Below are 57,671 nucleotides of genomic sequence, written 5' to 3'. Positions count from 1 at the left end.
AGTTCAAGGACAACACCGGCACCATCACTGTTGAAATCGACGACGAAGACTTGCCACCGACGCCGTTCAACGACAAGACCAAGGTGAAGCTGACCGGTGAGGTGGAAAAGCACCTGATGAGCCGGGAAGTGGATGTGGATATTGTCGAGATCATCAACTGATCTGATGGCCCAATCGCCGGCAAGCCAGCTCCCACAAGTACTCCACAGGTCATGAGCCTTGTGGGTTCCTGTGGGAGCTGGCTTGCCGGCGATTGGGCTGCGAAGCAGCCCCATGCTCAGGCTGTCTTGGGTGGTAACTTGCTCAGGTGCAGCGCCACCAGCAACGCCACGGCTAACAAGCTGCCAATGAACAGTCCTATGCCGTTCCAGCCCCACTGGTGCCAGAACACCCCGCCCGCCGTACCCGCCACGCTGGACCCTGCGTAATAGCTGAACAGGTACAGCGACGATGCCTGCCCCTTGGCCTTCAGCGCCCGGCGGCCGATCCAGCTGCTGGCCACCGAGTGCGCGCCAAAGAAGCCGAAGGTGAACACCAGCATGCCCACGATCACCATCGCCAGCGGGCTGGCCAGGGTCATTAGCAAGCCACCCGCCATCACCACGATACTGGCCCAGAACACCTTGCGCCGGCCCAGCTTGTCCGCCAGGGCACCGACTTGTGCCGAGCTGTAGATGCCGGACAGGTAGACCACCGACAGCAAGCCCACCAGCGCCTGGTTCATATGGTAAGGCTCGGCCAGCAAGCGGTAGCCGATGTAGTTGAACAAGGTGACGAAGGCGCCCATCAGCAGGAAGGCTTCAAGGAACAGCCAAGGCAGCCCGGCATCCTTGAAGTGCATGACAAAACCGTCCAGCAGGCTGCGCGGGCTCATCATCTGCGGGCGGAAGTTGCGCGATTCGGGCAGCACCTTCCAGAAAACCAGTGCGGCGACCAAGGCCAGGCCACCGATGGTCAGCATGGCCGTGTGCCAGCTGACGAAGTCGATCAGCACGCCGGTAATCAGCCGGCCGCTCATGCCGCCAATGGCATTGCCGCCGATGTACAGGCCCATGGCCAGGCCGATGTGCTGTGGGTGGATTTCTTCGCTCAGGTAGGTCATGGCCACGGCAGCCAAGCCGCTCAGTGACAGACCAACCAAGGCGCGGGTGGCCAGTACCAGTTCCCAGCTTGGCATCACCGCGCTGGCCAAGGTGGAGAGGGCGGCGCAAACCAGGGCAAAGACCATCACCGGCTTGCGCCCGATACGGTCAGAAATGGGGCCGGTGATCAACAGGCCGAACGCCAGCATGGCGGTGGACACCGACAGTACCAGGCTGCTCTGGGCCGCGTTGATGGAAAACTCCTTCGACAGCAGCGGCATCATCGGCTGCACGCAGTACAGCAGGGCGAAGGTGGCGAAGCCGCCGCTGAACAGGGCCAGCACGGTCTTCATGAAGGCCGGGGTGCCTTTTTCAATCCACATTTCGTTCAGTAGAGCAGGCTCTGGCTCGGCGGGAAGGGGGGCTACAGCAGTTTTCACGGGCGGGTACCTCTGGCGCAATGAAAAAAGCATATAGCTGGCTAATGATTAGATCCAATATATTGTTCGACCTATTTAAGACGTTTTTCGAATCATTTGGAGCTGATCATGGAGCTGCGTCATCTGCGTTACTTCATCGCCGTGGCCGAAGAACTGCACTTTGGTCGTGCCGCCCAGCAACTGGGTATTTCCCAGCCGCCCCTGAGCCAGCAGATCCAGGCCCTGGAACAGGAACTGGGGGCCAGGCTGTTCGAGCGTACCAACCGTCGGGTGGAACTGAGCGAGGCAGGGCGGCTGTTCCTCGAAGAGGCCCGTCAGGTGCTGGCGCAGGTGGAGAAGGCCGCCGACGTGGCTCGGCGCGCGCAGTTGGGGGAGCTGGGCGAGATGAAGATCGGCTTTACCTCGTCGGCCCCGTTCACCTCGAAGATTCCCAAGGCCATTCATGCCTTCCGCCAGCGCTTCCCGGCGGTGCACCTGAACCTCAAGGAAATGAGCAGCCGCGATGTGGCCGAAGGGGTGTTCGACGAGTCCATCGAAGTGGGGCTGATGCGGCCGATGCCGTTGCCAGAAGGGTTGGTGGCCACCGAGTTGTTCCGCGAGCCGCTGGTGGCGGTCATCAACGCATCGCATCCGCTGGCTGAAAGCACTGAGCAAGGGGTGCACATGGCGGCGCTGGCCCACGAGCCGTTCGTATTCTTCCCGCGCAGTTATGGCAGCGGCCTGCATGCCCAGTTGCTCAGCCTGGCGCGGCAGGCAGGCTTCAGCCCGCACTTTGCCCAGGAGGCCGGGGAGGCGATGACCATCATCGGCCTGGTGTCGGCGGGGTTGGGGGTGTCGGTGTTACCGGCGTCGTTCCAGCGCATGCGCATCGAAGGCGTGGTGTACCGCACGCTGCTGGATGAGGGGGCGATGTCGGCGGTGTGGCTGGTGCAGCGCGAGCGCGGCAATTCGGTGATGGCCAAGGCGTTTGCCGAGCTGTTGACGGGGCAGGTGGTCGGCCAGGGGTAATGCAGGCCAAATGGCGCTGGCCATTGCCGCAGTGCCGCCACATACTCGGGCATTCGTTGAAACACGGAGGTCAATCATGCGGCGCGTGGTGTTCAATCAGAAAGGTGGCGTGGGCAAGTCGAGCATCGCCTGCAACCTGGCGGCGGTCAGTGCCAATGAAGGCTATCGGACCTTGTTGATCGACCTGGATGCCCAGGCCAACTCGACCCAGTACCTCACCGGCCTGACCGGCGAGGACATCCCCATGGGTATCGCCGACTTCTTCAAGCAAAGCCTGTCCAGCGGGCCGTTCAGCAAGAAGAACAAGGTCGACATCTACGAAACCCCGTTCGACAACCTGCACGTGGTCACGGCCACTGCCGAGTTGGCCGACCTGCAGCCCAAGCTTGAGGCCAAGCACAAGATCAACAAGCTGCGTAAGTTGCTCGACGAGCTGGACGAGGACTACGAGCGTATCTACATCGATACCCCGCCGGCGCTTAACTTCTACGCGGTTTCCGCGTTGATCGCGGCTGATCGTGTGCTCATCCCCTTTGACTGCGACAGCTTCTCGCGCCAGGCCCTGTACGGCCTGCTGGCCGAGATCGAAGACCTCAAGGAAGACCACAACGAAGACCTGATGGTCGAAGGCATCGTGGTCAACCAGTTCCAGTCGCGTGCCAGCCTGCCGCAGCAGATGCTCGACGAGCTGCTGGCCGAAGGCCTGCCGGTGCTTCCGGTGTACCTGGGCAGCTCGGTGAAGATGCGCGAATCGCACCACGCCAGCCTGCCGCTGATTCACCTGGAGCCGCGGCACAAGCTGACCCAGCAGTTTGTCGAGTTGCACGATTTGCTTGAGCGCAGCGAATAGCGCCTGCCTGACGCTTGCACTTTATCCAAGTCCCGAGCACAATCTCCCAAAACGGGAGATTTGCTTGGATGCGCGTCATTGCCAAAAGCAGCTTGGTGAAGTTCTGGGAATTGCCTGGGCATGAAGATGCCAAAGCGGCCTTGGAAAGCTGGCACGATATGGCGCTCAAAGCTATCTGGCGAACGCCACAGGATGTAAAAGATCAGATTGGCAATGCCAGCATCTGCGGCAAGAACCGCGTGGTTTTCAACATCGGGGGGAACAAGTATCGGCTTGTGGTCGAGATGCAGTATCGAGCCGGTATTGCCTGGGTGAAGTTCGTCGGTACGCACAAGCGCTACGACGAGATTGACGTGGAGACAGTCTGTGAATATTAAGCCGATCCGCAATGATGACGACCTTCGAGCCGCGTTCCAGCGGCTCGAGGCCATTTTCCAGGCAGAAGCGGGCACGCCAGAAGCTGATGAAATGGAGGTGCTTGTGACACTGATTGAAGTGTACGAAAACAAGCACTATCCCATTCATCCCGCCAATCCCATCGAGGCCATCAAATTCTGCATGGATCAGCAGGGCCTTACCCCACGTGATCTTGAGCCATATATCGGCCCAAGCGGCCGAGTATCGGAAGTATTGAATGGGAAGCGTGGGCTAAGCCTTTCGATGATCAAGCGCCTGCATGATGGCCTTCGTATTCCCTATGAGTCGCTACTGGCAAATGCCTGAGAATTAGACCCCTTGGCTACGCACCCACTCCAGCAACGACTGGAGTGGAAACGCCCCGGCCTGGCGGCTGATTTCGCGCCCGTTCTTGAACAGCAGCAAGCTGGGGATCGAGCGTATGCCCAGTTGCCCGGCGAGGTTGCGGTTGGCTTCGCTGTCGAGCTTGGCCAGACGGCAGCGGCCGGCAAGTTGGCGGGCAGCCTGTTCGAAGGTGGGGGCGAAGGATTTGCACGGGCCGCACCAGTCGGCCCAGATGTCGACCAGCAGCGGCAGGTCGCCTTTGATCTGGCTGGCGTAGCTGGCTTCGGTGAGCTCGAAGGGGGTGCTCAACATCACCTCCTGTTTGCAGCGGCCGCATTTCGGGGCATCGCCCAGGCGCTCGGCGGGGAGGCGGTTGAGGCCGTTGCAGTGGGGGCAGGGGATTACCAGTGGGTCGGACATATCAATTCCTTGTGTTGTTTGTTCGGGCCCTATCGCCGGCAAGCCAGCTCCCACAGGGGTACCGCTTGCATCAAGTCTGGCACGTTACCTGTGGGAGCTGGCTTGCCGGCGATAGGGCCGGTAGAGCAATCATCAATCAGGAAGAGCAGCTGATTTCCAGGTGCTTGCCCCATTCCGGCGGCCGCTCGGCGTAGGCCTGCATCCCGGGCTGCTCCTCGAAGGGTCTGGTCAGTACCTGGTGCAATTGCCGCACTTCACTGTAGTCCCCCGCTTCAGCCGCTTCGATGGCCTTCTGCGCCAGGTAGTTGCGCAGCACATACAGCGGGTTCACCGCATGCATCCGTTCACGGCGGCCTTCGGCATTGCCGGGTTCACGTTCACAGCGGGCCAGGTAATCTGCACCCCAGGCATCGAAGCCGGCCAGGTCGATGAAGTCGTCGCGCACCACTTTCAGCGCATCGGCCACCGGCTGCTCACCGAGTTTTCGGAAGAACAGGCTGTAGTCCACGCCGCCACGCTGCATGCACTGCAGCAGGCGCTCGACCAGCGCCATGTCGTCGTCCTCGGCAGTGGTCAGGCCCAGACGCCGGCGCATCAGGTCCAGATAATGGACCTGGTACAGCGGCAGGAACAGCCCCAACGCTTCCTTCAACGGCTCAACTTCGATCACGGTGGTCAGGGCTTGGGCCAGCGCGCTGAGGTTCCAGTGGGCGATGGGCACCTGGTTGGCGTAGCTGTAGCGGCCACGGTCGTCGGAGTGGTTGCAGATGAAGTTGGCGTCGAAGTCGTCCAGGAAGGCGTAAGGGCCGAAGTCGAAGGTGATGCCCAGGATCGACATGTTGTCGGTGTTCATCACCCCGTGGCAGAAGCCATAGGCCTGCCAGCGGGCAATCAGTTCGGCGTTGCGCTCGACGATGGTGTGGAACATGGCCAGGTACGGTTGTTCGGCGTCACGGCATTCGGGGTAGTGCTGCTCAAGGACATGGTCGATCAGCACGCGCTGCTGCTCGGGCTGCTTGGTGTAGTAGAAATACTCGAAATGGCCGAAACGCACATGGCTCTGCGCCAGGCGCGTGAGCATGGCGGCGCTTTCGCGGGTTTCACGCCACACCGCGGTGCTGGAGCCGATCACGCACAACGCCCGGCTGCTTGGGATACCCAGTGCGTGCAAGGCTTCCGAGGCAAGGAATTCGCGTATCGACGAGCGCAGCACGGCGCGGCCATCGCCCATGCGTGAGTAAGGGGTCTGGCCGGCGCCCTTGAGGTGCAGGTCCCAGTGCTCGCCTTTGTCGTTGAGTACTTCGGCCAGCAGCAGGCCGCGGCCATCGCCCAGCCGTGGGTTGTACGAGCCGAACTGGTGGCCGGAATAGACCATCGCCCGTGGGTCGGCTTCTTCCCACAGCTTGTGGCCGCTGAACAGCTCGGCGAACACCGGCAGGTCGGCCTGGGCGGGGTCGAGCTCGAGCAAGGCCATGGCCGACTCGCTGGCTACCACCAGGCGCGGGTCTGCAATGGGCTCGGGCAGCACCTGGGTGGAGAACGCATCGCCCAGGCGGGCGAAGCGGTTGTCGAAGGTGAGTTGGTCGAGGGCTTTCACGGGCTGCTCCTGAGATTCCGCACAGAATAAAGCATTCGAGCCCACTCAGGCCGGTGCAGTGCCATCCGGTTTAGGTTGCTCCAGCGGAATCAGCTGCTGCTTGCCGCCCTTCTGGTCCATCAGGAACACCTCGACCTGGCGTACCGAGATCTTGATGTTGTGAGCCTTGAACTCGCGGTTGATGTAGCGGTTGATCTCGTCGAGCGTCGGGTTGCGGTCGCCCAGGTCGCGCACGTGCATGCGCAACTCGTGGTCCAGCGAGCTTTCACCAAAGTTGAGGAAGTACACGATCGGTTCCGGGGCCTTGAGCACGCGCGGGTTTTCGTGTGCACCCTTGAGCAGCAGGTCGCGCACAAGGTCCAGGTCGGAGCCGTAGTCGATGCCCAGCTTCAGCGTTACCCGGGTGACCGTGTCGGTCAGCGACCAGTTGATCAGCTGGCCGGTGATGAAGGTCTTGTTGGGGACGATGATGTCCTTGCGGTCGAAGTCGGTGATGGTGGTGGCGCGGATGCGGATCTTGCTCACCGTGCCCGACAGGTTGCCGATGGTGATGGTGTCGCCAATGCGTACCGGGCGCTCGAACAGGATCATGATGCCGGAGATGAAGTTGGCGAAGATTTCCTGCATGCCGAAGCCCAGGCCCACCGACAACGCGGCCACCAGCCATTGCAGCTTGTCCCAGCTCACCCCCAGGGTCGACAGGGTGCTGACGATACCGATGCCGACAATGGTGTACGACAGCAGCGTGGTGGTGGCATAGGCGCTGCCCTGGGCCAGGTTCAGGCGTGACAGCACCAGCACTTCCAGCAGGCCCGGCAAGTTGCCGGCCAGGGCGAAGGTGATGCCGACGATCACCAGCGCACCCAGCAGGTCGCCAAGACTTATCGGCACCATGCTGGCGGCGGCGCCGGTGCCGCTGGTGTATTCGTACAGGACGAAGTTGTTGAGGTAAGCGAACACCGAGATCAGGTCTGCCCACACCCAGTACAGGCCGGCGATGAAGCCGCCGAGCAGGGCCAGGCGGATCAGGCGCAGCGACTGCTGGTTGACCTGCTCGATGTCCAGCGTCGGCTCTTCGGTGATGACTTCGCCATCCAGCCCTTCCTTGGCCGCTGCCCGTTTGCTGAGCGCGCGCTGGTAGGCCAGGCGCCGTGCCGCCACCGACAGGCCGCGCACGAACGCCGCCTCGATCACCAGCCAGAACAGCAGCAGGTACAGGGTGTAGATGAGTCGGTCGGTGAGCTTCAATGCGGTGTAGTAGTAGCCGAAACACACGGCGACGAACAGGGCGATGGGCAGTGCGGTGAACGCTACGCCCACTGCCCTGCGGAACAGCGAGGTGTCGCGGTGCGCGGGGCTGCTGAGTAGCAGGCGGCTGAGCAGCCAGGCCATCAGTGCGTAGCAGGTCAGCACCACGCCGATACCCAGCACATCGTCGGCCAGCGCCGAAGGCTGGTGCTCGGCCACCGCCACCACGCCCACCAGCGCCAGCACCACGGTGCCCAGGCGGCGTACCCAGCCACGCAGGAACTCGACTTGCGGCTTGTGCCAGCGGAAGTGGATTTCGGCCACGCCACCGGGGGCCAGGATGCGGTAGGCGGTGTAGAACACCAGCCAGGCCTGGGCCAGTTGCCAGAGGGCGGCACCGAGGTTGGCGTTTTGCCCGCGGGCGTCGATCTGCAGGGCGTAGCTGCACAGCGCCAGGCCAAGGCTGACCGGCATCGCCAGGAGGATGTTGATAAGGATCGCCTGGGGCGTGTGCCACTGGCTGTCACGGCGGAAGTGGCCGATGTCCTGGTGCACCTTGCCCAGCCGTTGGTACAGGTACTTGCGCCGCCACAACAGGGCGCCGATGACCAGTAACAGCGGCAGGAACAGCAGCGGGCGCTGGCTCAGGCCGTCGGCCAGCTCTTTCAGGCCCGAACCCCATGGCAGGTTGGCGACCTGGTCGGCCAGGCGCTGGGGTACATAGCTCAGCCAGTCCCAGTCCAACGGCTTGTTGCTGGGGATCCAGAACATCTGTTCGTCGAGGGTGGTGCGCAGGCTCTGCGCGGTGCCCAGCAGCTGCTTCTGGTTGAGTTGCAGGGTAATCGACTCGTTGAGCAGTGCCGACAGTTCGCGGTTCAGGCGCTCGAGCAGATCGCTGCGGGTGATCGCCACCTCCAGCAGGGCTTTGCGCAAGGCCGGGGTGACGTCTGCCTGCGGCTGGCTGGCCAGCAGTTTGTCGACGTAGGTAACCGGGCTGCTCATTTGTTCGCGTTGCTGGTTGATCTCGAACTGGTACAGGCGGATATCGGCGATCTGATCGGCCAGGTCACGGTCGAGCTTGAGGTGCGGTAGCGCCTGCTTCTGTTTGTAGAGGATCTTCGACAGCAACAGGCTGCCCTTGAGTACGCTGATCTGCTCGTCCAGCGCCTGATCGGCCTGGGTCAGGCTGTCGAGTTGCTGCTTGGTGCGCAAGTTCTGTTGGGTCAGCTCGTTGAGGCGGTCGGTGCTTTTGAGCAGGTAGTCGGAAAGTTTGAGGTTGGCCGCGCTCTCGCTGGCCAGCAGGCTGCTGCCGCCGGCTTTCTGGGCCTCGATCGATTGCTGGGTAACCGCCTCTTGCGACTGGGCCAGCCGTTTATCGTTGATCAGCGTCTGCAGGTCCTGGATTTCCTGCTCCAGGCGCGCGGCACGCTCGATCAGCAGGTCGTGGCGGGCGTTGCCCAGGTCTTGCAGCAGGCTGTTGCCAGCCAGTTCCTGGCGGCGCAGCAAGGTAAGTGCGTTGAGTGAGGCCAGCTCGGCATTGAGCTGGTTGCGCTGGTCGGCGTTGATCGATTTGCCGCCATCCTTGCCGGTTTTGAGGATGCTGTTGATCTGCTGGGTACGGGCCTGGCTGTTGCTGATTTCGGCCTGGGCGCGTTCCGGGCGGGTTTGTGAATTGATGATCAGGCTGTTGGCTTCGGACAGCGCCTTCTGCAGCTCGCCCTGCTGGGTGTTGCGTTCGCTGAGCATTTGCTCGAGCTGTGGCACGCTGAGGGCGGCGTAGCGTTGAGCGACAGGCTGCGCCTTGCTTTCCTTGAGCCTGGCCAGTTCCTTCTGGCTGTCACTGGTTTCCTTGGGGGCGCTGGTCAGCTGCTGCTTGAGCGCGGCGAGCTTCCTTTCGTTGTCTTCCTTGCTGGCAAGCAGGCTCAACGTCTGTTCGAGCACTTGCTGCAGGGCCTTCTGGTCAGCCTCGGGCAGTTTGCGCTCGGCGATCTTGTCGAGGCTGTTCTGGATGCTGGCGGTGGTCGGGGCCTCTGCTGCGGTGGCCGCAAAGGAAAGGGACAGGCACAGCCCGAGCAGGGCTGTGCGAAGGTACACGCGCAGGGACATAGGCAGACTACTTGTGGATCCGGCAGAAACGAAGTTTAGAGGAACAATCCTGGTCCGGGTCGCGTTCCTTCGGGGAATCTGACGCCTACTTTCTGGATCTTGTTCCCGTCCATGGTTGCCACGGTCCAGATCGTGCCATGCCAATCGACCTGGTCACCTACTACTGGAGCGCCTCCGACCTTCTGTCGGATGAACTGCGCCAGCGGCATTTTCGCGTCCAGGCCATCGAGTTTCAGGCCGTAAAGCGCTGCCACCGCACCCAGTTCGGCATCGCCTTCGAGCACGAAGTCGCCAAAGAACCGCAGGTCCAGGCCACGCTGTGGTGCCTGGCTGAACAGTTTGCCCAGCGCCGGCAGGTTATGCTCGTGACCGATCACGCAGAGCATGTCGCCCACTTCCAGCACGGTACTGCCGGAGGGGTGCAGCAGTTGCTCGCCACGGAACAGGGCGGCAATCCGGGTGCCCTCGGGCATTTTCAGCTCGCGCAAGGCGGCACCGATGCACCATTTTTCGGCGCCCAGGCGGTAGACGAACATTTCCCACTCGCTGGTGATGTGCACTTCCAGGGCTGAGCGGGAGATCGGCGCCGGGTCTGGCGGCACGGTCACTTTCAGCAGTTTGGCCATCCACGGCAGGCTGGTGCCTTGCACCAACAGCGACACCAGCACGATGAAGAACGCCAGGTTGAAGAACAGCTGGGCGTCTGGCAGGCCCGCCATCAGCGGGAACACTGCCAGGATGATCGGTACCGCGCCGCGCAGGCCTACCCAGGAGATAAAGCCCTTTTCGCGGCCATGGAAGGCCTTGAACGGCAGCAGTGCAGCGACCACCGACAGCGGCCGCGCCACCAGAATCATCCACAATGCCAGGCCTAACGCCGGCAAGGCGATGGGCAGCAGGTCGTGGGGCGTGACCAGCAGCCCCAGCACCAGGAACATGCCGATCTGGGCCAGCCACGCCATGCCGTCGAGCATGTGCAGGATACCGTGGCGGCTGCGGATAGGCTTGTTGCCCAGCACCAGGCCGCACAGGTACACGGCGAGGAAGCCGCTACCGTGCAGGGCGTTGGTCAGCGAAAACACCACCAGGCCGCCGGCTACCACCAGGATCGGGTACAGGCCACCGGCCAGGTTGATGCGGTTGACCAGCTGCAGCATCACCCAGCCGCCACCCAGGCCCAGGAGCCCGCCAATGCCGAACTCGCGCAACAGGTGGCCCAGCAGGCTCCAGTGCAAGCCGGTCTGGCCGCTGGCGATCATGTCGATCAGGGTGACCGTGAGGAAAACCGCCATCGGGTCATTGCTGCCCGACTCGATCTCAAGGGTGGCGGTAACCCGCTCGTTCAGGCCTTTGCCGCCCAGCAGCGAGAACACCGCAGCGGCGTCGGTTGAGCCGACGATGGCGCCGATCAGCAGGCCCTGTATCAGGCTCAGGTTGAACAGCCAGGCGGCGACCAGGCCGGTGAGGGCGGTGGTGATCATTACCCCGACCGTGGCCAGCGACAGTGCCGGCCACAGCGCCACGCGGAAGCTTGCAACGCGCGTGCGCAAGCCACCGTCGAGCAGGATCACGGCCAGTGCCAGGTTGCCCACCAGGTAGGCGGTCGGGTAGTTGTTGAAGATGATGCCGCCACCATCGACACCGGCGACCATGCCGACGGCGAGGATGATGACCAGAATGGGGATGCCCAGCCGCGACGACAGCGAGCTGACCAGAATACTTGCACCCACCAGCAATGCGCCGATCAAGAACAGGCTGTTGATGGTGCTTGCATCCAAAGGCAGGTACTCCGAGACAGCGGCGGGAAGGGACGTGGTAGCGCGTTTTTCAGCAAAAGCTAGCAGGTCGCGTGCCAATCGATTCTAACCCGAGGCCAGCGCAGGCTGTAAAGCGATACCGCATCGTTGCTGCGGCTTGCGGCTGCAATGGTGCGCCCACTATCAGGCAGCCGCGTAACATGAACGTCAAAGCACCCATTTCTCTCGCCCAGGTGGCCCAGCGCCTGCTCGGGCAATTTCCTGATTTGCACAACTTGGCGCGCCAGGCGGCGGGCCATGTGCTTCGCCGCCAGCTAGGTTACTGGCTGGATCCGGACGGGCTTTACTGGCACGAGTTCCAGTCTGCGGCCAGTGGTTCGTCGAGCTTCACTGGCTGGTGCCACAACGGGCCGCCACTGCGGTCCTTGAGCCTGACCGAGCTGGTCATCCAGCGGTTCAGCCCGCAGCAGCAGGCCAGTGCTGACGAGCTGAGTATTTACGGTGGCTTCTACCGGGTCGATGCCAGCCACAGGGTCTATGACGAGCGCAACGAGGTGCGGCTCGACCCACAGGAGGTCTTGGCGGCGTTCTGGCGATTGGATTTTGCGGGGCGCTACACCGAGGCACTGCGCCAGTTTCGCTCGCGCCATGGCGAAGACTATTGTGTCTTGGCCCGCGCCCGCTTCCTTGCCGCTGTGGGCCGATCTACGTTGAGCGACCCTGAGCGCCAGGAGCTGGTAATGGCAACGGTCGCTGTACCCGGTTTGCCGAGTACCGTGCAAGGCTTGCGACAGGACCAGCAAGCGAATGCCCAACATGGATGGAGCGCACTGGCCATCGGCGATATCAGCGCCAGGATGCTGTTCCTGCATAAGCTGAAGACTGGCAGGTTGTGCCTCTATCTTGCCGATGCACAGGATGTCGTGCAGGTATTCGACGATCGCCACGCGTTTCAGGAATGGATGGCTGACCAGGCAGCCACGGAGGTGGGGCGAGAGCGGCTGGTCAGGTTGTTCGTCGGGGACGGGGTACTGGCGCAGTCGTTGCGCCCGCGTTTACGCAATTACTTCAAGTTGTTCGCGCAGTCGCGGGGCGACACCATGATTTCCGGGCCGGCCATTGCAGGGGACCTGTTCGTACATCTGCGCGATGCGGTCATGGATGATCTGGCCAGCGATGCTCATGAGCGGCTGATCACCAACGCACAACTGCGCAAGGCCGATTGGCTGGCGGGCTTGCAAGCAGCGAGTTTTATAATCGCGCCGATGACGCCGCTTGGCTGGCCAGTGATATTGGCATCGCTCGGTCTGGGTACCGCAAGCCTGGCTCTGCACCTGGACCGGGCAATCAATGGCAAGCAGGCCTGGCGCACAGCTGCATGGTGGTCAGTACTGACGGATATTCTGTTCATTCTGCTTGATATAGCCATGATGCGTGCCAGCGAGCTGTTCACCGATGGCCACATCCCCCCGCGTGTGGCTGGCCAGGCGCAAGCCTCTGCCGCCAAGGTCGACTGGGGGCCTTACATGGCCCCGGCGGCAGACGAATTGCTGGCTACGTCGGATAAGGCGCTGGCGCGGCAGGAAGCCCTGTTGGGCGCGGTGCCGTGCGCTGATCTCGATGCCGTGGGGGCCAATGGCGAGTATCTGGATGCATTCAGTGAGCCGTACCCCGTCTATCGCGATGAGCAGGGCTTTGGTTCGCCCGCCATTGCCGAGTACACCAGCTCGCCGGAGCGCTACAACAACCTGTGGCGGGGCATGCCGCTAGAGGGCAGTCGCGCCGGGAATATCCAGCGCAGCCACGACCTTGCCCGCGCACTGGGGCAAATTGGTGTCAGTAATCAGGTGAGGCTGTACCGGGCGGCTTCCAGCCTGCGGGGCACGGGTTTTCAGGTATCTGGTGAGGGTGCCATTGAAGTGGGTGATGTACTGGTGACCACCGACTTCACGTCATTCACGGAAAACCCCTATGCCCTCTGGGAGGTTTTCAATGACCCTCAGACCCAGGTCAGTGGCCGGAGTGCTTTTGATGAAAATGCCTTGGTGTATGTATTGGAACCAGGCGAGGACATGCAGGCGACGCCGATCGGGCCCTTTTCAAGGCGACCAGATGAGGCAGAGTCTTTGATGATGCCCGGGCGCTACCTGCAAGTGGAAAAGGTAACGGCCGTTCAAGGGCACAACTATCACTTTACGGAGGTGTGCCTGAAGGCACTGGCGCAGGCGCCAAGCGGGAATACCGTGCGTGAGATGCGCACCGGAATGTTGTTCGACCGCCAGGCACTGGCTGTGCGACTGGGCAGTGAGGATGACTCGTTGATGCGCACCTTCTTTGCGGTGCCCACCTGAGCAAAAGTGAAAGGGGCCGCTGTGCGGCCCCTGATCAAGGTCTCAACCCTGCTTCACTTCACGCATCGGCTTGCCTTTCACCGGCGCATCGCCCGCCACATAGTACTTGGCAGTGCTGCGCGGCAGCGGCTTGCGGCCACGGATCTTGTCCGAGATCTTTTCGGCAATCATGATCGTGGTGGCGTTGAGGTTGCCGGTGATGATCAGCGGCATGATCGAGGCATCGACCACACGCAGGCCTTTCATGCCATGCACGCGGCCTTCGCCGTCGACCACTGCCATGTCGTCGGTGCCCATCTTGCACGAGCAAGACGGGTGGAAGGCGGTTTCGGCGTGCTCGCGGATGAACTTGTCCAGCTGCTCGTCGGTTTGCACGTCGGCGCCCGGGCTGATCTCGCGGCCACGGTACGGGTCCAGCGCCGGCTGGGCCATGATCTCGCGGGTCAGGCGGATGCCGTCGCGGAATTCCTGCCAGTCCTGCTCGGTGGACATGTAGTTGAACAGGATGCTCGGGTGCTGGCGCGGGTTTTTCGACTTGGCCTGGATGCGACCACGGGCAGGCGAACGCATGGAACCCATGTGCGCCTGGAAGCCGTGTTCCTTCACGCCATTGGAGCCGTTGTAGTTAATGGCCACCGGCAGGAAGTGGTACTGAATGTTCGGCCACTTGAATTCAGGGCGGGTACGGATGAAACCGCCAGCCTCGAACTGGTTGCTGGCGCCGATGCCGGTGCCGTTGAACAGCCACTCGGCACCGATGGCCGGCTGGTTCCACCACAGCAGCGATGGGTACAGCGATACCGGCTGGGTGCAGGCGTACTGCAGGTACAGCTCAAGGTGGTCCTGCAGGTTTTCACCAACACCCGGCAGGTCGTGTACAACCGGGATGTCGAGGCTTTCCAGCAGGTGACGCGGGCCGACGCCGGAGCGCTGCAGCAGCTGCGGCGAAGCGATGGCGCCGGAGCTGACGATCACTTCCTTGCGGGCACGGGCTTCAACACGCTCTTCGCTGTCGCCGACCAGGTAGGTCACGCCAACGGCGCGCTTGCCGTCGAACAGTACGCGGTCGCTCAGGGCGTGGGTGACGATGGTCAGGTTCGGGCGCTTCTTGGCCTGGTCAAGGTAGCCACGGGCGGTGCTGGAGCGGCGGCCGTTCTTGGTGACCGAACGGTCCATCGGGCCGAAGCCTTCCTGCTGGTAGCCGTTGAGGTCTTCGGTGCGCGGGTAACCAGCCTGCACGCCGGCCTCGACCATGGCGTGGAACAGCGGGTTGTTGCCGGCCTTTGGCGTGGCAACGCTGACCGGGCCTTCACCACCGTGGTAATCGTTCGGGCCGATGTCACGGGTTTCGGCTTTACGGAAGTACGGCAGGCAATCCAGGTAGGTCCAGTCTTCCAGGCCTGGCAGCTCTGCCCAGCCGTCGAAGTCCATGGCGTTGCCGCGGATGTAGCACATGCCGTTGATCAGCGACGAGCCACCCAGGCCCTTGCCACGGCCACATTCCATGCGGCGGCCGTCCATGTGCGGCTCCGGGTCGGTCTCGTACGCCCAGTTGTAGCGGCGGCCTTGCAGCGGGAAGGCCAGGGCGGCTGGCATCTGGGTGCGGAAGTCGAAGCGGTAGTCGGGGCCACCGGCTTCCAGCAGCAGTACGGTGACGCCGGCGTCTTCGGTCAGGCGGGTAGCCAGGGTGTTACCGGCCGAACCGGCACCGACGATGATGTAATCGAATTCTTGGGACATGAAAGTACCCTCGTGTTGGCGGTGATCAGGGAGCGGGAACGCCCGTGCACAGTGGCACGGGCGTGGCTAGACAGGGCTTAGAAAACCGAGTTGTAGCCGCCCAGCTCGACCTGGACCGACTTGATGCGAGTGTATTGAGCCAGCGAGCTGACGCCGTTCTCACGGCCGACGCCCGACTGCTTGTAGCCACCGACGGGCATTTCGGCCGGCGATTCACCCCAGGCGTTGATCCAGCAGATGCCGGCTTCCAGCTTGTGGATGATGCGGTGGGCGCGGGTGATGTCGTTGGTGCACACACCGGCGGCCAGGCCGTACTCGGTGTCGTTGGCACGACGGATCACTTCTTCTTCGGTCTCGTAGGACAGAATGCTCATGACTGGGCCGAAGATCTCTTCCTTGACGATGGTCATGTCGTCGGTGCAGTCGGTGAACACGGTCGGGGCCACGAAGGCGCCCTTGGCGAAGTCACCTTCGGTCAGACGCTCGCCGCCGCACAGTACGCGGGCACCTTCTTCTTTACCCTTGGCGATGTAGCCCAGCACGTTTTCCATGTGGGCGAAGCTGACCAGCGGGCCGAAGTTGGTGTTCTCGTCTTCCGGGTTGCCAACACGGATGCGGGCAACGCGCTCGGCGATCTTGGCTTCGAAAGCAGCTTTCATTTCAGCCGGGATGAACACGCGGGTGCCGTTGGTGCACACCTGGCCCGAGCTGTAGAAGTTGGCCATCATGGCGATGTCGGCGGCCTTGTCCAGGTCGGCGTCGGCGCAGATGATCAGTGGCGACTTGCCGCCCAGTTCCATGGTGACTTCCTTCAGCGAGGAGCTGGAGGCGCTGGCCATGACTTTCTTGCCGGTGGTGGTGCCGCCGGTGAAGGAGACTTTTTCGATGCGCGGGTGCTCGGTCAGCCAGGTGCCGACTTCGCGGCCGCTGCCGGTCAGAACGTTGAACACGCCATTTGGCAGGCCGGCTTCGGTGTAGATCTCGGCCAGTTTCAGGGTGGTCAGCGAGGTGACTTCCGACGGCTTGAAGATCATCGCGTTGCCGGCGGCCAGGGCCGGGGCGGATTTCCACAGGGCGATCTGGATCGGGTAGTTCCAGGCGCCGATACCCACGGTCACGCCCAGCGGCTCGCGGCGGGTGTAGACGAAGGACGATTCGCGCAGCGGGATCTGCTCGCCTTCGATGGCCGGCACCAGGCCTGCATAGTATTCCAGCACGTCGGCGCCGGTGACGATGTCGACGTAGCGGGTTTCGGAGTACGACTTGCCGGTATCCAGGGTTTCCAGCTGGGCCAGCTCATCGTTGCGCTCGCGCAGGATGTCGACGGCGCGGCGCAGGATGCGCGAACGCTGCATGGCGGTCATCGCAGCCCAGACTTTCTGGCCACGCTCGGCGCTTTCGACAGCTTTCTCGACGTCAGCCTCGGTGGCACGTTGCACGTGGGCGAGGACTTCGCCGGTAGCCGGGTTGATGGCTTCGAAAGTGGCATCGCTGCCAGCGTCGACGTAAGCGCCATCAATGTAGAGTTTTTGCGTTCCGAAACGGGCCATAGTGTCCTCGCAAGTGCAGTGTGTGGTTTGGCTTGCGCGTCACGCTCCTGCCGGGTTGGCAAGGGCCGTGCGTGCTTGTTCAGCGGCCTGGTCGTTTGTGCCCAGGGTGTGCTGTTTAGCCAGTTGTAGATCCATGTATTCGTAAGCAATCCGTATCGCCTGGCCGGTGTCGAATGCATCACCCGACAGGGCGCCACGCAGCCACAGGCCGTCGATCAGGGCTGCCAGGCCGCGGGCTGCCTTACGCGCATGGTAGAGCGGCAGGGCGCGGCGGAACTGGCAGCACAGGTTGGAATACAAGCGGTGGTCGTTGATCCGCTGCAACCTGTGCAAATCTGGCTGGTGCATGCTGGAAGCCCAGAAGGCCAACCAGGTTTTCATTGCCGGGCCGTTCACCTGGCTGGCATCGAAGTTGCCCTCGATGATCACTTTCAGGTGAGCGCGCGGGCTGTCGTCCGTCAGGGCCTGACGGCGTGCTCTGACGCCTTCGTTGAGCATGCTCATGATGTAACCCATCGTCGCTGCTATCAGGCCGTTCTTGTCCCGAAAGTAGTGACTGATGATGCCGTTCGACACACCGGCCAAACGGGCAATCAGCGCAATGCTGGCGTCCCCCAGACCGACCTGATCGACCGCCTGCAGCGTGGCTTCGATCAACTGCTGGCGGCGGATGGGTTGCATACCGACCTTGGGCATCTTGCTATCTCCTCAGGCCTGCGAGCAGACGACGGGCGGCTGACTCGGCGAAGGCCAGTCTATTTTGTTTTGATTGAACGTTCAATCAATAAAGAATAAGCTCTGCGACAATTTGTGCCATTGACAGTTTTTCAGGCGGTCAAGAAGGCACGGATTGACACCCCAGGAAATCGCGTAACCCCCGGAATACAAGGCGTTGACGGGCATGAGCGATGCGAAATGCAGATTCTGCCGTACGGCCACTGGCCCTGCGACAGGCCCTTGGAGCGGGCGGGGTGATCTGTGACGAATGCGCGCACCTCTGCGGATGCGTGGGCATTTTCTGCAGGCCACCTGTCTGTTTTTTTGCAACGTATCGATTCGGGATCACGGTTTCCAGGGTGCTTTTATAACACCTGACGCAGTGGGGATATTCCACCAATTGCTCGGGAAAGAATGATTAGCCTCCACAAAGCCGTACTGCCCGGAGCATTCGTGCAATGAGTTCTGCCTCACTTACCAAGCCCCCCGCCGAGAGGGTACGGGTCAACCGCGTAGTGTTCTTCACCTCCGCGCTGATGATCCTTGTTCTGACTGCCTTGCTGATCGCTGTACCCGATACTGCCGGCCAGGTGCTGGGCGTGGCCCAGAAATGGCTGACGCGTACCTTTGGCTGGTACTACATGCTGGTGATCTGTGGTTACCTGCTGTTCGTCGTCTACCTGGCCTTCTCCGATTACGGCAAGCTCAAGCTGGGTGGCAAGGACGACCAGCCTGACTTCAGCTACGGCGCCTGGGCCGGCATGCTGTTCTCTTCCGGCATCGGCATTTCGCTGCTGTACTTCGGCGCTTCCGAGCCGCTGGACCACTACTTCAACCCACCGGAAGGTACCCCGGCCAGCCTCGAAGCTGCGCGCCAGGGCCTGCAGCTGACCTTCCTGCACTGGGGCCTGCATGGCTGGGCGATCTACGCCCTGGTCGGCCTGGCCGTGGGTTACTTCGCCTACCGTCACAACCAGCCGCTGGCACTGCGCTCGGCGCTGTACCCGCTGGTGGGTGAGCGTTGGGTCAAGGGTGCTGCCGGCAACGCGGTGGACATCTTCGGCATGTTCGTGACCCTGCTGGGCCTGGTGACCAACCTGGGGATCGGCTCGATGCAGGTGTCCTCGGGCCTTGAGTACCTGTTCGGCATGGAGCACAGCCAGACCAACCTGTTGGTGGTGATCCTGGTCATGGCCGGCGTGGCCACCGTGGCAGCGGTATCGGGCGTGGAAAACGGCATTCGCCGGCTGTCCAACCTGAACATCCTGCTGTTCAGCGGCCTGCTGCTCTTCGTGCTGCTGGCGGGCAACACCCTGCACCTGTTCAACGGCTTTGTGCAGAACGTTGGCGACTACCTCAATGGCATCGTGCTGAAAACCTTCGACCTGTACGTGTACGAAGGCGAAGCCGGCAAGTCCGAGCGCTGGCTGGGCCTGTGGACCGTGTTCTACTGGGCCTGGTGGATCTCCTGGGGCCCGTTCGTCGGTATGTTCATTGCCCGTATCTCCAAGGGCCGTACCGTGCGCCAACTGGTCAGCGGTGTGCTGTTGATCCCGCTGGGGTTCACCTTGGCCTGGCTGTCGATCTTCGGCAACACCGCACTGGACCTGGTGATCAACCAGGGGGCGGTGGAGCTGGGCAAGACCGCGCTGGAACAGCCGTCAATGTCGATCTACCAGCTGCTGGAATACTTCCCGGCGGCGAAGATCGTGATTGGTGTGGCGGTATTTGTCGGCTTTGTGCTGTTCCTTACCCCGGCCGACTCCGGTGCGGTGATGATGGCCAACCTGTCGTGCAAAGGCGGCAAGGTCGACGAAGACGCCCCGCACTGGATGGTGGTGTTCTGGTCGGTGGTCATCACCCTGGTCACCATCGGCCTGCTGTTTGCCGGCAACTTCGAAGCCATGCAGACCATGGTCGTGCTGGCGGGCCTGCCGTTCTCGGTGGTGCTGGTGCTGTTCATGTTCGGCCTGTACAAGGCCATGAAGCAGGACGTTGCAGTAGAAAGCGAACGCGCCGAGCTGGCCGCCCGTGGCCGTCGCGGTTTCAGCGAGCGCCTGACCCAGCTGGAGCTGCAACCGACCCAGGCTGTGGTGCAGCGCTTCATGGACAAGCAGGTCAGCCCGGCGCTGAAAGAAGCGGCCGCGCAGTTGCAGACCCTGGGCTTCGAGGTCGAAACCCGCGTTGGCCAGTCGCGCAACATGATGGGCCTGCGGGTGATGATGGACGAGGGCAACCCGTTCGTTTACGAAGTGAGCCTGGACGGCTACATGGCCGCGCCGAGCGAGGCGCCGGTTGAAGGCGAACCGGAAGTGCGTCAGCGCTACTACCGCGCCGAGGTGTACCTGCACGACGGCAGCCAGGAGTATGACCTGATGGGCTTTGCGCCGGAGCAGATCGTGCGTGATGTGCTGGATCAGTTCGAAAGCCACCGCCAGTTGCTGGGGCGTGTGTACAGCTGATTGCTGTTGATGCAAAAGAAAACCCCGCTCACTTAGCGGGGTTTTTTTATTGGGGCCGCTTTGCGGCCCTTCGCGGGCATGCCCGCTCCCACAGGGATCGCGCAGGCTTCAGGCCCTGTGACAATCTTGTGGGAGCGGGCGTGCCCGCGAAGGGCTGCAAAGCAGCCCCAGCTTCTCAGCGATTGGTGTAGCGGCCATTCTTGCCATGCCCAGGCATCGCCTGGTTGCTGCGCACGGCGATCATCTGGCTGAGCCTGATCAGTTCGATGCCCTGGGCCTTGAGCTGTGGCAGTGCCCGTTCCAGCACTTCGAGGGTTTGTGGGTAAGGATGCCCGATCAATACTGCAGACCCTTGCTTGCGCGCCAGGGCGATGCCTTGCTGCAACTGCCCGGTGATCGCCTCGGTTGTGCGCACATCGTCGAGGAACACATCCCGCGAAACGTGGGCCAGGCCGATGCGCTGGGCCTCGGCTGCGGCCACGGTGGCGGCGCTGGTGCGGCTGTCGACGAAGAACAGGTGGCGTTGCTGCAGTTCACCCATCAACCAGGCCATCGGTTCGCGCTGTGCCGTCATGCGGCTGCCCATGTGGTTGTTGATGCCGGCGGCGTAGGGCACCTTCGCCAAGGCCGCCTCCAGGCGGCGGGCCAGTTCGTCGATGGCGATGCCCGGGTGCCAGGCATACGGCCCGGTGGCCGGGTCCATGGGCATGTGCAGGATCACCGTCTTGCCCGCCTTGTGGGCTTGGCGGGCGAAGTCGCTGGCGTGCGGGGTGTCGGGCATGATAGCCATGGTCACCGGCCCAGGCAGGGCAAGGGTTCGGCTGTCACGGTCGGGGCTCTGGCCCAGGTCGTCGATGATGATGCTCATGTAGGCCTTGCCGGCCGGCGCCGCTTGCGCGACCCCGGCCAACAGGCAGAACAGCAGACACAGCAGGTAACGCATCGTGTGGATCATTTGCCCGAGGTGATGTTCAGCCCTTTGAGCAGGCTCAGGGCCTGGCTCAGCTGGAAGTCATCATCCTGCGGGCGTTCCTTGCGCTTGCTGCTGCCGGTCGGGCGGTCGGCGCCGCCGTTGCCGTTGCCCAAGTGGCCCTGCAGGTCGGCTTCCTTGAAGTTTTCGGTGTCGACTTCGGCGGTGAGCTTGGCCGGGCGCACTTCGATGTCCGGCACGATGCCCTGGGCCTGGATCGAGCGGCCGTTGGGGGTGTAGTACAGCGCGGTGGTGAGTTTCAGGGCGCGGTCGTTGGCCAGCGGCAGCACGGTCTGCACCGAGCCTTTGCCGAAGCTGTCGGTACCCATCAGCACGGCGCGCTTCTGGTCCTGCAGGGCACCGGCGACGATCTCGGAGGCCGAGGCACTGCCGCCGTTGATCAGCACCACCAGTGGTACGCCTTCGCTGGCGTCGGCCGGGTCGGCCGAGAAGCGCAGTTCGGAGTTGGCGATGCGGCCCTTGGTGTAGACGATCAGGCCCTTGGTCAGGAAGTGGTCGGCCACTTCTACCGCCGACTGCAGCACGCCGCCCGGGTTGTTGCGCAGGTCCAGCACTACCCCGCGCAACTTCTTGCCGTTGTCCTTGCGCAGCTTGGCCAGCGCCTTGCCCACTTCGTCGCCGGTCTTGACCTGGAACTGGGTGATGCGGATGTAGCCGTAGTCGTTCTCCAGCAACTGGCTCTTCACGCTCTTGACCTGGATGACTGCGCGGGCCAGCGTCACGTCGAACGGATTGCCGCCGTCGCGCACCAGGGTCAGGGTGATCTTCTCGCCGATCTTGCCGCGCATCTTGTCGACCGCTTCGGTCATGGTCTGGCCACGGGTCGGGGCGCCGTTGATCTTGACGATCAGGTCGCCCGCCTGCACACCGGCACGCGAAGCCGGGGTGTCGTCGATGGGCGAGACCACCTTGATGAAGCCGTCTTCCTGGCCCACTTCGATGCCTAGCCCACCGAACTCGCCGCTGGTGCTTTCCTGCAGCTCCTGGAAGTCCTCGGGGCCGAGGTAGGCGGAGTGCGGGTCAAGGTTGCTGAGCATGCCCTTGATGGCGTTTTCCAGCAGGGTCTTGTCATCCACCGGTTCGACGTAGGCAGCCTTGATGCGGTCCATGACCTCGGCGAAGGTGCGCAGCTCTTCCAGCGGCAGCGGTGCCTTGGCGGTCACCTCGGTGGCTGGCACTGCGGCGGCCTTGGCCGGCTCTGCGGCGGTGGCCAGGGGCGCGCCGACCGCCAGGGCGATGGACAGGGCCAGCTGGGTGAGACGAGGCGAGTGCAGCATGTCGAACGAACTCCTGATCCTGTAAGCGCTCCGTGGGGAGCATCGGCGCAGCATTCAGGCTACGCCGTAGAAATTTGACTAGCCCCGGCACCACTGCGAAGGGTCGGTAGGCCGACCCTGCTGGCGGATGGCGAAGTACAAGCCTGCCGCGTCCTGGCCACCGCTGTCGCCAACGGTGGAAATGGCTTCACCGGCCTTGACGATATCACCGGCGCTCTTGAGCAGGCTCTGGTTGTGGCCGTACAGGCTCAGGTAACCGTTGCCATGGTCGAGAATGACCAGAAGCCCGGCGCCGCGCAACCAGTCGGCGAACACCACGCGCCCGCCGTGCACCGCACGTACCTGGGTGCCCGGGTTGGCGCTGATCATCACCCCGTCCCACTTTGCACGGGCGTCGCTGCCGCGGGCATCACCGAAGCGTGCCAGCAATCGACCGTTCACGGGCCATGGAAGTTTTCCCCGCGCCGAAGAAAATGCGCCGCCGTAGCTTGCACCGTCGGTGGAAACCATCGGGCCGAGGGTGGTACGAGCCTTTTTCGGTGGCTCCACGGGCTCCACAGGTGCCTGGGCCCGTTCGCGGGCAGCGGCAGCGGCCAGGGCCTCCTGCTGGCGGCGTTTTTCCGCTTCCTGCTGGGCCAGCAAGGCTTTCTTGCGCGCCTCTTCAGCTTCGCGGGCCTGTCGGGCCAGGGTTTCCTCGATGGTCTTGAGGACTTTGGCCAGGTCGGCCTGGTCCTGCTCGCGGGCCTGCAACTTCTGGTCGCGGTCCTTCATGTCGCCATTGAGCTTGGCCAGCACCTGCTGGCGCTTGCTTCGCTCGGCTTCCAGGGCCTGGCGGCGGCTGTCGAGGTCGGCGCGCTGGGCCAGCAACTGTTGCTGCTGGCCGGCAATGTCCTGTTCGACGTTGGCCAGCTGGCGCAAGGTCTCGTTGAAGGTGCGCAATTGCTCCAGGCGCGCCTTGCTCAGGTAATCGTAGTAGGTGAGGGTGCGCGCGAACTTCTCGGGGTTCTGCTGGTTGAGCAGCAGCTTGAGGTATTCCTCGCGGCCGTTGTTCTGGTAGGCCGACCGGGCCTGAATGGCGATCAGTCGCTGTTGTTCAACGCGGGCGCTCTGGAGTTTTTTTTTCTCGGTTTCAAGGCGCTCCAGATCGCCCTCGGTCTTTTTTAGCTCTTGCTGTAGAGCCTCCACCTGTTTTTCGAGATTGCCGATGTCGGTCTCGGTGGCTTTGAGGTCCTTTTGCACGCCGGCCTTTTCTTCCTGGAGCTTGCCCAGCGTCTTCTTGAGCTCGGCAATGTCCTGGCGGGTGGCGTCCAGTTGCTGCTGGGTCTGCGCACGCTCATCGGCGAAGGCCGGGCTGAGCAGGCAAGACAGGGCTAGGAGGATCAGGGCGCGAAGCATGGGGTTTGGCGTACCAAGGATGGAGACTGGCCTAGTATGCCCGCCCGGGCGGGCAAAAAAAACGCCTCGCTGCGGGAGCAGGGGGGCGTTGGTCTGGAATTCATGTGCAATTGGGGCCGCTTCGCGGCCCTTCGCAGGCATGCCCGCTCCCACAAAAGCAGCGAGTGCAGCCGGTTCTGTGGGAGCGGGCGTGCCCGCGAAGGGTCGCGAAGCGGCCCCGATACACCGAATCAGGCGTCGACCAGGATCGACGTACCGGTCATTTCCACCGGCTTTTCCAGCCCCAGCAGCTTCAGCATGGTCGGCGCCACGTCGGCCAGCACGCCGCCATCGCGTACCTTGACGTTGCGCTTGCCCACATAGATGAACGGTACCGGCTCGGTGGTGTGCGCGGTGTGCGCCTGGCCGGTGCATTCGTCTTCCATCTGCTCGACGTTGCCGTGATCGGCGGTGATCAGCGCTTCGCCGTCCACCTTGTCCAGCGCTTCGACAATGCGCCCTACACAGGTATCCAGCGCTTCGACCGCCTTGACCGCCGCCTCGAACACGCCTGTGTGGCCGACCATGTCGCCGTTGGCGTAGTTGACCACGATCACGTCGTACCGCTGCTGCTCGATGGCTTCGACAATGCGGTCGGTCACTTCTGGTGCGTTCATTTCCGGCTGCAGGTCGTAGGTGGCAACCTTTGGCGACGGGATCAGGATGCGTTCTTCGCCTTCGAACGGCTCTTCACGCCCGCCCGAGAAGAAGAAGGTAACGTGAGCGTACTTCTCGGTCTCGGCGATGCGCAGCTGGGTCTTGCCGTTCTTGGCCAGGTACTCGCCCAGCACATTGTTCAGGCTGGACGGTGCAAAGGCTGCGGGGGCGGGGATCTTGGCCGAGTACTGGGTCAGGCCGATGTAGGCCGCCAGTTTTGGCAGGCGGGCACGCGGGAACTCGTTGAAGTCGGCTTCGACGAACGCACGCGACAGTTCGCGGGCGCGGTCGGCGCGGAAGTTCATGAAGATCACGGCATCGCCATCTTCAACCTTGACCGCTTCACCAATGCGCGTGGCTTTGACGAACTCGTCGCTTTCGTCACGGGCGTAGGCCGCTTCCAGGCCGGCCTGGGCGGTGTCGGCGGTGTACTCGGCGGCGCTGTCGACGATCAGGTTGTAGGCGGCACTGACACGGTCCCAGCGGTTGTCGCGGTCCATGGCATAGTAGCGGCCGATCAGGGTGGCGATGCGGCCCTTGCCCAGCTTGGCGAACGTGCCGTCGAGCAGTTCGATGGACGACTGTGCGCTGCGTGGCGGGGTGTCGCGGCCGTCGAGGAAGGCGTGCAGGTAGATTTTTTCTGCACCGCGCTGCGCAGCCAGTTCGGCCATGGCCACCAGGTGGTCCTGGTGGCTGTGCACGCCACCATCGGACAGCAGGCCGAGGATGTGCACGGCCTTGCCGGCACTGGCGGCCTTGTCCACGGCAGCGGTGAGCACCGGGTTCTCGAAGAACTCGCCATCGCGGATGGCTTTGGTGACGCGGGTGAAGTCCTGGTAGACGACGCGGCCGGCCCCCAGGTTCATGTGACCGACTTCGGAGTTGCCCATCTGCCCGTCCGGCAGGCCGACATCCATGCCCGAGCCGGAAATGAGGCCATGCGGCTGGGTGGCGCGCAGGCGATCATAGACCGGCGTTTTGGCGGCAAAGATAGCGTTGTGTTCGGGGATTTCGCTGTGGCCGAAGCCATCCAGGATAATCAGGACCAGGGGTTTGGGCGTGCTCGTCATCAATCAAACTCACGGTTGTTCAAAGATGATAAAGACACGCATTTTAGGGCAAATACGCCACCTGCGGCGAATATTCGTCCTGTTCCCTGACCAGCGCGGCCCATGCGGCAACATGAAGGTACCTTTGCGGCCGGCCCGTCGGGCTTTGGTGGTACTGGGGGGCTGTGTATACTGGCCGGCATTTTCAATCGCCTGGAACACCGCTGATGGTTGCTCACCTGATTCAATTCGCGACAGATCACTACATCCTGGTTGCGATCTTCGTTGTTCTGCTGGTCCTGCTGCTGCTCAATGAAATCCGCCGCGGCGGCCAGAGCCTGAGCAATGGCCAACTGACCGCCCTGGTCAATGCCGACAAGGGCCTGGTCATCGACATCCGTACTGCCAAGGAATACGCCGCCGGCCACATCGTCGGTGCGATCAACATTCCGCAGGACAAGCTGGCCGCCCGCATGAGCGAGCTGGACAAGCACAAAGAGAAGACCCTGATCGTCGTCGACGCGATGGGCCAGCAGTCCGGCACCCACTGCCGCGAACTGCTCAAGGCTGGTTACACCGCCGCCAAACTGAGCGGTGGCGTTTCCAGCTGGAAAGCCGATAACCTGCCCCTGGTGAAGTGATATGAAGCCCGTCATCGTCTATTCCAGCGACTACTGCCCCTACTGCATGCGCGCCAAGTACCTGCTCGAGAGCAAGGGCGTGGCCTTCGAGGAAATCAAGGTCGACGGCAAGCCGCAGGTTCGTGCCGAGATGAGCCAGAAGGCTGGCCGTACGTCGGTGCCGCAGATCTGGATCGGCAGCACCCATGTCGGTGGATGCGATGACCTTTATGCCCTGGAGCGCGCCGGCAAGCTCGACGCGCTGCTGGCGGCCTGATTTGCACTGCATTCAAAAACATTAGGATAAGGACCTGCCATGACTGACCAACAGACCAACGGCGCTGCTGCAGAAGACAACAGCCCTCAGTTCTCCCTGCAGCGCATCTATGTGCGCGACCTGTCGTTCGAGGCCCCGAAAAGCCCGCAGATCTTCCGTCAGACCTGGGAGCCGAGCGTTGCGCTGGACCTGAACACCAAGCAGAAAGCCCTGGAAGGTGACTTCCACGAAGTGGTGTTGACCCTGTCGGTAACCGTCAAGAACGGTGACGAAGTGGCTTTCATTGCTGAAGTGCAGCAGGCCGGTATCTTCCTGATCGCCAACCTGGATGCGGCTTCGATGAGCCACACCCTGGGTGCGTTCTGCCCGAACATCCTGTTCCCGTACGCCCGCGAGACCCTGGACAGCCTGGTGACCCGTGGTTCGTTCCCGGCCCTGATGCTGTCGCCGGTCAACTTCGACGCCCTGTACGCGCAAGAAATGCAGCGCATGCAGGAAGCCGGCGAAGTGCCGACCGTACAGTAATCACTGCCGGTATCAAGAAAGCGCCTCTCGGGGCGCTTTTTTGTTGCCCGCTCCCCTACGGATTGGCGTACACATTTCAATGTGGGAGCGGGCGAGCCCGCGAAAGGGCCCTTGCAGGTAAGAAATCAGCTCCCGGCAAACCCGTTTTGCCGCCAGGCCTCATACACCGTCACCGCCACGGTATTGGACAGGTTCAGGCTACGGCACCCCGGCCGCATCGGCAGGCGCAGACGCTGTTCGGCCGGCAGGCTGTCCAGCACCTCGGCCGGCAAGCCGCGGCTTTCTGGCCCGAACAGAAAGGCGTCGCCCGGCTGATAGGCCACTTCATGGAACGGGTGCGAGCCCTTGGTGGTAAAGGCGAACAGCCTTGGATTACCGAGGCTTTCCAGGCATCCGGCCAGGCTCTCATGGCGCTTGAGCGTGGCATACTCATGGTAATCCAGCCCCGCGCGACGCAGGCGCTTGTCATCCAGTTCGAAGCTGATGGGTTCGATCAGGTGCAGGTCGCAGCCGCTGTTGGCGCACAGGCGAATGATGTTGCCGGTATTCGGCGGAATTTCTGGTTGAAAAAGGATGACGTGAAACATGCACGGCTCCAAGCGTGAAGATGACGGGCATTCTACTCCTGAACCGGACGTGCGTTCGAAGGCCTTCCCTCGGGTAATGCTGTCACTGGCGATTGTCGGTTTGATGGTAGGGCTGATGATTGGCCGCCTGACCGCGCCCGACGAGCGTGAGCTCCAGCAGGTGGAGGTGATGCAGGATGGCCTGACGTTGTGGTTCAACGAAGAACCCAAGCTGCATGGCGAGAATGTGGAAGGTACGGTTGCGCTGCTGTTCCAGGCCCAGGGCAAGAGCCAGCAAGGGCAATTGAGCCTGCAAGGCAAACCGGTCAGTTGGCGGGTGCAGAACAGTGACGAAGGGTTGCTGCTGACTGTGATTGCCGCGCGTCCCCTGCACGGCGAGTGGGCCGGTGCAGAGGACGATGGGCGTTGGCGGGTGCAGGTGAAACTGCACGAATAAAAGAGGGGATATCCCGGCCTGCCTGTACCAGGGTCCCCAAAAGGGGTTACTGCGTATAAAGGGGGGATGACCCGGCCTGCCTGTACCGAGGTCCCCAAAACGGGCGGTGCTGCGAATAAAAGAGGGGTTCACCCGGCCTGCCTGTACCAGGGCCCCCGAAACTGGGTATGTATTAGCTATTGCAGGGGGCGTGCCAATTTTGCAAAGCCCGTGAATGTTGGGCTTTGAGGGGGATTTGGCCGGGTTTTGAGGGGGTTTGTGCCTTCCGGAGGTGCATTGGGCACAGGATCGGTGCATCGGGGCTGAAATAGCTGGGGCCGCTTTGCGGCCCACCGCGACACAAGGCCGCTCCCACAGGACGCCGCTCAGTTCGGAGGCGGCGCCATCCCTGTGGGAGCGGCCTTGTGTCGCGATGGGCTGCGCAGCAGCCCAAAGATCGGGAGATTTACCGGCTAATCAGTGCTCGTCCCCTTCCTCGTCATCCCCACCCGCCACATTCATGCCCAGCTCCTTGATCTTGCGCGTCAAGGTATTACGCCCCCAACCCAGCAACAGCGCCGCATCCCGGCGCCGTCCTGCGGTGTGCTTGAGCGCCGTCTCGATCATGATCCGTTCAAAACTCGGCACCGCGCTGTCCAGCAGGTTCGACTGCCCGCGTGCCAGCGCCTGGTCGGCCCACTGGCGCAGGGCCTGCTCCCAGTTGGTGACCGGTGCGGCATCCTGTGGCAGGTTCAGCAGCTCGGGCGGCAGGTCGCCGATCAGCACCTCGCGGCTGGAGGCCATCACGGTGATCCAGCGGCAGGTGTTTTCCATTTGCCGCACGTTGCCTGGCCACGGCAGGTTGCGGATGAACTCTTCGGTTTCCGGCTTGAGGATCTTCGGCTCGACTGCCAGCTCTTGCGCAGCGCGCGCGAGGAAGTGGCGGGCGAGGGCAGGGATGTCCTCGCGGCGGTCGGCCAGCCGCGGAATGTGGATGCGGATCACGTTCAGCCGGTGGAACAAGTCCTCACGGAACTTGCCCGCCTGCACCAGCGACTCCAGGTTCTGGTGGGTCGCAGCGATGATGCGCACGTCGACCTTGACCGGCACATGGCCGCCAACGCGGTAGAACTCGCCATCGGCCAGCACCCGCAGCAGGCGGGTCTGGGTGTCGGCGGGCATGTCACCGATTTCATCGAGGAACAAGGTGCCGCCATCCGCCTGTTCGAAGCGGCCCCGGCGCAGGTTGGCAGCACCGGTGAAAGCACCTTTCTCATGGCCGAACAGCTCGGACTCCATCAAATCCTTCGGGATGGCCGCCATGTTCAGGGCAATGAACGGCGACGATGCACGCGGGCTGTGACGGTGCAAGGCGTGGGCGACCAGCTCTTTGCCGGTACCGGACTCGCCGTTGATCAGTACGGTGATGTTGGAATGGCTGAGGCGGCCGATGGCGCGGAACACCTCCTGCATCGCCGGGGCTTCGCCGATGATTTCCGGTGTGCGCGCCAGGTTCTGCGGCACATCCAGGCCTTGTTGCTCCTGGGCGTGCTGGTTGGCGCGCTTGACCAGCGAGACGGCTTCGTCCACATCGAACGGCTTGGGCAGGTACTCGAAAGCACCGCCCTGGTACGACGCCACGGCGCTGTCGAGGTCGGAATGGGCGGTCATGATGATGACCGGCAGGCGCGGGTGGTGCTCGCGGATCTGTGCCAGCAGGTCGAGGCCGCTGGCGCCCGGCATGCGGATATCGGAAATGATCACATCCGGCTGCTGGCGTGCCAGGCGGCCCATTACGCCATCTGCGCTGTCGAAGCTCTGGGTGGTCATGCCTTCTTGTTGCAGGGCTTTTTCCAGGACCCAGCGGATGGAGCGATCATCGTCGACGATCCATACGGTTTCACTTCGGCTCATGAGGCGGTGGCTCCTTGTTCCAGGGGCAGGTAGATCGAGAAGGCGGTGTGGCCTGCGTGGCTTTCACACTCGATCAGGCCCTGGTGCTGGCTGATGATGTTCTGGGTAATGGCCAGGCCCAACCCGGTACCGTCCGGGCGGCCGCTGACCATGGGATAGAAGAGGGTGTCTTGCAGTTCCGGCGGAATGCCCGGGCCGTTATCGATGATCTCCACCCGCGCGACCAGGCGGTGGCGTACATGGCCGATGGTGAACTGGCGCAAGGCGCGGCTGCGCAGGGTGATGCGGCCCAGGCGCAGTTCGTTCTGCGAACTGATCGCCTGCATGGCATTGCGCACGATGTTGAGTACGGCCTGGATCATCTGCTCGCGGTCGATCAGCACGTCCGGCAGGCTTGGGTCGTAATCGCGCACCAAAGTGATGCAACCCTGGCTTTCGGCATCGACCAGGCTGCAGACCCGCTCCAGCACTTCGTGGATGTTGGTCATGGCCAGCGACGGCAGCTTGTTCGAACCGAGCATGCGGTCGACCAGGTTGCGCAGGCGGTCGGCCTCTTCGATGATCACATTGGTGTAGTCGCGCAGGCCTTCCTCGGGTAGCTCGCGGGCCAGCAACTGGGCTGCGCCGCGAATGCCGCCGAGGGGGTTCTTGATTTCGTGGGCCAGGCCGCGCACCAGCATCTTGGTGGTTTCCTGCTTGCTCAGCTGGGCCTCTTCCTTGGTGATGCGCAGCAGCCGGTCGCGCGGGTGCACCTCCAGCAATAACAGGGTCTGGCCCTGGTTCAGGATGGGGGTTACCGCGTAGTCGACGGTAATGGTCTGCCCGGTCAGCGAGGTGAGCTGCGCTTCGCGCTTGGTGAACGGGTGCGCCTGCTCCACCGCCTGGCGCAACGAACTGAGCGCTTCGGTCGATTCGGTAAACAGCTCGCTGATGAACTGCCCATGGCTACGTTGACCACTGACGGCCAGTAGCATTTCCGCGGCCGGATTCATGTACTCCAGGCGCAGCTCGGCGTTGAGCAGCAACGTGGCGGTGGTCAGGTTGTCCAGAAGCAGACGGTGCTGCGCATCGCTGATGGTCATAAGGCGTCGTTGACCTCTTTTGGCGCTTGCCTGGCACTTCTTTGGCCAGGTCCGGGCTCGGGGTGCATCTGCTGATGCCAGTCTCTCCACAGAAAAATGCAAGAAACAAACCAAAGCTCCGAAAAGAAGCGGGATTTGCCGATAAAGGCCTGGATCTGCGCAAATTCGGATCAGAATGTCTTGGTGAAACGTTTAATGTGAACCAGATTGGGGAGCAATTCGGGGCACTGCACTCAATCTTGCACCAAGATAGAGCATAGCGTGAGTGGCGAGGGTTCTGCGTGGGGCGCAAACGAAAACGGCCTCCCGAAGGAGGCCGTCGTGATCATTTTACCGGCGCGAGGCGCCGATCAGATCAGCAGCTGTAGTACAGCTCGTATTCCAGCGGGTGCACGAAGGTACGGACCTTGATCTCTTCTTCCGACTTCAGCTCGATGAAGGCATCGATGAAGTCATCGGAGAACACGCCGCCCTTGGTCAGGAACGCACGGCCTTTGTCCAGCTCTTCCAGGGCTTCTTTCAGGCTGCCGCACACTTGCGGAATGTCCTTGGCCTCTTCTGGTGGCAGGTCGTACAGGTTCTTGTCGGCAGCATCGCCTGGGTGGATCTTGTTCTGGATGCCGTCCAGGCCAGCCATCAGCAGGGCCGCGAAGGCCAGGTACGGGTTGGCCGATGGGTCCGGGAAGCGTGCTTCGATACGGCGGGCTTTCGGGCTGCCGACGTAAGGAATACGGATCGAGGCGGAACGGTTGCGAGCCGAGTAGGCCAGCATTACCGGGGCTTCGAAGCCTGGGACCAGACGCTTGTAGGAGTTGGTCGACGGGTTGGTGAAGCCGTTCAGGGCCTTACCGTGCTTGATGATACCGCCGATGAAGTACAGGGCGGTGTCGGACAGGCCGGCATAGCCTTCACCCGAGAAGGTGTTCTTGCCGTCTTTCCAGATCGACATGTGCACGTGCATGCCCGAGCCGTTGTCGCCGTACAGTGGCTTCGGCATGAAGGTAGCGGTACGGCCGTAAGCGTCGGCAACGTTGTGCACGACGTATTTCAGGGCTTGTACTTCGTCAGCTTTCTTCACCAGGGTGTTGAACTTGACGCCGATTTCGTTCTGGCCGGCAGTCGCCACTTCGTGGTGGTGAACTTCAACGGTCTGGCCCATTTCTTCCAGTGCGTTGCACATGGCAGTACGGATTTCGTGGTCGTGGTCGAACGGCGGAACCGGGAAATAGCCGCCTTTCACGCCTGGACGGTGGCCTTTGTTGCCGCCTTCCACGTCAGCGCCGGTCATCCACGAGCCTTGCTCGGAGAAGATCTTGAACATCGAACCGGAGATGTCCGAGTGGAACTTCACTTCGTCGAAGATGAAGAACTCTGGCTCCGGGCCTGCGAATACGGTGTCACCGATGCCGGTGCTCTTCAGGTACTCTTCGGCGCGCTTGGCGATCGCACGTGGGTCGCGATCGTAGCCCTGCATGCTCGACGGGTCGACGATGTCGCAGGTGATGATCAGGGTAGGTTCTTCGGTGAACGGGTCCAGGACGGCAGTGTCGTCAACCGGCATCAGGATCATGTCGGAAGCTTCGATGCCTTTCCAGCCAGCAATGGAGGAACCGTCGAACATCTTGCCGACTTCGAAGAAGTCTTCGTCCAGCGCATCACGCGACGGCATGGTCACGTGGTGCTGAATGCCTTTGGTGTCCGTGAAACGCAGATCAATCCACTTGACGTCATGATCTTTGATGAGTTGAACCGACTTCGACATGTTGTCCTCCGGAGGGTCTAGAGCGCGGTGGGCCGCTGCCCTGGAAAAAGGGTGTTGCCGGGCGCGGATAGTCGGCCAAGCTTACCTGCCTCACAAGGGAGCAAATTGCATGCCAGTGCCCGAAAATGGCGAGGGTAGGATAAAAGCAGGCGTTTGCGGGCATTTGGTGGCGGGTTGGTGGGGAAAAGTGCACCCTTACGATGCGGTTTTTGGCATCAACGCACCAATAGGGTGCGTTGGTTGGGTTGGGTGCTTCCTTTAAGGGCCTCATCGCCGGCAAGCCGGCTCCCACAGAGAGGGCGCAGATCTTGAGGCCTGCCGAAGTCCTGTGGCAGCAGGCTTGCCGGCGATGAGGCCGGTACAGGCAATATAAATCCAACCTTCTGTACAAAAGTTGGTCAAATCCTGAGCAGTTTCCGCTATAATTCGCGCCCCACATTTTCGGCAGGCCCTGCGCGCGCTGTTAACCAATGAAACTTATCGTCAAAGTCTTCCCAGAAATCACCATCAAGAGCCGGCCGGTGCGCAAGCGCTTCATCCGCCAGCTCGCCAAGAACATCCGCAACGTGCTCAAGGACCTCGATCCTGAGCTCGCGGTCGATGGTGTCTGGGACAATCTCGAAGTGGTCACCCGCATCGAGGACGAAAAGGTCCAGCGCGAGATCATCGAGCGCCTCACCTGCACACCGGGTATCACCCACTTCCTGCAGGTTGAGGAATACCCGCTGGGTGACTTCGACGACATCGTTGCCAAGTGCAAGCACCACTTCGGCCACCTGCTGGCCGGCAAGCACTTCGCCGTGCGCTGCAAGCGCGGTGGCCACCATGACTTCACCTCGATGGACGTCGACCGTTACGTCGGCAGCCAGCTGCGCCAGCAGTGTGGCGCCGCCGGCATCGAGCTGAAGAAGCCTGAAGTGCTGGTGCGCATCGAAATCCGCAACCAGCGCCTGTACGTGATCCACAACCAGCACCAGGGCATCGGCGGCTACCCGCTGGGCGCCCTGGAGCAGACCCTGGTGCTGATGTCCGGTGGCTTCGACTCCACCGTGGCGGCCTACCAGATGATGCGCCGTGGCCTGATGACCCACTTCTGCTTCTTCAACCTCGGCGGCCGTGCCCACGAGCTGGGCGTGATGGAAGTGGCCCACTACCTGTGGAAGAAGTACGGCAGCAGCCAGCGCGTGCTGTTCATCAGCGTGCCGTTCGAAGAAGTGGTCGGCGAGATCCTCAACAAGGTCGACAACAGCTACATGGGCGTGACCCTCAAGCGCATGATGCTGCGCGGCGCCGCGCACATGGCTGACCGCCTGGAGATCGACGCCCTGGTAACTGGCGAGGCCATTTCCCAGGTGTCCAGCCAGACTCTGCCGAACCTGTCGATCATCGACTCGGCCACCGACAAGCTGGTGCTGCGCCCTTTGCTGGCCAGCCACAAGCAGGACATCATCGACCAGGCCAACGAGATCGGCACCGCCGACTTCGCCAAGCACATGCCAGAATACTGCGGCGTGATTTCGGTAAACCCGACCACTCACGCCAAGCGCCACCGCATGGAGCATGAAGAAAAGCAGTTCGACATGGCCGTGCTGGAGCGCGCCCTGGAGCGCGCCAAGCTGATCTCCATCGACCATGTGATCGACGAGCTGGGCAAGGATGTCGAAATCGAGGAAGTGGCCGAGGCACTGTCGGGCCAGATCGTCATCGACATTCGTCACCCCGATGCCCAGGAAGACGAACCCCTGGTGCTGGAAGGTATCGAAGTCCAGGCCATGCCGTTTTATGCCATCAACAGCAAGTTCAAGCATCTGGATCCGACGCGCCAGTACTTGCTGTATTGCGACAAGGGTGTGATGAGCCGTTTGCACGCACACCATCTGCTCAGTGAGGGACATGCCAATGTGCGTGTTTATCGTCCGACATAAGACGCCGGGGCTGTTTGGCGGCAGTATCCGCCATCGCCCTCCCGACCGCCGGGCCCGCTGAGCCTTAAACAGTACATATTGGCCGCCTACACTGGCGGCAACCGAATCCTCTGATCGAGATACACTTGTGATCGAAAATCTGCGTAACATCGCCATCATCGCCCACGTTGACCATGGTAAAACCACCCTGGTCGACAAACTCCTGCGTCAGTCCGGCACTCTGGAGCGTAACGAGCTCAACGACGAGCGCGTCATGGACTCCAACGACCAGGAAAAAGAGCGCGGTATTACCATTCTGGCGAAAAACACCGCCATCAACTGGAACGGCTACCACATCAACATCGTCGACACCCCCGGCCACGCCGACTTCGGTGGCGAGGTTGAGCGTGTAATGTCGATGGTCGACTCCGTGCTGCTGCTGGTCGACGCTCAAGACGGCCCTATGCCGCAAACCCGCTTCGTGACCAAGAAGGCCTTCGAAGCCGGCCTGAAGCCAATCGTCGTGATCAACAAGGTTGACCGTCCGGGCGCACGTCCTGACTGGGTTCTGGACCAGATCTTCGACCTGTTCGACAACCTCGGCGCTACCGACGAGCAGCTGGACTTCAAAGTGGTCTACGCCTCGGCCCTGAACGGCATTGCCGGTCTGGACCACACCGAAATGGGCGAAGACATGACTGCCCTGTACCAGGCTGTCATCGACCACGTTCCAGCGCCAGCTGTTGACCGTGACGGCCCGTTCCAGATGCAGATCTCCGCACTGGACTACAACAGCTTCCTGGGTGTTATCGGCGTTGGCCGTATTGCCCGTGGTCGCATCAAGCCGAACACCCCGGTTGTTGCCATCGACGCTGACGGCAAGAAGCGTAACGGCCGTATCCTCAAGCTGATGGGCCACCACGGCCTGCACCGCGTTGACGTTGAAGAAGCCCAGGCTGGCGACATCGTCTGCATCAGCGGTTTCGACGAGCTGTTCATCTCCGACACCCTGTGCGACCCGACTGCCGTTGAGGCGATGAAGCCGCTGACCGTTGACGAGCCAACCGTTTCGATGACCTTCCAGGTCAACGACTCGCCGTTCTGCGGCAAGGAAGGCAAGTTCGTCACCAGCCGTAACATCAAGGACCGTCTGGACAAAGAGCTGCTGTACAACGTTGCCCTGCGCGTTGAAGAAACCGATTCCCCAGACAAGTTCAAGGTCTCGGGTCGTGGCGAACTGCACCTGTCGGTACTGATCGAAACCATGCGTCGCGAAGGCTTCGAGCTGGCCCTGGGTCGCCCGGAAGTAATCATTCGTGAAGTAGACGGCGTCAAGCAAGAGCCGTTCGAGAACGTCACCATCGACATCCCTGAAGAAGCCCAGGGCAAGGTGATGGAAGAAATGGGTCTGCGTAAAGGCGACCTGACCAACATGGTTCCGGATGGCAAGGGCCGTGTACGCCTGGAATACAACATCCCGGCGCGTGGTCTGATCGGTTTCCGTAACCAGTTCCTGACCCTGACCAACGGTGCAGGCATCCTGACCTCGATCTTCGACCGCTACGACGCGGTGAAGTCCGGCCACATGTCCGGCCGTCAGAACGGCGTACTGGTTTCGGTCGAAACCGGCAAGGCGCTGACCTACTCGCTGGAAACCCTGCAGGCGCGTGGCAAGCTGTTTGTCGAGCACGGTCAGGAGATCTACAACGGTCAGATCATCGGCCAGAACAGCCGCGACAACGACCTGGGCGTCAACCCTACCAAGGGCAAGAAGCTCGACAACATGCGTGCTTCGGGTAAAGACGAAGTCATCGCTCTGGTTCCGCCAGTTCGCTTCACCCTGGAACAGGCTCTGGAATACATCCAGGAAGACGAGCTGTGCGAAGTAACGCCGAAGTCCATCCGTCTTCGCAAGAAGATCCTGGACGAAAGCGAGCGTACCCGCGCTGCCAAGAAAGCCAAAAACAGCTAAGTTAGCTTTGGCTGAATGAAAACGCCCCCGGTCGAAAGACCGGGGGCGTTTTTTTATGCTTCAGGATTTGCGTTGGCCCCTTCGCGGGCAAGCCTGCGAAGAGGCCCTTGAAGGCTGACGATCAGCGCCCGACTACCTTGGGCTTATAGGCGCAATACCCTGGCCGCGGCCCGACCTTGGGGTGGTTGCGGCAGGTATCCGGGCGCTTGTCATAAATGGTGCACAGCCGGCTCTTACGATCCAGGTACATGCAGTCATCGTTGCTCATCCGGGTCAGGGTGAAGATTCCCGACTTCTGGTTGAAGCGCTCGATGATGCCTTCTTTTTGCAGGCGCTTGGCCACGTTCTTCGGGGGTTCGTCTTTCTCGAACTCGTCTACCACGCCGATGCGGATCAGATCCTTGATCTTCACCTCCACCGGCAGGGTGCAGCAGGTCGAATGGCAGCCATGGCACATGTTGCTGGTATAGCGCTGCCAGGTCTCCAGGCGGTCGACTTCGGCCGCGGCGATCAGGGTCGTTTTCATCTTTATAGGGTGGATCACGGTCTTGGGGCGCGCGATGATACCGGAATTGTTCAATTTATGAACAACCTTTTGCCGGATTGGCAAAGTGGGCATGAAAACTGCGAACAGTAACTGTCACTCCCTGTCGAAGGGGCTAGTCTCATCAATCTCCCTCCGCTTTCGTCAACTTGCCAGAGGATGCCGCATGTCCCAGGAACCCGAAGCACGTGACGCCGAGGTGGCCGAATTTCGCGCCGCTGTACTGAACAAGCTGACCTACGCGGTCGGCAAGGACCCGGAGCATGCGTTCGACCACGACTGGTTCGAAGCCATTGCCTTGGCCGCTCGCGATCACATGGTCGACCACTGGATGGACCATACCCGTCTGGCCTACCGCCGTAGCCAGAAGCGGGTCTATTACCTTTCCCTCGAGTTCCTCATCGGGCGTTTGCTGTACGACAGCCTGAGCAACCTTGGGCTGCTGGACATCGCCCGTGATGCGCTGCAAGGGCTGGATGTGGACCTGGAGCGTATCCGCCTGCTCGAGCCCGACGCCGCGCTGGGTAATGGTGGCCTCGGACGGCTGGCGGCGTGCTTCATGGAAAGCATGTCCACCCTGGGCATCGCTGCCCATGGTTACGGCATCCGCTACGAGCATGGGTTGTTCCGGCAGGCCGTGGTCGATGGCTGGCAGCAGGAACAGACCGAGAACTGGCTGGACTTCGGTAACCCTTGGGAGTTCGAGCGTGCCGAGGTGATCTACCCGATCAGCTTCGGCGGTAGTGTCGAAACCGTGAACGACGCCAGTGGTACCCAGCGCCAGGTCTGGTCGCCTGGCGAAACGGTGCGGGCGGTGGCCTACGACACGCCCGTGGTGGGCTGGCGTGGGTCCAGCGTCAATACCTTGCGCCTGTGGCGTGCGCGGGCGCTGGAAGAGCTGCACCTGGAGCGCTTCAATGCCGGTGACCACCTGGGGGCGGTGGCCGAAGTGGCGCGGGCCGAGAGTATTTCCCGCGTGCTGTACCCGGCCGACAGCACCGAGGCCGGGCAGGAACTGCGCCTGCGCCAGGAGTACTTCTTCGTGTCGGCTTCGTTGCAGGATTTGCTGCGCCGGCACCTGAACATGCACAAGGACTTGCTCAACCTGCCCGACGCAGCCGCCATCCAGCTCAACGACACGCACCCGTCGATTGCCGTGGCAGAGCTGATGCGGCTGCTGGTGGACCAGCACGAGGTGCCGTGGGACAAGGCCTGGGAGCTGACCGTTGGCACGCTCGCCTACACCAACCACACCCTGCTGCCCGAAGCCCTGGAAACCTGGCCGGTAGCCCTGATGGAGCGCATGCTGCCGCGGCACATGCAGATCATCTACCTGATCAACGCCTACCATATCGACGCATTGCGGGCCAAAGGCATGCACGATTTCGACGTGCTGCGCGCGGTGTCGCTGATCGAGGAAGACAACGGCCGTCGGGTGCGCATGGGTAACCTGGCGTTTCTCGGCTCGCACAGCGTCAACGGCGTGTCGGCGCTGCACAGCAAGCTGATGAAGAGCACTGTGTTCTCAGAGCTGCACAAGCTCTACCCGCAACGAATCAACAACAAGACCAACGGCATTACCTTCCGCCGCTGGCTGTACCAGTCCAACCCACTGCTGACCGAGATGCTGGTCGAAGCGCTCGGGCCGGGGCTCAAGGACGACCCTGAAGGGCTTCTGGCTGGCCTTGTGCCGTTTGCTGACAAGGCGGGCTTCCGCAAGCAGTTCGCCGCTCAGCGCCTGCACAGCAAGCGCGCCCTGGCCAGCATCATCCAGGACCGCATTGGTGTCACGGTGAACCCCGAGGCGCTGTTCGATGTGCAGGTCAAGCGGATCCACGAGTACAAGCGCCAGTTGCTCAACCTGCTGCACACCGTGGCACTGTACCAGGCCATACGCAACGACCCTGGCACCAACTGGGTGCCGCGGGTGAAGATCTTCGCCGGCAAGGCTGCGGCCAGCTACCACCAGGCCAAGCTGATCATCAAGCTGGCCAACGACATCGCCCGGGTGGTGAATAACGACCCGACCGTGCGCGGCCTGCTCAAGGTGGTGTTCCTGCCCAACTACAACGTCAGCCTGGCTGAAAGCATCATCCCGGCGGCAGACCTTTCCGAGCAGATTTCCACGGCCGGTTATGAAGCCTCCGGTACCAGCAACATGAAGTTCGGCCTGAACGGTGCGCTGACCATCGGCACCCTGGACGGTGCCAACGTGGAAATGTGCGAACAGGTAGGCGCCGACAACATGTTCATCTTCGGCCTGACCGCGCAGCAGGTCGAGGCGCGCAAGCGTGCCGGTGACTTTGGTGCCAATGCCGCCATTGCCGCTTCCAACCGCTTGAGCGACGTGCTGCAGGCCATTCGCAGCGGTGTGTTCTCGCCAGACGACCCTTCACGCTACGCCGGGTTGATCGACGGGCTGGTGGCCTACGACCGCTTCCTGGTGTGTGCCGACTTCGATGCCTACTGGGATGCCCAGCGGCGGGTCGAGGAACTGTGGCACACGCCGCAGGAGTGGTGGCGCATGGCCGTGTTGAACACGGCACGGATGGGCTGGTTCTCGTCGGACCGCACCATTCGCGAATATGCCACCGAGATCTGGAAGGCGTTGGATTGAGGTGAGGCCGTTCGCGGGCACGCCCGCTCCCACAGGTGTCTCGCAAGCTTCAAGGCTTGCGCTGTACCTGTGGGAGCGGGCGTGCCCGCGAACGGGCGCATTACCGGACCACCGGCCTGGCGAAGGCTGAACTAGCGACCTATTGTGCCGTCTGAGAGCCGTGGCGAGTCTCATTGCTCGCTAGCCCGCCACTCTCCCTGTAAACTGCGGGGGTTTTTACTCCCCCAATCCTTTCGGAGCCATACATGTCCCGCGTTACCCTGAGTCGCTATCTGATTGAGCAGACCCGCAGCAACAATACCCCTGCCGATCTGCGCTTCCTGATCGAAGTGGTGGCGCGTGCGTGCAAGGAAATCAGCCATCACGTGTCCAAGGGCGCCCTCGGCGGCGTGCTGGGCAGCATGGGCACTGAAAACGTGCAGGGCGAAGTCCAGAAGAAGCTGGATGTGATTTCCAACGATATCCTGCTGGAAGCCAACGAATGGGGCGGCCACCTGGCCGGCATGGCTTCCGAAGAAATGGACAACGCCTACCAGATCCCGGGCAAGTACCCGAAAGGCGCGTACCTGCTGGTCTTCGACCCACTGGACGGTTCGTCGAACATCGACGTCAACGTCTCGGTCGGCACCATCTTCTCGGTGCTGCGTTGCCCTAACCAGTACCTGAGCCAGAACGAAAGCCTGAACGAAGAAGCTTTCCTGCAGCCAGGCACCGAGCAGGTCGCTGCCGGTTACGCCATCTACGGCCCGCAGACCATGCTGATCCTGACCCTGGGCAACGGCGTCAAGGGCTTCACCCTGGACCGCGAACTGGGCAGCTTCGTCCTGACCCACGAAAACATCCAGGTACCGGCTACCACCGCCGAGTTCGCCATCAACATGTCCAACCAGCGTCACTGGGAAGCCCCGGTACAACGCTACGTGGGCGAACTGCTGGCCGGCGAAACCGGTCCGCTGAAAAAGAACTACAACATGCGCTGGATCGCCTCGATGGTGGCCGACGTGCACCGCATCCTGACCCGTGGCGGCCTGTTCATGTACCCACGTGACGCCCGCGAGCCAAGCAAGCCAGGCAAGCTGCGCCTGATGTACGAAGCCAACCCGATGTCGTTCATCATCGAACAGGCAGGCGGCGCCTCTACCAACGGTTACGATCGCATCCTCGACATCAAGCCAGAAAGCCTGCACCAGCGCGTGTCGGTGATCCTTGGCTCGAAGGAAGAGGTAGAGCGCGTCACCGCCTACCACAAGGAGTAAGTCATGCTCGCACCTTGGCAGCCGTTGCTGGAATGGTGGTTCGGTTGGGGCACCAGTGCCCAGGCCGTGGCTGACGAGAAGAGCACGCTGTGGTTCGGCAAGCATCACGATGCCGATGCCCATGCGCTGTTTGGCGACCTGGTCGAGCACGCCCTGGCGGGTGGGCTCGAAGAGTGGCAGCAAAGCCCGCAGGGCTGGCTGGGCCTGCTGATCTTGCTGGACCAGCTGCCGCGCATGCTCTATCGCGACACGCCGCGCGCCTTTGAAGGCGACCGGCGTGCCCAGGTGGTCGCCATGCAGGGCCTGCAGAAGGGCTGGGACTACCAGCTGCTGCCGATCCAGCGTGTGTTCGTGCTGCTGGTGCTGGAGCATGCCGAGGTGCTGGACTGGCAGAACCTCTGTGTCGAGCGTTATCAGTTGTTGCTGGACGAGCAGCCCGAAGCCAGCCGGCGGCTGTTCGAAGGCTTCCTTGACTATGCCGAGCAGCACCAGCGGGTGATTGCCCGGTTTGGGCGCTTCCCGCACCGCAACCTGGTGCTGGAGCGGCCGAGCACCAGCGAAGAGATGGACTTTTTGCTGGAGCCCGGGTCCAGATTCTGAAGCCCACGGGGCCTGCTGCGCAGGCCGTCGCGACACGAGGCCGCACCTGAAAGGGTGCGGCCTTTTTATTTGCACATGATTAATGCTTTGTGATTAATCGCACAGTAATGGCCATCCGACCAATGGTGTAGGTGCAAAGGGGGTAGGGCAGGGAACCTGGGAGGGATTTTCCCGTCGAAGGTCACTGCAGGCCACTCGCCTGTTTCCCCTCTTCAGGAGTGTCCTTCATGTCGTTGCGTTCCCTCGCCCTGTTGTCGCTGTGCGTCGTCCTGACTGCCTGCAGCAAGATCAATCAGGAAAACTATTCCAAGATCAAGGCCGGTATGAACAAGGCCGAGGTCGAGCAGTTGCTCGGTACGCCGACCGAGTGCTCTGGCGCGCTGGGCATGAGCAGCTGCACCTGGGGGGACGAGAAGAGCTTCATCAGCGTGCAGTACGCGGCTGACAAGGTGCTGATGTATTCAGGGCAGGGCCTCAAATGAGGCGTCTGTACCTGCTGATGGGGGTATGCCTGGCGTTGCTGCTGGGTGGTTGCGCGGGCTCCGTACACGACCCGCTGGCGCCGAAGACCGCTGGCAACGTCGACCTCAAGCGCTACCAGGGCAAATGGTTCGAACTGGCGCGCCTGCCCATGCGCTACCAGACCGGCTGCGAGCAGTCCGAGGCGCACTACAACCTCAAGCCTGATGGCACGTTTGGTGTGCTCAACCGCTGCCGCACCATCGGTGATGAGTGGCTGCGTGCCGAGGGGCACGCAAGCATCCAGGAGCCCGGGCACACCGATAAACTGTGGGTAGAGTTTGATAACTGGTTTACCAAGCTGGTGCCTGGCGTGGCTCGGGGCGAATACTGGATTCTGTACGTGGACGATCGCTACCGCACGGCAGTGGTCGGCAGCCCGGACCGCAAGTACTTGTGGATACTGTCACGCACGCCGACGCTGCCGGCCTGGGAGCGCGAGCACCTGCTGGCCAAGGCACGCCAGCAGGGGTATGACACCAGCCGGCTGATCTGGCGGGCGTCCGATCAGCAAATCGTAAAAATGCACTGATTTTTGGGGCCGCTTTGCGGCCCTTTCGCGACACAAGGCCGCTCCTACAGGGATACGCGTTCCCCTGTAGGAGCGGCCTTGTGCCGCGAAAGGGCTGCAAAGCAGCCCCAATACGCTCAGCCCAAGAGCTGCCGCAGCACCCCGGCAAACGCCCCCGCGCTTTCCTCTTCCTGGGCATGCCGCCCCTGGCGCACCACCCATTGCCCGTTCACCATCACATCGCGCACTTGGCGATCCCCGCCAGCAAACAGCCAGCGGTTGAGAATGGCATCGCCATCCGCCAGGGCGATGTAGGGGTCCTGTCCATCCAGTACCAGCCAGTCGGCGCGCTTGCCCACGGCCAGTTCCCCGACCGCTTGCCCCAGTGCCTGTGCACCGCCCGCGAGCGCAGCGTCGTACAGCGTGCGCCCGACCATCGGCTGATCGCCGCGGTACAAGCGGTTGCGTCGCTGGTCACGCAGCCGCTGGCCATATTCCAGCCAGCGCAGCTCTTCCACCACGCTCAGCGACACATGGCTGTCCGAGCCAATACCCATACGCCCGCCCTGGGCCAGGAAGTCCACCGCCGGGAAAATCCCGTCGCCCAGGTTGGCCTCGGTGGTCAGGCACAACCCGGCCACCGCGCCACTGCGGGCCATGGTGGTGACTTCATCCGGCTCGGCATGGGTGGCGTGCACCAGGCACCAGCGACGGTCCACCTCTACATGCTCGTACAACCATTGCAGCGGGCGTAGGCCGCTCCACGCCAGGCAGTCGTCCACTTCCTTCTGCTGCTCGGCAATATGGATATGCACCGGGCATTGCTTGTCGCTGGCCGCCAGCACTTCGGCAATCTGCCCAGGCGTCACCGCACGCAGCGAGTGGAAGCACAGGCCCAGATGCTGAGCGGGTTGCGCGGCCAGTAACGGGGCCAGTTGCGTTTGCAGTTGCAGGTACTGTTCGGTGGAGTTGATGAAGCGCCGCTGCCCGTCGTTCGGAGCCTGCCCGCCAAACCCGGCGTGGCTGTACAACACCGGCAACAAGGTCAGGCCAATGCCAGTGTCGGCAGCGGCCGCGCTGATACGGCGGGACAGCTCGGCCGGGTCGGCGTAGGCCTTGCCTGCCTGGTCGTGATGCACGTAATGGAATTCGGCCACCGAGGTGTAGCCGGCCTTGAGCATCTCGATATACAACTGGCGGGCGATGACCTGCAGCTGCTCCGGGGTGATCTGCCCGACCAGGCGGTACATCAGGTCGCGCCAGGTCCAGAAGCTGTCGTTGGGGTTGCCGGCGACTTCCGCCAAACCCGCCATGGCGCGCTGGAAGGCGTGCGAGTGCAGGTTGGGCATGCCGGGCAGCAACGGGCCGGCCAGGCGCTCGGCGCCTTCGGCCGAAGCGCCCGGCTCGATGCGGGTCACATGGCCATCGCTGGCGACCTCGATACGGACATGGCTGGCCCAGCCCGTAGGCAACAGAGCGCGTTCGGCGAAGTAGGCGGACATCGGTCAAATCCTGTTATTGTTAACTTGTATATACATATACAGGCGTTTGCCTGCCGGGTAAACTGCGGCAAGCTACCGTTCATTCCCTATGCACAAGGATCCAACGCCGTGCCGACACCTCCTGTCTCCGCGCTGGTTGCCCAGATGGGCGAGGGCCCGGCGCCGCTGTATGCCCGGGTCAAACAGATGATCATCCAGCAGATCGACAACGGCAGCTGGCCGCCGCATCACCGGGTCCCCTCGGAGAGTGAACTGGTCAACGAGCTAGGCTTCAGCCGCATGACCATCAACCGTGCCCTGCGCGAACTCACGGCCGACGGCCTGCTGGTGCGCATGCAGGGGGTCGGCACGTTCGTAGCCGAGCCAAAGGGCCGTTCGGCGTTGTTCGAAGTCAACAACATTGCCGATGAAATTGCCGCGCGCGGCCATCAGCATAGCTGCCAGGTGATCACGCTCACCGAGGAAGCAGCCGGTTCCGAACGGGCCCTGGCCCTGGACATGCGTGAAGGCCAGCGGGTGTTCCACTCGCTGATCGTGCATTTCGAGAACGGCGTGCCGGTGCAGATCGAGGACCGCTACGTCAACGCCGCGATCGCACCCGACTACCTCAAGCAGGATTTCACCCGGCAGACGCCATATGCCTACCTGTCCCAGGTAGCGCCGCTGACCGAGGGTGAGCACGTGGTCGAAGCCATCCTGGCCGAGCCGGAAGAATGCCGCCTGCTGCAGATCGAGCGGGGCGAACCTTGCCTGCTGATCCGCCGTCGTACTTGGTCCGGCCGCCAGCCGGTAACCGCGGCGCGGCTGATCCACCCCGGTTCCCGTCATCGCCTGGAAGGACGTTTCAGCAAATGAGCCAGCTGCAGTTGTTGCGCGCACAGGATTACCCGCGCATGCCGTGGAAGAACGGTGGCGGTTTCACCGAAGAGATCACCCGCGACAGTGGAGAGGGCCTGGACGGCTTTGGCTGGCGCCTGTCGATTGCCGATATCGAAGAGTCTGGCGGCTTTTCCACCTTCGCCGGTTACCAGCGGATCATCACCGTGCTGCAGGGCGATGGCATGCGCCTGTTGGTCGATGGCCAGCCCAGCCGGCCGTTGCTGCCGTTCGATGCCTTTGCCTTCAGCGGCGAAAGCCAGGTCAGCTGCAAGCTGCTGGGTGGGGCGATCCGCGATTTCAACCTGATCTATGCACCGCAACGGTACCGGGCGAGGTTGCAGTGGTTTGATGGCACGAGCCGTTTGTACAGCTCGGCGTCGACAGTGCTGTTGTTTGCTGCCAGCAGTCACGTGGAAGTGTCCATGGCGGGGCGTGAGGTGCAGCGGTTGGGGTTGTATGACTGCCTGCGGCTGGAGGGCAACGATGAGTTGCTTGGGCTGGAAGTTCAGGGGCGGTTTTGCTTGATTGAGCTCATTTCTCGCTGATGGGCTTGGCGATACATTTTCATCGCCTGTGAGATCGAGCGCCGCGCGGGCGGCGCTCGATTTGCGCGCCGCCGCAAAACTCAAGCCGGACCGACGCTCGCTTCACCCCCCCAAAAAAAATCAAAGCAGGAACAACAGGTCCGAATATTTTGGTTGTCCATGCTTGTACATACAAGTAAAGGTGTGTTTGTATATTGACCACGACATACCCGCCCGCGGACGACCGCAGAGGACCTTTCCCGTGACCGACAACAACAAATACCGTGACGTTGAAATCCGTGCCCCACGTGGCAACAAGCTGACCGCCAAAAGCTGGCTGACCGAAGCGCCACTGCGCATGCTGATGAACAACCTCGACCCACAGGTTGCGGAAAACCCGAAAGAACTGGTGGTGTACGGCGGTATCGGCCGCGCCGCCCGCAACTGGGAATGCTACGATAAGATCGTCGAAACCCTGACCCGCCTGGAAGACGACGAAACCCTGCTGGTGCAGTCGGGCAAGCCGGTCGGCGTGTTCAAGACCCACAGCAATGCCCCGCGCGTGCTGATTGCCAACTCCAACCTGGTGCCGCACTGGGCCAACTGGGAACACTTCAACGAACTGGACGCCAAAGGCCTGGCCATGTACGGCCAGATGACCGCCGGCAGCTGGATCTACATCGGCAGCCAGGGCATCGTCCAGGGCACTTATGAAACCTTCGTCGAAGCCGGTCGCCAGCACTACGGCGGCAGCCTGAAAGGCAAGTGGGTACTCACCGCAGGCCTCGGCGGCATGGGCGGCGCCCAGCCACTGGCTGCTACCCTGGCTGGCGCCTGCTCGCTGAACATCGAATGCCAGCAGAGCCGCATCGACTTCCGTCTGGAAACCCGCTACGTCGACGAGCAGGCCACCGACCTCGACGACGCCCTGGTGCGCATCGCCAAATACACCGCCGAAGGCAAGGCCATCTCCATCGCCCTGCACGGCAACGCTGCCGAAATCCTGCCAGAGCTGGTCAAGCGTGGCGTGCGCCCGGACATGGTCACCGACCAGACCAGCGCCCACGACCCGCTCAACGGCTACCTGCCTGCCGGCTGGACCTGGGAGCAGTACCGCGACCGCGCGCAGACCGAACCGGCTGCAGTGGTCAAGGCCGCCAAGCAGTCGATGGCCGTGCACGTGCAGGCCATGCTGGACTTCCAGAAGCAGGGCGTCCCGACCTTCGACTATGGCAACAACATCCGCCAGATGGCCAAGGAAGAGGGCGTGGCCAATGCCTTCGACTTCCCGGGCTTCGTCCCTGCCTATATCCGTCCGCTGTTCTGCCGCGGCGTAGGCCCTTTCCGCTGGGCGGCGCTGTCTGGCGAGGCCGAGGACATCTACAAGACCGACGCCAAGGTCAAGGAACTGATCCCCGACGACGCCCACCTGCACCGCTGGCTGGACATGGCCCGCGAGCGCATCAGCTTCCAGGGCCTGCCGGCACGTATCTGCTGGGTTGGCCTGGGCCTGCGCGCCAAGCTGGGCCTGGCCTTCAACGAAATGGTCCGCAGCGGCGAGCTGTCGGCACCGGTCGTGATCGGCCGTGACCACCTGGACTCGGGTTCGGTCTCCAGCCCCAACCGCGAAACCGAAGCCATGCGTGATGGCTCGGACGCTGTGTCCGACTGGCCGCTGCTCAACGCCCTGCTGAACACCGCAGGCGGCGCTACCTGGGTGTCGCTGCACCATGGTGGTGGCGTGGGCATGGGCTTCTCTCAGCACTCGGGCATGGTCATCGTCTGCGACGGCACCGATGAAGCCGCCGAGCGCATCGCCCGTGTACTGACCAACGACCCAGGGACTGGCGTCATGCGCCACGCCGATGCCGGTTATGACATCGCCATCGACTGCGCCAAGGAGCAGGGCCTGGACCTGCCGATGATCACTGGCTGATTGCCACGCTTTGGATCGCACCCCGCCAGGGGTGATACTGAACAACAAGAAGGAGCGCGCAGGCACCCACGAACGGGCCTGCGGCTCCACGCGATTTGGAGTAGTAACGTGACCGAACTCACCCTCAAGCCCGGCACCCTGACCCTGGCCCAGCTGCGCGCGATCCATGCCGCGCCCGTGCGCCTGCAACTGGATGCCAGCGCCGCGCCGGCCATCGATGCCAGCGTCGCCTGTGTCGAGCAGATCATTGCCGAAGACCGCACTGCCTACGGCATCAACACCGGTTTCGGCCTGCTGGCCTCGACCCGCATCGCCAGCCACGACCTGGAAAACCTGCAGCGCTCGCTGGTGCTGTCCCACGCCGCTGGCATTGGCGCGCCGCTGGATGACGATCTGGTGCGGTTGATCATGGTGCTGAAAATCAACAGCCTCAGCCGTGGCTTCTCCGGCATTCGCCGCAAAGTCATCGATGCGCTGATCGCCCTGGTCAACGCCGAAGTCTACCCGCACATCCCGCTGAAAGGCTCGGTGGGTGCTTCCGGCGACCTGGCGCCGCTGGCGCACATGTCGCTGGTGCTGCTGGGCGAAGGCAAAGCCCGCTACAAGGGCCAGTGGCTGTCGGCCACCGAAGCCCTGGCGGTTGCCGGCCTCGAACCGCTGACCCTGGCTGCCAAAGAGGGCCTGGCCCTGCTCAACGGCACCCAGGCGTCCACCGCCTATGCCCTGCGTGGCCTGTTCTATGCCGAAGACTTGTACGCTGCGGCTATCGCCTGCGGCGGCCTGAGCGTCGAAGCCGTACTGGGCTCGCGTTCGCCGTTCGATGCGCGTATTCACGAAGCGCGTGGCCAGCGCGGCCAGATCGACACTGCCGCGTGCTTCCGCGACCTGCTGGGCGATTCCAGCGAAGTGTCGCTGTCGCACAAGAACTGCGACAAGGTCCAGGACCCGTACTCGCTGCGCTGCCAGCCGCAGGTCATGGGCGCGTGCCTGACCCAGCTGCGCCAGGCTGCCGAGGTGCTGGGCATCGAAGCCAACGCCGTGTCGGACAACCCGCTGGTGTTCGCTGCCGAGGGTGACGTGATTTCCGGTGGCAACTTCCACGCAGAACCGGTGGCCATGGCCGCCGACAACCTGGCCCTGGCCATCGCCGAAATCGGTTCGCTCAGCGAGCGCCGCATCTCGCTGATGATGGACAAGCACATGTCCCAGCTGCCGCCGTTCCTGGTGGAAAACGGTGGGGTCAACTCCGGCTTCATGATCGCCCAGGTCACCGCTGCCGCTCTGGCCAGCGAGAACAAGGCCCTGTCGCACCCGCACAGCGTCGACAGCCTGCCGACCTCGGCCAACCAGGAAGACCACGTATCGATGGCCCCGGCTGCCGGCAAGCGCCTGTGGGAAATGGCCGAAAACACCCGTGGCGTGCTGGCCATCGAATGGCTGGGCGCATGCCAGGGCCTGGACCTGCGCAAAGGCCTGAAGACTTCGGCCAAGCTGGAGAAAGCACGCCAGGCGCTGCGCAGCGAAGTGGCGCACTACGACCGTGACCGTTTCTTCGCGCCGGACATCGAAAAGGCTGTGGAACTGTTGGCCAAGGGTAGTTTGACCGGTTTGCTGCCGGCAGGTGTGCTGCCAAGCCTGTAATGCCCCCTGGGGCCGCTGTGCGGCCCATTCGCAGCACAAGGCTGCTCCTGCAAAAGCGACGCGCTCCCTTGTACGAGCAGCCTTGTGCTGCGAAAGGGCTGCATGCCAGCCCCCTGATCTCACGACCACAAAAACAATTTAAGGACGTGACATGCAACAAGCTCAAGGTCTCAAGCGCGGGCTAAATGCCCGCCACATCCGTTTCATGGCCCTCGGTTCTGCCATCGGAACCGGGCTGTTCTACGGCTCCGCCTCAGCCATCCAGATGGCCGGCCCGGCCGTGCTGCTGGCTTACCTGATCGGCGGTGCCGCTGTGTTCATGGTCATGCGCGCCCTCGGCGAAATGGCCGTGCACAACCCGGTGGCCGGCTCCTTCGGCCACTACGCCAGTACCTACCTCGGCCCCATGGCCGGCTTCATCCTCGGCTGGACCTACGCCTTCGAGATGGTAATTGTCGCCATCGCCGACGTCACCGCCTTCGGTATCTACATGGGCTTCTGGTTCCCGGAAGTGGCCCGCTGGATCTGGGTGCTGGGCATCGTCTTCCTGATCGGCGGCCTCAACCTGTGCAACGTCAAGGTGTTCGGCGAGATGGAATTCTGGCTGTCGCTGCTCAAGGTTGGCGCCATCGTCGCGATGATCCTGGCCGGCCTCGGCATCATGGCCTTCGGTTTCAGCCAGGTGGGTACCGGGCATGCCGTCGGTGTGAGCAACCTGTTCGACCATGGCGGCTTCATGCCCAATGGCGTGGGCGGGCTGATCGCCTCCTTTGCCGTGGTGATGTTCGCCTTCGGCGGTATCGAGATCATTGGCGTGACTGCCGGTGAAGCCAAGGACCCGCAGCGGGTCATCCCCAAGGCAATCAACGCCGTGCCCCTGCGCATTCTGCTGTTCTATGTGCTCACCCTGTTCGTGCTGATGTGCCTGTACCCGTGGCCGCAGATCGGCAGCGAAGGTAGCCCGTTCGTGCAGATTTTCAGCAACCTGGGGATTGGCTCTGCCGCCGCAGTGCTGAACGTGGTGGTAATTTCCGCTGCGATCTCGGCCATCAACAGTGACATCTTCGGTGCTGGCCGCATGATGTATGGTCTGGCCCATCAAGGCCATGCGCCACGCAGTTTCGGCAAGCTGTCGAAACACGGTGTGCCATGGATGACCGTGGTGGTGATGGGCGCCGCGCTGCTGATCGGCGTGCTGCTCAACTACCTGATCCCTGAGAACGTGTTCCTGCTGATCGCTTCGATCGCCACCTTCGCCACCGTGTGGGTGTGGTTGATGATCCTGCTCACCCAAGTGGCCATGCGCCGCAGCATGAGCCGTGAAGAAGTGGCCCAGCTCAAGTTCCCGGTACCGTTCTGGCCATACGGCCCGGCCATGGCCATTGCGTTCATGGTCTTCATCTTTGGCGTGCTCGGCTACTTCCCGGATACCCAGGCGGCATTGATCGTCGGCGTGATATGGGTGGTGTTCCTGGTGGCGTCCTACCTGCTGTGGTGCAAGCCGCGCGCAGGGCAGGGCCAGCCCGTAGCAGAGCCTGTCGAGCTGCACCGCTAGCAAAGGAGATTGTGCATGAGAACCGTCTGGCAGCATTGCCATGTGGCAACCATGGCCGAGGGCCGTTACTCGGCCATCGAAGACGCGGCCATCGTCACCAGCGCCGGGCTGATCGAATGGATCGGCCCACGCGCCGAGCTGGCGCCGGTCGACGCTGACCGCACGGTGGACCTGGGCGGCGCCTGGATCACCCCCGGGCTGATCGATTGCCACACCCACGCCGTGTTCGGTGGCAACCGCAGTGGCGAGTTCGAGCAGCGCCTGCAAGGCGTCAGCTACGCCGAAATCGCCGCACAGGGTGGCGGTATCGCCAGTACCGTGCGGGCCACCCGCGCGGCCAGCGAGGACGAGTTGTTCGCCAGTGCCCGCCAGCGGGTGCAGGCGCTGATGCGCGATGGTGTGACCACCCTCGAGATCAAGTCCGGCTATGGCCTGGACCTGGCCAACGAGCGCAAGATGCTGCGCGTGGCCCGGCGCCTTGCCGACGAGCTGCCGCTGGCGGTGCGCGCCACCTGCCTGGCCGCGCACGCCCTGCCGCCGGAGTACGCCGGCCGGGCCGACGACTACATCGCGCACATCTGTGACGAGATGCTGCCGGCCCTGGCCGCCGAAGGCCTGGTGGATGCGGTGGATGCCTTCTGCGAACACCTGGCGTTCTCCCCGGCCCAGGTGGAGCGGCTGTTCATCAAGGCGCGTGAGCTGGGCCTGCCGGTCAAGCTGCACGCCGAACAGCTGTCGTCGCTGCATGGCTCGAGCCTGGCGGCCCGCTACCAGGCGCTGTCGGCCGACCACCTGGAGTTCATGACCGAGGAAGACGCCATTGCCATGGCCGCAGCCGGCACGGTCGCCGTGCTGCTACCGGGCGCCTTCTATTTCTTGCGTGAAACCCAGCTGCCACCGATGGATGCATTGCGCCGCCACGGGGTGAAGATTGCCCTGGCCAGCGACCTCAACCCCGGCACCTCGCCAGGGCTGTCGCTGCGGCTGATGCTGAACATGGGCTGCACGTGTTTCCGCATGACGCCGGAAGAAGCCTTGGCCGGCGTCACCGTGCATGCCGCCACGGCGTTGGGCCTGGGCGACAGCCACGGCTCGCTGGAAGTGGGCAAGGTAGCCGACTTCGTCGCCTGGCAAATCGAACGCCCCGCCGACTTGGCCTACTGGCTGGGTGGCGACCTGCCCAAGCGCGTGGTGCGCAAGGGCCACGAAATATCCAACTGAGCGAGGCACGATGGACAAGGTTCTGAGTTTTCACCAAGGCCGCCTGCCGCTGCTGATCAGCATGCCCCACGCCGGCCTGCGCCTGAGCGACGCCGTGCGTGATGGCCTGGTCGAGGAGGCGCGCAGCTTGCCGGACACCGACTGGCACATCCCGCAGCTGTACGACTTTGCCCGCGACCTGGGCGCCAGCGTGGTAGCCGCAGAGTACTCGCGTTTCGTCATCGACCTGAACCGCCCGGATGACGACAAGCCGCTTTACGCCGGCGCCACCACTGGCCTGTACCCGGCCACGTTGTTCGAAGGCGAGCCGCTGTTCAAGGAGGGGTTGGCGCCGTCTGGCGAAGAACGCAAACGCTACCTGGAACAGATCTGGCGCCCGTATCACGGCACCCTTCGGCGCGAACTGGACCGGTTGCGCGAGCAGTTTGGCTATGCCCTGTTGTGGGATGCCCACTCGATCCGCTCGCACATCCCGCACCTGTTCGATGGCAAGTTGCCGGACTTCAACCTGGGTACCTTCAATGGCGCCAGCTGCGATCCGGTGCTGGCCGAGCGGTTGCAGGGCGTGTGCGCCGAAGCGACAGGTTACAGTCATGTGTTGAATGGTCGGTTCAAAGGCGGACACATCACCCGGCACTATGGTGACCCCGCGAAGCATATCCATGCGGTGCAGCTGGAGTTGGCGCAAAGCACGTACATGGAGGAAACCGAGCCGTTTACCTACCGGGAAGACCTGGCGCAACCGACGCAGGTGGTTCTGAAGCAGCTTTTGCAAGCGCTGCTGGCTTGGGGGGCAGAACGATACCAGCGTTGAGTGGAAGAGGCGGTGCTCAAAGCGCAATTCAGGTTTATGATGCCCAACGGCAGTCAATATCCTCACACGGAGTGCGCAATGCAGACCCTCTACCCGCAGATCAAACCCTACGCCCGGCACGATCTGGCCGTGGAAGCGCCGCATGTGCTGTATGTCGATGAAAGCGGCTCGCCGGAAGGTCTGCCCGTGGTATTCATCCACGGTGGCCCGGGTGCTGGCTGCGACGCCCAGAGCCGTTGCTACTTTGACCCCAACCTGTACCGCATCATCACCTTCGACCAGCGCGGCTGTGGCCGCTCCACGCCCCATGCCAGCCTGGAGAACAACACAACCTGGCACCTGGTCGAGGACCTGGAGCGCATCCGCGAGCACCTGGGCATCGACAAATGGGTGCTGTTCGGCGGCTCGTGGGGTTCGACCCTGGCCCTGGCCTACGCCCAGACCCACCCCGAGCGTGTGCATGGGCTGATCCTGCGGGGCATCTTCCTGTGCCGGCCGCAGGAGATCGAGTGGTTCTACCAGGAGGGCGCCAGCCGCCTGTTCCCCGACTACTGGCAGGACTACATCGCGCCGATTCCGCCGGAAGAACGCGGCGACCTGGTCAAGGCCTTCCACAAGCGCCTCACCGGTAACGATCAGATTGCCCAGATGCACGCCGCCAAGGCGTGGTCTACCTGGGAGGGCCGTACCGCCACCCTGCGCCCGAACCCGCTGGTGGTCGACCGCTTCTCCGAGCCGCAGCGGGCGCTGTCGATCGCCCGGATCGAGTGCCACTACTTCATGAACAACGCCTTCCTCGAACCGGACCAGTTGATCCGCGACCTGCCGAAGATCGCCCACCTGCCAGCGGTGATCGTGCACGGTCGCTATGACGTGATCTGTCCGCTGGACAACGCCTGGGCCCTGCACCAGGCCTGGCCGAACAGCGAACTGAAGGTGATCCGCGACGCCGGCCACGCCGCGTCCGAGCCGGGCATCACCGATGCCCTGGTGCGGGCAGCCGACCAGATGGCCCGGCGCCTGCTCGACCTGCCCCTGGAAGAAGCATGAGGGGTTTGCTGCAGCGCGTGCGCGGTGCGCGGGTTGAAGTGGCGGGGCAGGTGGTTGGCGCGATCGACCAGGGTTTGCTGGTGCTGGTGGCCGTCGAGCCTGAAGATTCCCGCGAGCAGGCCGATAAGCTGTTGCACAAGCTGCTGAACTACCGTGTATTCAGCGATGAGCACGGCAAGATGAACCTGTCGCTCAAGGATGTCGGGGGTGGTTTGTTGCTGGTGTCGCAGTTCACCTTGGCGGCGGACACCCGCAACGGCATGCGTCCGAGCTTCTCGACGGCAGCGCCGCCGGCCCTCGGGGCTGAATTGTTCGACTATCTTTTGCAGCAAGCGAAGCGCCAGCATGCCGACGTGGCGAGCGGGCAATTCGGGGCAGACATGCAGGTGCATCTGGTCAATGATGGCCCCGTAACATTTATGTTACAAATATGAGGTCAAAAAACCCTTTGTTTATAGGAAAACAAGGGGTTTTGTACGATAAATAGTTGTTCCAGCCTGATGCGTTGTCACGCGACCTGCTGGATAATCGCGCGCTGCATGGACCTGCGTTCGCAGGTTCGTTTCACTCTGACTCGAGCATTGTCTGGATCCGTTTGGGGAATCATTACGCCCTCACGGGGTCCGAACAGTGCTCGCCAACCCGGCATTTGTCGCTGGCCGTTGGTTTCATGATCTGTTTTCGGCGAGGGTTGCTCGTGATTGTTAGTCCCCAAAAAGCATCAAGAATCCCCGGCATCCGGCTACGCAAGGCCCTGATGGCCAGTGTGGCAGTGGTCGGCCTGATGAGCGCGGGCCAGCTGTGGGCATTCAATCTTGACGATGTTGCAGCCAAGGCAAAGGATCTGGCCGGCCAGAAGTACGATGCACCAAAAAGCAACCTGCCGGCCGTGTTCCGTGACATGAAGTTCGCGGACTACCAGAAGATCCATTTCCTGCAGGAAAAGGCCGAGTGGGCCAAGGACAAGACCCCGTTCAAGCTGTCGTTCTACCACCAGGGCATGCACTTCGACACCCCGGTGAAAATCAACGAGGTCACCGCATCCAAGGTCGAGGAAATCAAGTACGACCCGAGCCGCTTCGAGTTCGGTGACGTGCCACACGACCCGGAAACCACCAAGAACCTGGGTTATGCCGGTTTCCGCGTGCTGTACCCGATCAACAAGGCTGACAAGCAAGACGAGATCATGACCTTGCTGGGCGCCAGCTACTTCCGCGTGGTCGGCAAGGGCCATGTGTATGGCCTGTCGGCCCGTGGCCTGGCCATTGACACTGCGCTGCCGTCGGGCGAGGAATTCCCGCGCTTCACCGAGTTCTGGGTCGAGAAGCCCAAGCCGGCCGACAAGCACCTGGTGATCTACGCCCTGCTGGATTCGCCGCGCTCCACCGGCGCCTACAAGTTGACCCTGCGCCCGGGCAACGACACCGTGGTCGACGTGCAGTCCCGCGTGTTCCTGCGTGACCAGGTCAGCCGCCTGGGCATTGCCCCGCTGACCAGCATGTTCCTGTTCGGCCCCAACCAGCCGTCCAAGGTCCTCAACTACCGTCCGGCGCTGCATGACTCCGAAGGCCTGTCGATCCACGCCGGCAATGGCGAGTGGCTGTGGCGCCCGCTGAACAACCCGAAACACCTGGCCGTGAGCAACTTCAGCGTCGAGAACCCGCGTGGTTTCGGCCTGATGCAGCGCCAGCGTGCCTTCAGCGATTATGAAGACCTCGACGACAACTACCAGAAGCGCCCAAGCGCCTGGATCGAGCCGAAGGGTGACTGGGGCAAGGGCACCGTCGACCTGGTCGAAATCCCGACTGCAGACGAGACCAACGACAACATCGTGGCCTTCTGGAGCCCGGAGAAACTGCCGGAGGCAGGCAAGCCGATCGAGTACGCCTACCGCCTGCACTGGACCATCGACGAGGCGAAATTCCAGGCGCCTGAGCTGGGCTCGGTCAAGCAGACCCTGCGCTCCACCGGTGACGTCAAGCAGTCCAACCTGATCCGCCAGCCAGACGGCAGCGTGGCCTTCCTGGTCGACTTCGCCGGCCCGGCCCTGGCCGCATTGCCGGAAGACGCCGCAGTGCGCAGCCAGATCAGCGTTGACGACAACGCCGAGGTGGTCGAGAACAATCTGCGCTATAACCCTGAGACCAAGGGCTGGCGCCTGACCCTGCGCCTGAAGGTCAAGGAAGCCAACAAATCCACCGGCATGCGTGCCGCGCTGGTGCGTGATGTGCCGGTCGAGCCCGCCAAGCCTGCCCAGGACGCCAAGCAGGACAAGGCCGCAGCCAAGCATGCCAAGGCCGAGAAAGCCGCCAAGGCTGAGCAACCTGCCAAGGCCGAACAACCTGCCGCCGATGCGGCGCCCACCAACGGGACCCCGGCCACCACCGAGAAGGTGCTGACCGAGACCTGGAGCTATCAGTTGCCTGCCGATGAGTAACTCAAACGCAAGGCCAGTATCGCTTGGCGAGTACCTGGCTCACCTGCCACTGAGTGACGAGCAACGGGCGGAACTCGCCAGTTGCACGTCGTTCAGTGAGCTGCACCAACGCCTGGCGGCCGACCCGGCCGCCAGCCCCACCGACGCCGTGCAGGCCTCGGTGGGCCCGCGCCTCACCGTGGGCAGCGCTGCCGAACTGGAAGACGCCGAAATGCTCGGCGTCGACGGCAGCGGCCGCCTGTGCCTGAAGATCGCCCCACCGATCAAGCGCACCAAAGTTGTGCCTGAGCCTTGGCGCACCAACGTGCTGATCCGCATGTGGAGGCGCATGACCGGCCGCCCCAACGCGCCGCAGCCACCCAAGCGCGAGCTGCCGCCGGCACGCTGGCGCACGGTTGGCTCGATCCGCCGTTATATCCTGCTGACCCTGATGATCGGCCAGACCATCGTCGCCGGTTGGTACATGAAGGGCATCCTGCCGTACCAGGGCTGGTCGTTCGTCGACCTTGACGAAGTCCTCAGCCAGCCGCTGTGGGATACCGTGGTGCAGGTGTGGCCGTATGCCTTGCAAACCTCCATCCTGGTCCTCTTCGGCATCCTGTTCTGCTGGGTGTCGGCGGGCTTCTGGACCGCACTGATGGGCTTCCTCGAGCTGCTCACCGGTCGCGACAAATACAAGATTTCGGGCAGCAGCGCCGGCAACGAGCCAATTGCACCCGAGGCGCGTACCGCGCTGGTGATGCCGATCTGCAACGAAGACGTGCCGCGCGTGTTTGCCGGCCTGCGCGCAACGTTCGAGTCGGTGGCCGCCAGCGGCAACCTCGACCGTTTCGACTTCTTCGTGCTCAGCGACACCAACGACACCGACATCGCCGTGGCCGAACAACAAGCCTGGCTGGACGTGTGCCGTGAAACCAAAGGCTTCGGGCGCATCTTCTACCGCCGCCGTCGGCGCCGGGTGAAGCGCAAGAGCGGCAACCTCGACGATTTCTGCCGTCGCTGGGGTGGCGAGTACAAGTACATGGTCGTGCTCGACGCCGACAGCGTCATGAGCGGCGAGTGCCTGAGCAGCCTGGTGCGCCTGATGGAGGCCAACCCGGACGCCGGCATCATCCAGACCGGGCCGAAAGCTTCGGGCATGGACACCCTCTATGCACGCATGCAGCAGTTTGCCACCCGCGTGTACGGCCCACTGTTCACCGCTGGCCTGCACTTCTGGCAGCTGGGCGAGTCGCACTATTGGGGCCACAACGCGATCATCCGCATGAAGCCGTTCATCGAGCACTGCGCCCTGGCGCCGTTGCCGGGCAAGGGCGCGTTCGCCGGTGCAATCCTTTCCCACGACTTCGTCGAAGCCGCGCTGATGCGCCGTGCCGGCTGGGGCGTGTGGATCGCCTACGACTTGCCGGGCAGCTACGAAGAGCTGCCGCCCAACCTGCTCGACGAGCTCAAGCGCGACCGCCGCTGGTGCCACGGCAACCTCATGAACTTCCGCCTGTTCCTGGTCAAGGGCATGCACCCGGTACACCG

At 62.6% G+C, this 57,671-nt stretch carries 47 protein-coding genes (2 of these 47 cut by a window edge); 29 read left to right on the top strand and 18 right to left on the bottom strand.

Going from position 1 to position 57,671, the window contains the following annotated elements; all coding sequences use genetic code 11:
• Positions 1–161, top strand: the 3' end of a protein-coding gene (locus PP4_RS25895) for a YgiW/YdeI family stress tolerance OB fold protein (protein ID WP_016502036.1). 187 nt of this gene lie to the left of the window's left edge; the window shows 161 of its 348 coding nt (coding positions 188–348); the start codon falls outside the window, past its left edge; it ends in the stop codon at positions 159–161.
• Between the two features lie 116 nt (positions 162–277).
• Here PP4_RS25895 and PP4_RS25890 read toward each other — a convergent pair whose 3' ends face one another.
• Positions 278–1,555: an MFS transporter gene (locus PP4_RS25890; protein WP_217436064.1), complete on the bottom strand. Its 1,278-nt coding sequence runs from the start codon at positions 1,553–1,555 to the stop codon at positions 278–280.
• A 75-nt stretch (positions 1,556–1,630) separates the two neighbouring features.
• On the opposite strand from PP4_RS25890, the gene PP4_RS25885 reads away from it, so the two are divergent.
• From PP4_RS25885 to PP4_RS25870, 4 genes are all read left to right on the top strand, one after another.
• The gene (locus PP4_RS25885) at positions 1,631–2,530 is read left to right on the top strand and encodes a LysR family transcriptional regulator (RefSeq protein ID WP_016502034.1); all 900 of its coding nucleotides are present in this window, start codon (positions 1,631–1,633) and stop codon (positions 2,528–2,530) included.
• Between the two features lie 76 nt (positions 2,531–2,606).
• Positions 2,607–3,380, top strand: a complete 774-nt coding sequence (locus PP4_RS25880; RefSeq protein ID WP_016502033.1) for a ParA family protein — start codon at positions 2,607–2,609, stop codon at positions 3,378–3,380.
• 68 nt (positions 3,381–3,448) lie between these two features.
• Entirely contained in the window at positions 3,449–3,757 is a 309-nt protein-coding gene (locus PP4_RS25875; RefSeq protein WP_016502032.1) for a type II toxin-antitoxin system HigB family toxin, read from the top strand.
• Positions 3,747–4,103, top strand: coding sequence for a helix-turn-helix domain-containing protein (locus PP4_RS25870; RefSeq protein WP_016502031.1), 357 nt, complete (start codon positions 3,747–3,749; stop codon positions 4,101–4,103). The genes PP4_RS25875 and PP4_RS25870 overlap by 11 nt, the downstream gene beginning before the upstream one ends.
• Positions 4,104–4,106: 3 nt before the next feature.
• Here the strand turns inward: PP4_RS25870 and trxC are convergent, their stop codons facing one another.
• The 4 genes from trxC to PP4_RS25850 form a co-directional block, all read right to left on the bottom strand.
• Positions 4,107–4,541, bottom strand: coding sequence for a thioredoxin TrxC (gene trxC / locus PP4_RS25865; RefSeq protein ID WP_016502030.1), 435 nt, complete (start codon positions 4,539–4,541; stop codon positions 4,107–4,109).
• 136 nt (positions 4,542–4,677) lie between these two features.
• The gene (gene selO / locus PP4_RS25860) at positions 4,678–6,138 is read right to left on the bottom strand and encodes a protein adenylyltransferase SelO (protein WP_016502029.1); all 1,461 of its coding nucleotides are present in this window, start codon (positions 6,136–6,138) and stop codon (positions 4,678–4,680) included.
• A 45-nt stretch (positions 6,139–6,183) separates the two neighbouring features.
• On the bottom strand, positions 6,184–9,492 hold the full coding sequence (gene mscK, locus PP4_RS25855) for a mechanosensitive channel MscK (protein WP_016502028.1): 3,309 nt from the start codon (positions 9,490–9,492) through the stop codon (positions 6,184–6,186).
• Between the two features lie 35 nt (positions 9,493–9,527).
• A complete protein-coding gene (locus tag PP4_RS25850) occupies positions 9,528–11,270 on the bottom strand; it encodes a potassium/proton antiporter (protein WP_041167927.1) in 1,743 nt (580 codons plus the stop codon).
• Between the two features lie 179 nt (positions 11,271–11,449).
• Here PP4_RS25850 and PP4_RS25845 point away from each other — a divergent pair, with 179 nt between their 5' ends.
• Positions 11,450–13,600, top strand: coding sequence for a dermonecrotic toxin domain-containing protein (locus PP4_RS25845; RefSeq protein ID WP_016502026.1), 2,151 nt, complete (start codon positions 11,450–11,452; stop codon positions 13,598–13,600).
• Between the two features lie 42 nt (positions 13,601–13,642).
• On the opposite strand, the gene betA is transcribed toward PP4_RS25845, so the two are convergent.
• The 3 genes from betA to betI all read right to left on the bottom strand — a co-directional run bounded on the left by betA (position 13,643) and on the right by betI (position 17,586).
• Positions 13,643–15,340, bottom strand: coding sequence for a choline dehydrogenase (gene betA / locus PP4_RS25840; protein ID WP_016502025.1), 1,698 nt, complete (start codon positions 15,338–15,340; stop codon positions 13,643–13,645).
• A gap of 77 nt (positions 15,341–15,417) precedes the next feature.
• Positions 15,418–16,890 carry a betaine-aldehyde dehydrogenase gene (gene betB / locus PP4_RS25835; RefSeq protein WP_016502024.1) on the bottom strand — a complete coding sequence of 491 codons (1,473 nt, stop codon included), beginning with the start codon at positions 16,888–16,890 and terminating at the stop codon, positions 15,418–15,420.
• A 39-nt stretch (positions 16,891–16,929) separates the two neighbouring features.
• Positions 16,930–17,586: a transcriptional regulator BetI gene (betI, locus tag PP4_RS25830; protein WP_016502023.1), complete on the bottom strand. Its 657-nt coding sequence runs from the start codon at positions 17,584–17,586 to the stop codon at positions 16,930–16,932.
• 536 nt (positions 17,587–18,122) lie between these two features.
• Between betI and PP4_RS25825 the strand changes: the two genes are divergently transcribed.
• Positions 18,123–20,069: a BCCT family transporter gene (locus PP4_RS25825; protein ID WP_229609090.1), complete on the top strand. Its 1,947-nt coding sequence runs from the start codon at positions 18,123–18,125 to the stop codon at positions 20,067–20,069.
• Positions 20,070–20,244: 175 nt separating this feature from the next.
• On the opposite strand, the gene PP4_RS25820 is transcribed toward PP4_RS25825, so the two are convergent.
• From PP4_RS25820 to gpmI, 4 genes are all read right to left on the bottom strand, one after another.
• Complete coding sequence (locus PP4_RS25820) at positions 20,245–21,012, bottom strand: divergent polysaccharide deacetylase family protein (RefSeq protein ID WP_016502021.1); 768 nt, start codon at positions 21,010–21,012, stop codon at positions 20,245–20,247.
• Between the two features lie 8 nt (positions 21,013–21,020).
• Positions 21,021–22,337: a S41 family peptidase gene (locus tag PP4_RS25815; RefSeq protein WP_016502020.1), complete on the bottom strand. Its 1,317-nt coding sequence runs from the start codon at positions 22,335–22,337 to the stop codon at positions 21,021–21,023.
• 78 nt (positions 22,338–22,415) lie between these two features.
• Positions 22,416–23,732: a murein hydrolase activator EnvC family protein gene (locus PP4_RS25810; RefSeq protein WP_041167925.1), complete on the bottom strand. Its 1,317-nt coding sequence runs from the start codon at positions 23,730–23,732 to the stop codon at positions 22,416–22,418.
• 230 nt (positions 23,733–23,962) lie between these two features.
• Positions 23,963–25,498: a 2,3-bisphosphoglycerate-independent phosphoglycerate mutase gene (gene gpmI / locus PP4_RS25805; RefSeq protein ID WP_016502018.1), complete on the bottom strand. Its 1,536-nt coding sequence runs from the start codon at positions 25,496–25,498 to the stop codon at positions 23,963–23,965.
• A 206-nt stretch (positions 25,499–25,704) separates the two neighbouring features.
• Here gpmI and PP4_RS25800 point away from each other — a divergent pair, with 206 nt between their 5' ends.
• The 3 genes from PP4_RS25800 to secB are packed head-to-tail and all read left to right on the top strand — an operon-like array spanning position 25,705 to position 26,899.
• Complete coding sequence (locus PP4_RS25800; RefSeq protein WP_016502017.1) at positions 25,705–26,118, top strand: rhodanese-like domain-containing protein; 414 nt, start codon at positions 25,705–25,707, stop codon at positions 26,116–26,118.
• A gap of 1 nt (position 26,119) precedes the next feature.
• Positions 26,120–26,374 carry a glutaredoxin 3 gene (gene grxC, locus PP4_RS25795; protein ID WP_003249204.1) on the top strand — a complete coding sequence of 85 codons (255 nt, stop codon included), beginning with the start codon at positions 26,120–26,122 and terminating at the stop codon, positions 26,372–26,374.
• Between the two features lie 39 nt (positions 26,375–26,413).
• Entirely contained in the window at positions 26,414–26,899 is a 486-nt protein-coding gene (gene secB / locus PP4_RS25790) for a protein-export chaperone SecB (protein ID WP_016489596.1), read from the top strand.
• A gap of 125 nt (positions 26,900–27,024) precedes the next feature.
• Here secB and trmL read toward each other — a convergent pair whose 3' ends face one another.
• On the bottom strand, positions 27,025–27,486 hold the full coding sequence (trmL, locus tag PP4_RS25785) for a tRNA (uridine(34)/cytosine(34)/5-carboxymethylaminomethyluridine(34)-2'-O)-methyltransferase TrmL (protein ID WP_013974580.1): 462 nt from the start codon (positions 27,484–27,486) through the stop codon (positions 27,025–27,027).
• On the opposite strand from trmL, the gene PP4_RS25780 reads away from it, so the two are divergent.
• Positions 27,485–27,922 (top strand): hypothetical protein, encoded by a 438-nt coding sequence (locus tag PP4_RS25780; RefSeq protein ID WP_016502016.1) that lies wholly within the window; start codon positions 27,485–27,487, stop codon positions 27,920–27,922. The genes trmL and PP4_RS25780 overlap by 2 nt on opposite strands.
• A 456-nt stretch (positions 27,923–28,378) precedes the next feature.
• Here PP4_RS25780 and ntrC read toward each other — a convergent pair whose 3' ends face one another.
• The 3 genes from ntrC to glnA form a co-directional block, all read right to left on the bottom strand.
• Positions 28,379–29,815, bottom strand: coding sequence for a nitrogen regulation protein NR(I) (gene ntrC / locus PP4_RS25775; RefSeq protein ID WP_016502015.1), 1,437 nt, complete (start codon positions 29,813–29,815; stop codon positions 28,379–28,381).
• Positions 29,812–30,897, bottom strand: a complete 1,086-nt coding sequence (glnL, locus tag PP4_RS25770; RefSeq protein ID WP_016489593.1) for a nitrogen regulation protein NR(II) — start codon at positions 30,895–30,897, stop codon at positions 29,812–29,814. The genes ntrC and glnL overlap by 4 nt, the downstream gene beginning before the upstream one ends.
• A 355-nt stretch (positions 30,898–31,252) precedes the next feature.
• Positions 31,253–32,659 (bottom strand): type I glutamate--ammonia ligase, encoded by a 1,407-nt coding sequence (gene glnA / locus PP4_RS25765; protein ID WP_016489592.1) that lies wholly within the window; start codon positions 32,657–32,659, stop codon positions 31,253–31,255.
• 470 nt (positions 32,660–33,129) lie between these two features.
• Here glnA and thiI point away from each other — a divergent pair, with 470 nt between their 5' ends.
• Together thiI and typA are read left to right on the top strand one after the other, a co-directional pair.
• Positions 33,130–34,584 (top strand): tRNA uracil 4-sulfurtransferase ThiI, encoded by a 1,455-nt coding sequence (thiI, locus tag PP4_RS25760; protein WP_016502014.1) that lies wholly within the window; start codon positions 33,130–33,132, stop codon positions 34,582–34,584.
• A 127-nt stretch (positions 34,585–34,711) separates the two neighbouring features.
• Positions 34,712–36,535: a translational GTPase TypA gene (gene typA / locus PP4_RS25755; protein WP_016502013.1), complete on the top strand. Its 1,824-nt coding sequence runs from the start codon at positions 34,712–34,714 to the stop codon at positions 36,533–36,535.
• A 121-nt stretch (positions 36,536–36,656) separates the two neighbouring features.
• On the opposite strand, the gene PP4_RS25750 is transcribed toward typA, so the two are convergent.
• Complete coding sequence (locus tag PP4_RS25750; RefSeq protein WP_003249225.1) at positions 36,657–37,061, bottom strand: YkgJ family cysteine cluster protein; 405 nt, start codon at positions 37,059–37,061, stop codon at positions 36,657–36,659.
• 184 nt (positions 37,062–37,245) lie between these two features.
• Here PP4_RS25750 and PP4_RS25745 point away from each other — a divergent pair, with 184 nt between their 5' ends.
• The 5 genes from PP4_RS25745 to PP4_RS25725 all read left to right on the top strand — a co-directional run bounded on the left by PP4_RS25745 (position 37,246) and on the right by PP4_RS25725 (position 42,603).
• Positions 37,246–39,696, top strand: coding sequence for a glycogen/starch/alpha-glucan phosphorylase (locus PP4_RS25745; RefSeq protein ID WP_016502012.1), 2,451 nt, complete (start codon positions 37,246–37,248; stop codon positions 39,694–39,696).
• Between the two features lie 245 nt (positions 39,697–39,941).
• Positions 39,942–40,952, top strand: coding sequence for a class 1 fructose-bisphosphatase (locus PP4_RS25740; protein ID WP_012274595.1), 1,011 nt, complete (start codon positions 39,942–39,944; stop codon positions 40,950–40,952).
• A 3-nt stretch (positions 40,953–40,955) separates the two neighbouring features.
• Positions 40,956–41,552 carry a DUF924 family protein gene (locus PP4_RS25735; RefSeq protein WP_016502011.1) on the top strand — a complete coding sequence of 199 codons (597 nt, stop codon included), beginning with the start codon at positions 40,956–40,958 and terminating at the stop codon, positions 41,550–41,552.
• Between the two features lie 227 nt (positions 41,553–41,779).
• Complete coding sequence (gene bamE, locus PP4_RS25730; protein WP_003249234.1) at positions 41,780–42,034, top strand: outer membrane protein assembly factor BamE domain-containing protein; 255 nt, start codon at positions 41,780–41,782, stop codon at positions 42,032–42,034.
• A complete protein-coding gene (locus PP4_RS25725) occupies positions 42,031–42,603 on the top strand; it encodes a lipocalin family protein (RefSeq protein WP_016502010.1) in 573 nt (190 codons plus the stop codon). Before bamE ends, PP4_RS25725 begins: the two co-directional genes overlap by 4 nt.
• Before the next feature lie 116 nt (positions 42,604–42,719).
• Here PP4_RS25725 and PP4_RS25720 read toward each other — a convergent pair whose 3' ends face one another.
• A complete protein-coding gene (locus PP4_RS25720) occupies positions 42,720–44,084 on the bottom strand; it encodes a formimidoylglutamate deiminase (protein ID WP_016502009.1) in 1,365 nt (454 codons plus the stop codon).
• Between the two features lie 144 nt (positions 44,085–44,228).
• On the opposite strand from PP4_RS25720, the gene hutC reads away from it, so the two are divergent.
• From hutC to mdoH, 11 genes are all read left to right on the top strand, one after another.
• Positions 44,229–44,939, top strand: coding sequence for a histidine utilization repressor (hutC, locus tag PP4_RS25715; protein ID WP_169725194.1), 711 nt, complete (start codon positions 44,229–44,231; stop codon positions 44,937–44,939).
• Positions 44,936–45,508 carry a HutD/Ves family protein gene (locus PP4_RS25710; RefSeq protein WP_016502007.1) on the top strand — a complete coding sequence of 191 codons (573 nt, stop codon included), beginning with the start codon at positions 44,936–44,938 and terminating at the stop codon, positions 45,506–45,508. Before hutC ends, PP4_RS25710 begins: the two co-directional genes overlap by 4 nt.
• Positions 45,509–45,749: 241 nt before the next feature.
• A complete protein-coding gene (gene hutU / locus PP4_RS25705) occupies positions 45,750–47,423 on the top strand; it encodes a urocanate hydratase (protein WP_016502006.1) in 1,674 nt (557 codons plus the stop codon).
• Between the two features lie 108 nt (positions 47,424–47,531).
• Positions 47,532–49,064: a histidine ammonia-lyase gene (hutH, locus tag PP4_RS25700; RefSeq protein ID WP_016502005.1), complete on the top strand. Its 1,533-nt coding sequence runs from the start codon at positions 47,532–47,534 to the stop codon at positions 49,062–49,064.
• 151 nt (positions 49,065–49,215) lie between these two features.
• On the top strand, positions 49,216–50,619 hold the full coding sequence (locus PP4_RS25695; RefSeq protein ID WP_016502004.1) for an amino acid permease: 1,404 nt from the start codon (positions 49,216–49,218) through the stop codon (positions 50,617–50,619).
• 15 nt (positions 50,620–50,634) lie between these two features.
• Positions 50,635–51,840, top strand: coding sequence for an imidazolonepropionase (hutI, locus tag PP4_RS25690; protein ID WP_016502003.1), 1,206 nt, complete (start codon positions 50,635–50,637; stop codon positions 51,838–51,840).
• A gap of 10 nt (positions 51,841–51,850) precedes the next feature.
• A complete protein-coding gene (gene hutG / locus PP4_RS25685; protein WP_016502002.1) occupies positions 51,851–52,654 on the top strand; it encodes an N-formylglutamate deformylase in 804 nt (267 codons plus the stop codon).
• Positions 52,655–52,732: 78 nt separating this feature from the next.
• Positions 52,733–53,704, top strand: coding sequence for a prolyl aminopeptidase (gene pip / locus PP4_RS25680; protein WP_016489576.1), 972 nt, complete (start codon positions 52,733–52,735; stop codon positions 53,702–53,704).
• A complete protein-coding gene (dtd, locus tag PP4_RS25675) occupies positions 53,701–54,138 on the top strand; it encodes a D-aminoacyl-tRNA deacylase (RefSeq protein WP_016502001.1) in 438 nt (145 codons plus the stop codon). The genes pip and dtd overlap by 4 nt, the downstream gene beginning before the upstream one ends.
• A 263-nt stretch (positions 54,139–54,401) precedes the next feature.
• On the top strand, positions 54,402–56,141 hold the full coding sequence (locus PP4_RS25670; protein ID WP_202916033.1) for a glucan biosynthesis protein G: 1,740 nt from the start codon (positions 54,402–54,404) through the stop codon (positions 56,139–56,141).
• On the top strand, positions 56,134–57,671 hold the 5' portion of the coding sequence (mdoH, locus tag PP4_RS25665) for a glucans biosynthesis glucosyltransferase MdoH (RefSeq protein ID WP_016501999.1). Its footprint extends 1,036 nt past the window's final position; only the first 1,538 of its 2,574 coding nucleotides appear in the window; it begins with the start codon at positions 56,134–56,136; its stop codon lies off the right edge, out of view. The genes PP4_RS25670 and mdoH overlap by 8 nt, the downstream gene beginning before the upstream one ends.

Source organism: Pseudomonas putida NBRC 14164, assembly GCF_000412675.1.
GTDB lineage: Bacteria > Pseudomonadota > Gammaproteobacteria > Pseudomonadales > Pseudomonadaceae > Aquipseudomonas > Aquipseudomonas putida.
This window is presented reverse-complemented; position numbering and strand designations above follow the sequence as displayed.

Excerpts from the sequence above, each read along its gene's own strand:
- PP4_RS25890 (WP_217436064.1), bottom strand. The coding sequence starts at position 1,555 with ATGCTTTTTTCATTGCGCCAGAGGTACCCGCCCGTGAAAACTGCTGTA.
- PP4_RS25885 (WP_016502034.1), top strand. The coding sequence starts at position 1,631 with ATGGAGCTGCGTCATCTGCGTTACTTCATCGCCGTGGCCGAAGAACTG.
- PP4_RS25880 (WP_016502033.1), top strand. The coding sequence starts at position 2,607 with ATGCGGCGCGTGGTGTTCAATCAGAAAGGTGGCGTGGGCAAGTCGAGC.
- PP4_RS25875 (WP_016502032.1), top strand. The coding sequence starts at position 3,449 with ATGCGCGTCATTGCCAAAAGCAGCTTGGTGAAGTTCTGGGAATTGCCT.
- trxC (WP_016502030.1), bottom strand. The coding sequence starts at position 4,541 with ATGTCCGACCCACTGGTAATCCCCTGCCCCCACTGCAACGGCCTCAAC.
- mscK (WP_016502028.1), bottom strand. The coding sequence starts at position 9,492 with ATGTCCCTGCGCGTGTACCTTCGCACAGCCCTGCTCGGGCTGTGCCTG.
- PP4_RS25845 (WP_016502026.1), top strand. The coding sequence starts at position 11,450 with ATGAACGTCAAAGCACCCATTTCTCTCGCCCAGGTGGCCCAGCGCCTG.
- betA (WP_016502025.1), bottom strand. The coding sequence starts at position 15,340 with ATGTCCCAAGAATTCGATTACATCATCGTCGGTGCCGGTTCGGCCGGT.
- betB (WP_016502024.1), bottom strand. The coding sequence starts at position 16,890 with ATGGCCCGTTTCGGAACGCAAAAACTCTACATTGATGGCGCTTACGTC.
- betI (WP_016502023.1), bottom strand. The coding sequence starts at position 17,586 with ATGCCCAAGGTCGGTATGCAACCCATCCGCCGCCAGCAGTTGATCGAA.
- PP4_RS25820 (WP_016502021.1), bottom strand. The coding sequence starts at position 21,012 with ATGCGTTACCTGCTGTGTCTGCTGTTCTGCCTGTTGGCCGGGGTCGCG.
- PP4_RS25815 (WP_016502020.1), bottom strand. The coding sequence starts at position 22,337 with ATGCTGCACTCGCCTCGTCTCACCCAGCTGGCCCTGTCCATCGCCCTG.
- PP4_RS25810 (WP_041167925.1), bottom strand. The coding sequence starts at position 23,732 with ATGCTTCGCGCCCTGATCCTCCTAGCCCTGTCTTGCCTGCTCAGCCCG.
- gpmI (WP_016502018.1), bottom strand. The coding sequence starts at position 25,498 with ATGACGAGCACGCCCAAACCCCTGGTCCTGATTATCCTGGATGGCTTC.
- PP4_RS25800 (WP_016502017.1), top strand. The coding sequence starts at position 25,705 with ATGGTTGCTCACCTGATTCAATTCGCGACAGATCACTACATCCTGGTT.
- grxC (WP_003249204.1), top strand. The coding sequence starts at position 26,120 with ATGAAGCCCGTCATCGTCTATTCCAGCGACTACTGCCCCTACTGCATG.
- secB (WP_016489596.1), top strand. The coding sequence starts at position 26,414 with ATGACTGACCAACAGACCAACGGCGCTGCTGCAGAAGACAACAGCCCT.
- PP4_RS25780 (WP_016502016.1), top strand. The coding sequence starts at position 27,485 with ATGCACGGCTCCAAGCGTGAAGATGACGGGCATTCTACTCCTGAACCG.
- trmL (WP_013974580.1), bottom strand. The coding sequence starts at position 27,486 with ATGTTTCACGTCATCCTTTTTCAACCAGAAATTCCGCCGAATACCGGC.
- ntrC (WP_016502015.1), bottom strand. The coding sequence starts at position 29,815 with ATGAGCCGAAGTGAAACCGTATGGATCGTCGACGATGATCGCTCCATC.
- glnL (WP_016489593.1), bottom strand. The coding sequence starts at position 30,897 with ATGACCATCAGCGATGCGCAGCACCGTCTGCTTCTGGACAACCTGACC.
- glnA (WP_016489592.1), bottom strand. The coding sequence starts at position 32,659 with ATGTCGAAGTCGGTTCAACTCATCAAAGATCATGACGTCAAGTGGATT.
- thiI (WP_016502014.1), top strand. The coding sequence starts at position 33,130 with ATGAAACTTATCGTCAAAGTCTTCCCAGAAATCACCATCAAGAGCCGG.
- PP4_RS25750 (WP_003249225.1), bottom strand. The coding sequence starts at position 37,061 with ATGAAAACGACCCTGATCGCCGCGGCCGAAGTCGACCGCCTGGAGACC.
- PP4_RS25745 (WP_016502012.1), top strand. The coding sequence starts at position 37,246 with ATGTCCCAGGAACCCGAAGCACGTGACGCCGAGGTGGCCGAATTTCGC.
- PP4_RS25740 (WP_012274595.1), top strand. The coding sequence starts at position 39,942 with ATGTCCCGCGTTACCCTGAGTCGCTATCTGATTGAGCAGACCCGCAGC.
- PP4_RS25735 (WP_016502011.1), top strand. The coding sequence starts at position 40,956 with ATGCTCGCACCTTGGCAGCCGTTGCTGGAATGGTGGTTCGGTTGGGGC.
- bamE (WP_003249234.1), top strand. The coding sequence starts at position 41,780 with ATGTCGTTGCGTTCCCTCGCCCTGTTGTCGCTGTGCGTCGTCCTGACT.
- PP4_RS25725 (WP_016502010.1), top strand. The coding sequence starts at position 42,031 with ATGAGGCGTCTGTACCTGCTGATGGGGGTATGCCTGGCGTTGCTGCTG.
- PP4_RS25720 (WP_016502009.1), bottom strand. The coding sequence starts at position 44,084 with ATGTCCGCCTACTTCGCCGAACGCGCTCTGTTGCCTACGGGCTGGGCC.
- hutC (WP_169725194.1), top strand. The coding sequence starts at position 44,229 with ATGGGCGAGGGCCCGGCGCCGCTGTATGCCCGGGTCAAACAGATGATC.
- PP4_RS25710 (WP_016502007.1), top strand. The coding sequence starts at position 44,936 with ATGAGCCAGCTGCAGTTGTTGCGCGCACAGGATTACCCGCGCATGCCG.
- PP4_RS25695 (WP_016502004.1), top strand. The coding sequence starts at position 49,216 with ATGCAACAAGCTCAAGGTCTCAAGCGCGGGCTAAATGCCCGCCACATC.
- hutI (WP_016502003.1), top strand. The coding sequence starts at position 50,635 with ATGAGAACCGTCTGGCAGCATTGCCATGTGGCAACCATGGCCGAGGGC.
- hutG (WP_016502002.1), top strand. The coding sequence starts at position 51,851 with ATGGACAAGGTTCTGAGTTTTCACCAAGGCCGCCTGCCGCTGCTGATC.
- pip (WP_016489576.1), top strand. The coding sequence starts at position 52,733 with ATGCAGACCCTCTACCCGCAGATCAAACCCTACGCCCGGCACGATCTG.
- dtd (WP_016502001.1), top strand. The coding sequence starts at position 53,701 with ATGAGGGGTTTGCTGCAGCGCGTGCGCGGTGCGCGGGTTGAAGTGGCG.